General features: G+C 35.8%; 45 protein-coding genes and 4 pseudogenes (1 of these 49 running past the window's edge). 36 read left to right on the forward strand and 13 right to left on the reverse strand.

The window, feature by feature from the left end; translation table 11 throughout:
- On the reverse strand, positions 1–324 hold the 5' portion of the coding sequence (locus AKG34_RS06890) for a site-specific integrase (RefSeq protein WP_161804905.1). It extends 192 nt beyond the left edge of the window; the window shows 324 of its 516 coding nt (coding positions 1–324); its start codon is at positions 322–324; the stop codon falls past the left edge of the window.
- A gap of 312 nt (positions 325–636) precedes the next feature.
- The gene (locus AKG34_RS06895) at positions 637–1,338 is read right to left on the reverse strand and encodes a hypothetical protein (RefSeq protein WP_053345406.1); all 702 of its coding nucleotides are present in this window, start codon (positions 1,336–1,338) and stop codon (positions 637–639) included.
- Positions 1,339–2,174: 836 nt separating this feature from the next.
- Here AKG34_RS06895 and AKG34_RS06900 point away from each other — a divergent pair.
- The gene (locus AKG34_RS06900) at positions 2,175–3,704 is read left to right on the forward strand and encodes a multicopper oxidase family protein (RefSeq protein WP_053345407.1); all 1,530 of its coding nucleotides are present in this window, start codon (positions 2,175–2,177) and stop codon (positions 3,702–3,704) included.
- A gap of 562 nt (positions 3,705–4,266) precedes the next feature.
- On the opposite strand, the gene AKG34_RS06905 is transcribed toward AKG34_RS06900, so the two are convergent.
- Positions 4,267–4,911: a cupin domain-containing protein gene (locus tag AKG34_RS06905; protein WP_053345408.1), complete on the reverse strand. Its 645-nt coding sequence runs from the start codon at positions 4,909–4,911 to the stop codon at positions 4,267–4,269.
- An 841-nt stretch (positions 4,912–5,752) separates the two neighbouring features.
- On the opposite strand from AKG34_RS06905, the gene AKG34_RS06910 reads away from it, so the two are divergent.
- The 5 genes from AKG34_RS06910 (at position 5,753) to AKG34_RS06930 (ending at position 11,497) form a co-directional block, all read left to right on the forward strand.
- Positions 5,753–7,645 (forward strand): OPT family oligopeptide transporter, encoded by a 1,893-nt coding sequence (locus AKG34_RS06910; protein ID WP_053345409.1) that lies wholly within the window; start codon positions 5,753–5,755, stop codon positions 7,643–7,645.
- Positions 7,635–8,000, forward strand: coding sequence for a PqqD family protein (locus AKG34_RS06915; protein ID WP_053345410.1), 366 nt, complete (start codon positions 7,635–7,637; stop codon positions 7,998–8,000). The genes AKG34_RS06910 and AKG34_RS06915 overlap by 11 nt, the downstream gene beginning before the upstream one ends.
- Positions 8,001–8,276: 276 nt before the next feature.
- Positions 8,277–9,086 carry an SDR family NAD(P)-dependent oxidoreductase gene (locus AKG34_RS06920; RefSeq protein WP_053345411.1) on the forward strand — a complete coding sequence of 270 codons (810 nt, stop codon included), beginning with the start codon at positions 8,277–8,279 and terminating at the stop codon, positions 9,084–9,086.
- 206 nt (positions 9,087–9,292) lie between these two features.
- On the forward strand, positions 9,293–9,898 hold the full coding sequence (locus AKG34_RS06925) for a methyltransferase (RefSeq protein WP_053345412.1): 606 nt from the start codon (positions 9,293–9,295) through the stop codon (positions 9,896–9,898).
- 333 nt (positions 9,899–10,231) lie between these two features.
- Positions 10,232–11,497, forward strand: a complete 1,266-nt coding sequence (locus AKG34_RS06930; RefSeq protein ID WP_053345413.1) for an L-lactate MFS transporter — start codon at positions 10,232–10,234, stop codon at positions 11,495–11,497.
- A gap of 371 nt (positions 11,498–11,868) precedes the next feature.
- Here AKG34_RS06930 and AKG34_RS06935 read toward each other — a convergent pair whose 3' ends face one another.
- A complete protein-coding gene (locus AKG34_RS06935; RefSeq protein WP_053348019.1) occupies positions 11,869–12,585 on the reverse strand; it encodes a GntR family transcriptional regulator in 717 nt (238 codons plus the stop codon).
- Positions 12,586–12,880: 295 nt separating this feature from the next.
- On the opposite strand from AKG34_RS06935, the gene AKG34_RS06940 reads away from it, so the two are divergent.
- Genes AKG34_RS06940 through chbG form a run of 5 tightly spaced genes read left to right on the forward strand, consistent with a single transcriptional unit; the run spans position 12,881 to position 16,972 of the window.
- Positions 12,881–13,189, forward strand: coding sequence for a PTS sugar transporter subunit IIB (locus tag AKG34_RS06940; RefSeq protein ID WP_053348020.1), 309 nt, complete (start codon positions 12,881–12,883; stop codon positions 13,187–13,189).
- Between the two features lie 4 nt (positions 13,190–13,193).
- Complete coding sequence (locus AKG34_RS06945) at positions 13,194–14,543, forward strand: PTS sugar transporter subunit IIC (protein WP_053345414.1); 1,350 nt, start codon at positions 13,194–13,196, stop codon at positions 14,541–14,543.
- Between the two features lie 16 nt (positions 14,544–14,559).
- The gene (locus AKG34_RS06950; RefSeq protein ID WP_053345415.1) at positions 14,560–14,907 is read left to right on the forward strand and encodes a PTS sugar transporter subunit IIA; all 348 of its coding nucleotides are present in this window, start codon (positions 14,560–14,562) and stop codon (positions 14,905–14,907) included.
- Entirely contained in the window at positions 14,904–16,247 is a 1,344-nt protein-coding gene (locus AKG34_RS06955; RefSeq protein WP_053345416.1) for a 6-phospho-beta-glucosidase, read from the forward strand. Before AKG34_RS06950 ends, AKG34_RS06955 begins: the two co-directional genes overlap by 4 nt.
- Positions 16,244–16,972 (forward strand): chitin disaccharide deacetylase, encoded by a 729-nt coding sequence (gene chbG, locus AKG34_RS06960; protein ID WP_053345417.1) that lies wholly within the window; start codon positions 16,244–16,246, stop codon positions 16,970–16,972. The genes AKG34_RS06955 and chbG overlap by 4 nt, the downstream gene beginning before the upstream one ends.
- A gap of 471 nt (positions 16,973–17,443) precedes the next feature.
- Here chbG and AKG34_RS06965 read toward each other — a convergent pair whose 3' ends face one another.
- The 5 genes and pseudogenes from AKG34_RS06965 to AKG34_RS06985 all read right to left on the reverse strand — a co-directional run bounded on the left by AKG34_RS06965 (position 17,444) and on the right by AKG34_RS06985 (position 23,083).
- Positions 17,444–18,625: an NAD(P)/FAD-dependent oxidoreductase gene (locus AKG34_RS06965; protein ID WP_053345418.1), complete on the reverse strand. Its 1,182-nt coding sequence runs from the start codon at positions 18,623–18,625 to the stop codon at positions 17,444–17,446.
- Between the two features lie 38 nt (positions 18,626–18,663).
- Positions 18,664–19,110: a DUF1641 domain-containing protein gene (locus AKG34_RS06970; RefSeq protein WP_053345419.1), complete on the reverse strand. Its 447-nt coding sequence runs from the start codon at positions 19,108–19,110 to the stop codon at positions 18,664–18,666.
- Between the two features lie 1,409 nt (positions 19,111–20,519).
- Positions 20,520–21,506, reverse strand: coding sequence for an NAD(P)-dependent alcohol dehydrogenase (locus tag AKG34_RS06975; RefSeq protein WP_053345420.1), 987 nt, complete (start codon positions 21,504–21,506; stop codon positions 20,520–20,522).
- A 69-nt stretch (positions 21,507–21,575) separates the two neighbouring features.
- Positions 21,576–22,310: pseudogene (locus AKG34_RS29805) on the reverse strand (IS110 family transposase); the annotation flags it as partial.
- Between the two features lie 212 nt (positions 22,311–22,522).
- Positions 22,523–23,083: a helix-turn-helix domain-containing protein gene (locus AKG34_RS06985; RefSeq protein ID WP_053345421.1), complete on the reverse strand. Its 561-nt coding sequence runs from the start codon at positions 23,081–23,083 to the stop codon at positions 22,523–22,525.
- A gap of 80 nt (positions 23,084–23,163) precedes the next feature.
- Between AKG34_RS06985 and AKG34_RS06990 the strand changes: the two genes are divergently transcribed.
- The 8 genes from AKG34_RS06990 to AKG34_RS07025 all read left to right on the forward strand — a co-directional run bounded on the left by AKG34_RS06990 (position 23,164) and on the right by AKG34_RS07025 (position 32,372).
- Positions 23,164–23,880 (forward strand): AzlC family ABC transporter permease, encoded by a 717-nt coding sequence (locus AKG34_RS06990; RefSeq protein ID WP_407946249.1) that lies wholly within the window; start codon positions 23,164–23,166, stop codon positions 23,878–23,880.
- Positions 23,877–24,203 (forward strand): AzlD domain-containing protein, encoded by a 327-nt coding sequence (locus AKG34_RS06995; RefSeq protein ID WP_053345423.1) that lies wholly within the window; start codon positions 23,877–23,879, stop codon positions 24,201–24,203. The genes AKG34_RS06990 and AKG34_RS06995 overlap by 4 nt, the downstream gene beginning before the upstream one ends.
- 902 nt (positions 24,204–25,105) lie before the next feature.
- Entirely contained in the window at positions 25,106–25,561 is a 456-nt protein-coding gene (locus AKG34_RS07000; RefSeq protein WP_053345424.1) for an SMI1/KNR4 family protein, read from the forward strand.
- 197 nt (positions 25,562–25,758) lie between these two features.
- A complete protein-coding gene (locus AKG34_RS07005) occupies positions 25,759–26,466 on the forward strand; it encodes a response regulator transcription factor (RefSeq protein WP_053345425.1) in 708 nt (235 codons plus the stop codon).
- Positions 26,463–27,524, forward strand: a complete 1,062-nt coding sequence (locus AKG34_RS07010; RefSeq protein WP_053345426.1) for a sensor histidine kinase — start codon at positions 26,463–26,465, stop codon at positions 27,522–27,524. Before AKG34_RS07005 ends, AKG34_RS07010 begins: the two co-directional genes overlap by 4 nt.
- A 98-nt stretch (positions 27,525–27,622) precedes the next feature.
- Complete coding sequence (locus tag AKG34_RS07015) at positions 27,623–28,399, forward strand: ABC transporter ATP-binding protein (RefSeq protein ID WP_053345427.1); 777 nt, start codon at positions 27,623–27,625, stop codon at positions 28,397–28,399.
- Positions 28,377–30,317, forward strand: a complete 1,941-nt coding sequence (locus AKG34_RS07020) for an FtsX-like permease family protein (protein WP_053345428.1) — start codon at positions 28,377–28,379, stop codon at positions 30,315–30,317. The genes AKG34_RS07015 and AKG34_RS07020 overlap by 23 nt, the downstream gene beginning before the upstream one ends.
- Positions 30,318–31,049: 732 nt before the next feature.
- A complete protein-coding gene (locus AKG34_RS07025) occupies positions 31,050–32,372 on the forward strand; it encodes an ATP-binding protein (protein ID WP_053345429.1) in 1,323 nt (440 codons plus the stop codon).
- A 417-nt stretch (positions 32,373–32,789) separates the two neighbouring features.
- On the opposite strand, the gene AKG34_RS07030 is transcribed toward AKG34_RS07025, so the two are convergent.
- A complete protein-coding gene (locus AKG34_RS07030; protein ID WP_053345430.1) occupies positions 32,790–33,044 on the reverse strand; it encodes a hypothetical protein in 255 nt (84 codons plus the stop codon).
- A gap of 259 nt (positions 33,045–33,303) precedes the next feature.
- On the opposite strand from AKG34_RS07030, the gene miaA reads away from it, so the two are divergent.
- The 3 genes from miaA (at position 33,304) to spoVK (ending at position 35,908) form a co-directional block, all read left to right on the forward strand.
- Positions 33,304–34,290 carry a tRNA (adenosine(37)-N6)-dimethylallyltransferase MiaA gene (gene miaA, locus AKG34_RS07035; RefSeq protein WP_053345431.1) on the forward strand — a complete coding sequence of 329 codons (987 nt, stop codon included), beginning with the start codon at positions 33,304–33,306 and terminating at the stop codon, positions 34,288–34,290.
- Positions 34,291–34,293: 3 nt separating this feature from the next.
- Positions 34,294–34,527: an RNA chaperone Hfq gene (gene hfq, locus AKG34_RS07040; RefSeq protein WP_034313436.1), complete on the forward strand. Its 234-nt coding sequence runs from the start codon at positions 34,294–34,296 to the stop codon at positions 34,525–34,527.
- 418 nt (positions 34,528–34,945) lie between these two features.
- Positions 34,946–35,908, forward strand: a complete 963-nt coding sequence (gene spoVK / locus AKG34_RS07045) for a stage V sporulation protein K (protein ID WP_053348021.1) — start codon at positions 34,946–34,948, stop codon at positions 35,906–35,908.
- A gap of 37 nt (positions 35,909–35,945) precedes the next feature.
- On the opposite strand, the gene AKG34_RS07050 is transcribed toward spoVK, so the two are convergent.
- The gene (locus tag AKG34_RS07050) at positions 35,946–36,554 is read right to left on the reverse strand and encodes a trimeric intracellular cation channel family protein (RefSeq protein ID WP_053345432.1); all 609 of its coding nucleotides are present in this window, start codon (positions 36,552–36,554) and stop codon (positions 35,946–35,948) included.
- Between the two features lie 179 nt (positions 36,555–36,733).
- Here AKG34_RS07050 and hflX point away from each other — a divergent pair, with 179 nt between their 5' ends.
- From hflX to glnA, 4 genes are all read left to right on the forward strand, one after another.
- On the forward strand, positions 36,734–37,975 hold the full coding sequence (gene hflX / locus AKG34_RS07055; RefSeq protein ID WP_053348022.1) for a GTPase HflX: 1,242 nt from the start codon (positions 36,734–36,736) through the stop codon (positions 37,973–37,975).
- Positions 37,976–37,987: 12 nt separating this feature from the next.
- On the forward strand, positions 37,988–39,256 hold the full coding sequence (locus tag AKG34_RS07060) for a methionine gamma-lyase family protein (protein ID WP_053345433.1): 1,269 nt from the start codon (positions 37,988–37,990) through the stop codon (positions 39,254–39,256).
- Between the two features lie 205 nt (positions 39,257–39,461).
- Entirely contained in the window at positions 39,462–39,866 is a 405-nt protein-coding gene (locus AKG34_RS07065) for a MerR family transcriptional regulator (protein WP_053345434.1), read from the forward strand.
- Between the two features lie 40 nt (positions 39,867–39,906).
- Positions 39,907–41,241 carry a type I glutamate--ammonia ligase gene (gene glnA / locus AKG34_RS07070; protein ID WP_053345435.1) on the forward strand — a complete coding sequence of 445 codons (1,335 nt, stop codon included), beginning with the start codon at positions 39,907–39,909 and terminating at the stop codon, positions 41,239–41,241.
- A 99-nt stretch (positions 41,242–41,340) separates the two neighbouring features.
- Here the strand turns inward: glnA and AKG34_RS07075 are convergent.
- Positions 41,341–41,604, reverse strand: a pseudogene (locus AKG34_RS07075) (tyrosine-type recombinase/integrase); the annotation flags it as partial.
- Between the two features lie 219 nt (positions 41,605–41,823).
- On the opposite strand from AKG34_RS07075, the gene AKG34_RS07080 reads away from it, so the two are divergent.
- The 6 genes from AKG34_RS07080 to AKG34_RS28255 all read left to right on the forward strand — a co-directional run bounded on the left by AKG34_RS07080 (position 41,824) and on the right by AKG34_RS28255 (position 45,044).
- Positions 41,824–42,174: a DUF6262 family protein gene (locus AKG34_RS07080; RefSeq protein ID WP_053345437.1), complete on the forward strand. Its 351-nt coding sequence runs from the start codon at positions 41,824–41,826 to the stop codon at positions 42,172–42,174.
- A 105-nt stretch (positions 42,175–42,279) separates the two neighbouring features.
- On the forward strand, positions 42,280–42,879 hold the full coding sequence (locus tag AKG34_RS07085) for a hypothetical protein (RefSeq protein ID WP_053345438.1): 600 nt from the start codon (positions 42,280–42,282) through the stop codon (positions 42,877–42,879).
- 87 nt (positions 42,880–42,966) lie between these two features.
- Positions 42,967–43,116, forward strand: a complete 150-nt coding sequence (locus AKG34_RS27875; protein ID WP_161804906.1) for a hypothetical protein — start codon at positions 42,967–42,969, stop codon at positions 43,114–43,116.
- A gap of 520 nt (positions 43,117–43,636) precedes the next feature.
- Positions 43,637–44,401: a hypothetical protein gene (locus AKG34_RS07090; protein WP_053345439.1), complete on the forward strand. Its 765-nt coding sequence runs from the start codon at positions 43,637–43,639 to the stop codon at positions 44,399–44,401.
- A gap of 243 nt (positions 44,402–44,644) precedes the next feature.
- Positions 44,645–44,800: a hypothetical protein gene (locus AKG34_RS28250; protein ID WP_162878799.1), complete on the forward strand. Its 156-nt coding sequence runs from the start codon at positions 44,645–44,647 to the stop codon at positions 44,798–44,800.
- A 49-nt stretch (positions 44,801–44,849) separates the two neighbouring features.
- Positions 44,850–45,044: a hypothetical protein gene (locus AKG34_RS28255; RefSeq protein ID WP_053345440.1), complete on the forward strand. Its 195-nt coding sequence runs from the start codon at positions 44,850–44,852 to the stop codon at positions 45,042–45,044.
- Positions 45,045–45,087: 43 nt separating this feature from the next.
- Here AKG34_RS28255 and AKG34_RS07100 read toward each other — a convergent pair whose 3' ends face one another.
- The gene (locus AKG34_RS07100; protein ID WP_053345441.1) at positions 45,088–45,558 is read right to left on the reverse strand and encodes a hypothetical protein; all 471 of its coding nucleotides are present in this window, start codon (positions 45,556–45,558) and stop codon (positions 45,088–45,090) included.
- A gap of 234 nt (positions 45,559–45,792) precedes the next feature.
- Between AKG34_RS07100 and AKG34_RS07105 the strand changes: the two are divergent.
- From AKG34_RS07105 to AKG34_RS07120, 4 genes and pseudogenes are all read left to right on the forward strand, one after another.
- A pseudogene (locus AKG34_RS07105) lies at positions 45,793–46,121 on the forward strand (HNH endonuclease).
- 104 nt (positions 46,122–46,225) lie between these two features.
- A complete protein-coding gene (locus AKG34_RS07110; protein ID WP_053345442.1) occupies positions 46,226–46,525 on the forward strand; it encodes a P27 family phage terminase small subunit in 300 nt (99 codons plus the stop codon).
- Positions 46,522–48,156: pseudogene (locus AKG34_RS07115) on the forward strand (terminase TerL endonuclease subunit). Before AKG34_RS07110 ends, AKG34_RS07115 begins: the two are co-directional and overlap by 4 nt.
- Positions 48,157–48,573: 417 nt before the next feature.
- Positions 48,574–49,113, forward strand: coding sequence for a hypothetical protein (locus AKG34_RS07120; protein WP_053345443.1), 540 nt, complete (start codon positions 48,574–48,576; stop codon positions 49,111–49,113).
- Positions 49,114–49,115 lie beyond the last annotated feature (2 nt).

Genomic DNA, 49,115 nt, shown 5'->3' on the forward strand with positions numbered 1-49,115 from the left:
AAATCGAATCCTATTCATTCCTGCAAGCTTACTATCATAAAGAAACTGCTTGTGTATCGTATTGGGATTGACTGGTTCCCCACCAAAAGCAGAAACGACAAAGTGATCCTCTATTAACTTCAACCCCACTTTTAAAAGTTGTTCTTGTTTCTTTACTTTGTAAGATTGTAATTCTCCAATCATCTCATTAGTAATAGAAATATTTCTTTTTCCGCTATGTGTTTTAGGTGATTGTAAAACTAGACCTTGACCTGAAATATAGTATAGGGAGTGCTGCACAAAAATTCTCTTTTTGTTAAAATCTATATCCTTCCATTTTATCAATGGAATACATGTGGTGGTGTTCCTATGCAGCTAAGGATGGAAGACCAAAACAAGTTTCCAATTTGGGTAAGTGTATTTGGAAATTAAAAAATGCTGTATATGGCAATATTTTTTTGTATGTAAAATTAGCCGAAAATATAAAAAAATATGTATATTTTTCGACTTATAAAAATGTTCAATTTGGTACTAAAGTGCCAGTTCACCGTTCGCTAAACAAAGACATCATCTCAACTTGTTCTATATCACTCTTTTATTACGATATCTTGCTTTGAAAAAGCGTACTCCAATCAAATAATTTTTTAATTCTGTGTACTAACAACTGTACTTGAACTTAGGCTCTGTCTGAATATAAAAGGCATTTCTTACTTGTGCACTCCAATTTGCAAAGGCTGATCTCCATTCAGGAGTGTTAAAGAATTGATCTACAGTTTGAGTTTCAGAATGCCAAACTATAAATAGGTTGAGTGGGGCAATTCCTCCTGCCCAAATTCCATTATTTGCGTCAGTATCTTCTTCCCTTACTAATAATAAGGGTAGACCAAATTGAAAAGCCATTGAAGGTTCTACTTGTGAATAAACTGATCCTTCCCAGAACGGAGTGGATGGTGGAAGGGGTCCCTCATTGACGCCAACTGTCTTAATTTGAAAACGACGGAGGTTTACTGCCAACATTCCATAGCTTGATGAAACTAACCGACGAATATCGGTTAAAATGGCTTCGGGATAACTTTCGCTTAAAGGTAGTGTACGTGGAAAAAGCAAAGCATTCTCAATCTCAAAAATTAGACGGTTTAGAAACTGTCGTTGGTTATCATTTAAATGAGTTGTCGTACTTAAAAATATGGGAATACGATAAGCACGGTCAATACACTCTTGGTGTGCCGATGATGAATATACTTCTTCCTTTAAAGGTTCATTTTTAGAATTGCTTGAGGAATCTGTACCTTTATTATCTTTATCTTTATGTTTATCTTTATCTTTATCTTTATTTTTATCACTACCCACTTTTCTCATCTCCTTTTTTAATTAATATATGGGAAAGGATTAAGTATTGATTGGACATAACAATCTGACTTCTATCCCTTTTTTTGATAAGGACTTTAAAGAACAAAAACTAATAATTTATGCCTAAATTTGATTTTTTTGTTTTAAACCTACAGACTGATTAGTATTTGTACTATCAAATCAGGGTGACGATGGAAAAGGAGGATTATAAGATTTTCCGATTAAACCAGCAGGAATCTATTTTGGATTAAATAAAAATCGATCCTAGGTTAAAAACGTAAGGTCAATATTTGACGAAGATATAAAGATTACAAGGGTTAGTATGCAAAATGATGCATATTTTAACCTTGAATCTTATGAATGGAAACAAAAAGGGAAAACATTAAGCTTTGTACAAAAAGATTGAGCTTCTGATACATCTATGTTTTATATAACTTACAGGTGCGTTAGTTCCATAGGATGCAATAATGAAGACCACAATAAGTGGTAAAGCCCTTCTCTTAATTGAGAGGGGCTTATTTATTTTCATCTCTGAACATTAAATGATATTAGTCCAAAGTAAAGGGCCCTAAATCAGGGACATTTGTAGGACTTATTCTGCTAAAGCACCTCTTAGTTGAACAACGATTCATTGTAGATAAGTTACTTATTTTATTTAAATTTTTTATCAATTATTTTAGTTCTTTGATGAAGAACTAAATAACTTACTAAGGCCCCTACTGTATTAAGTATATTGAATATGTTGTGAGAAATATCTCATTGAATCAATTTGAATTTGTCATACAAAGCTTGTAATTTTTATAACCTTAGAAAGAAGTTAATTATGATCAGAAAGGAGCGGAAATATGCTTCTCTCTAAATTTGTAGATGAACTTCCTATCCCACCTATTTTAAAAGCTCGATGGAAAGATCAATTTCATACTTATTATGAAGTGAATATGACAGAATTTAAACAATCACTCCATAGTGAGTTAAATGATACAACTGTATGGGGCTATGAAGGCAGCTATCCAGGACCTACAATTGAAGTAGAGAGCGGAGAAAAAGTGTTTATCAAATGGATCAACAATCTTCCAGAAAAACATCTATTGCCGGTAGACTATACGGTACATGGTGCCCATTTGGATGTACCGGAAGTACGAACGGTAGTACATGTTCATGGCGCTAGTGTTGAACCGGAAAGTGATGGCTACCCGGAGGCTTGGTTTACAAAAGGATTCAAACAAGTGGGTCCATATTTTAGAAAGCAAATATATCAATATGATAATAACATGCGGGCTTGCAACCTCTGGTATCATGATCATTCACTTGGTATCACAAGACTCAATGTATATTCTGGATTGTCAGGATTTTACTTTGTAAGAGAGCAACGGGAAAGTTTGTTAAATTTACCAGCTGGTCAATACGAAATCCCTCTTATGATTCAAGACAAAACCTTTAATTATGATGGTTCTCTTTATTACCCAAGAAAGCCAGAAAAACCAGTTGTGGAATTAGAAACATCGATAGTTCCTGAATTTTTTGGGAATACAATCCTAGTGAATGGCAAAGTATGGCCCTATTTAAAAGTGGAACCACGTAAATATCGATTTAGGCTGCTTAATGCATCTAACACCCGTTTCTATAGGTTCAAGCTTGATTCGGGACAACTTATTTATCAAATCGGAACGGATGGAGGATTAATGGAATATCCAATAGGAGTCAAAGAAATCATATTGGCACCTGCAGAAAGAGCAGATGTCATCATTGATTTTACCAATCTTGAGGAAAAGAATATTATCGTGAAAAATGACGCCCCCGCACCTTTTCCAGATGGGGATCCTGCAAATGCAGTAGGTATAGTGATGGAATTTAGAGTCTCTCTTCCTCTTACAAGTATTGATACCAGTGTTATTCCGTCGTATATGGAGCCTTTTCCAAAGATAATTGAACAGTCAGCTTCAAAGGAGAGATACTTAACTTTAAATGATAATATGGATCAGTACGGACGGGAATTCATGTTATTAGATAATAAACCGTGGGATGCCCCTATTACAGAAAATCCAAAATTGGGATCAACCGAAATATGGTATTTAATTAACTTAACTACAGATACACACCCTATTCATCTTCACTTAATTGATTTTCAAATAGTAGACCGGAGAGATTTCGATGTAGAAAAGTATAATAAGGAGAGAATTATCCATTATACGGGCCCCGCGTTGCCACCCGAACCACAAGAACGAGGAGGGAAGGATACAGTAAGAGCTAATCCTAAACAAGTAACTCGAATTATCATGAAGTTTGGTCCCTATACAGGATTGTATGTTTGGCACTGTCATATATTGGAGCACGAGGATTATGAGATGATGAGACCATATATTGTTATCCGATAATAGACTGTATCCTGTCAATCCTCAATGCACGCTAGGGTATATTTTAATACAGAGCATGCGATTTTTTTGAATGTATTCAAGGAGATTGGAAGCGTAATATAAAATCTAGTGATAAAGTTACTTTTACTCATTTACTTAATTTATCAATCCTATGTACTCATGACTTTTCATTTCCGAATAGAAAATTTGTAGTCATTTTTGTGGTCATTCATATTATGGTGGTCACCCAATGTGTAAATAAGTATTATTAAATCCAGCACATACTTGGATACGATTATTCAATACTAGGATTTAACCTTTTCAAATTTCATATTCCGACTAGTTTCTTCTATAATATATGAGAATTAAAAAATTGATTCCTCTCTATAATTTAGTGGAGTGTAGCGAAAATATATGAAATCGACTTTTTAAAAGAGTCATGTAATTAATAGCAATGGAGAACCCTTTTTATATAGGGTTCTCCATTGTTTTTTGAATGAAAAAATCACTTAATAACACCTATTTATTTTTTAAAACCTGTCTTTTAAATTTTTTTAAAAATTATCAGATGATGAGTAAACTTTTAGTAAAAATAATACTGAGTATTAGGTGGAATTTGATAGTTATATGCAGGAGTTGTATACATTTGGTTTTCATAGTGATTTATATACTGCTGCGGATATTGATGTGTAACCCCTTCACTAGCTCTGTTGCAGTTAGCAGGTGGACCAATAAATGTTGCTGGTTTGACTGGTGCAATTGCTTTTTTCCATTGGTTTTCATCCATGCAATAGGTATGCGCCATAATATCCGGAGGTGTCAATTTCAAGATATCCGAACCAAGAATTACTTCGGGCGTTGGTGCATTAAAAATAGCAAGTAGATGTGTGTCATCAAGAGTCGCCACTTCATAATGCCACCAACCTTGTGGAACGTTGGCTACTTGACCAGGTGTAATAGGATAATTCTGTATTTGTTTTGTAAAAGGATTCAGTAATGAAACAGTTGCAGCTCCAGAAATACAGTAAACTAGTTCTGCAGCATTTTGGTGATAATGAGGTTCCACCACATTGTTGACGCTCAGGAAAATATCTAGTAAAGAGGTATTTTCAAGTGTGTTCAATTGTTTGACACCTAATATATTTATATAGTTTTGATTATCTTTTTTTACGAGGAGACTTTTATTTATATCAAAAGTGAATTGTGTTGATGGTGAAGTGTAGTCCATATATGAAACCCTAGTATATCATTCCTTTTAAAAATCGTAGTTTAATGCAGGATATGTATATATTCATTTTAATGTGCAAAAGCCTAGTTAAAAATAAATTGTTGTACAGTTTGTAACAAATGCAAATGGGAATCCGATGTAAGAGTAATATAATAATTAATTCACCTAAGGTGTTTACAAAATAAAAGCATAAAGATGGCATGGATAACTCAATTTTTACTTCAATTTAATACTATTAATTTAAATAATATAAAAAGTTCAGGCGTATAATTTCAAACGTCTGAACTTTGTTTAATTGGTTATATTAAATAGTAATGTTTAATTTTATTGTGCTAGAACTAGGAAGGTACTAGACCAGTTAGGATAAATTCCGGTTGAAATTGGATATATAGTCCATTTTTGTTCTGTGGTAAACAGCTCACAGAAAATCCAAAACATTAATCCGTATCATGGCCTGTTGACATATACTTTATTTTTGTTCGTCCCTGAGAAATAGATCTATAAACCTAAGCTGCTGTTGAAATTTATTGCGTCTCAAGTCTGAAAATCAATCGGAAAAAGAAACAGCAATTCAGTCTTACATTGCCTTCGATTAGAATTTTGTAGTGATTAGCCAGAGTTTGACGATATGGGTACCCATATTAGTTTTGTATTTAACGCTAGAAGATAGAAGGTATTAATTGAGCATTATTCTTCTATAATATTGAAATGAAATCAGCTTATCTGAATTTTCACTATAGTCTAATTTTAAATAAGCAGAATTTTCCCATTGCGTGTAATGAAATTACAGTGATATAATGTTTCCTATGATTTTAAAAGTTTAACATAGGAAGTGGCTAAATTGTCGAACAATTCAAAAGAAAGTAAATTCGTCCCGTACGTATCTGCATCTAAATCTCTACCAGAATTAACTGTAACAGCTATAATTCTAGGGATTATTCTTGCCGTCGTATTTGGGGCAGCAAATGCATACTTAGGCCTACTTATTGGATTAACTGTCTCTGCTTCAATACCCGCGGCGGTAATCTCCATGGCTATTTTAAGAGGGATTTTTCGTAGGGATTCAATTTTAGAGAACAATATTGTTCAAACGATGACCACAGCAGGTGAGGCCATTGGTGCCGGTGCTGTATTTACTATTCCAGCATTATTCATGTGGGATATCGAAGTGAGTCAAGCATTTATCATTTTCGTTGTATTAACGGGGGGATTCCTAGGAGTCTTTATGATGGTTCCACTTCGTCAACTTTTAATTGTGAGAGAACATGAAACATTACCTTATCCTGAAGGTACGGCATGTGCTGAAGTACTGAAGTCAGGTGAAAAAGGTGGTACAAGTGCCAAGTTAATCGGAGCCGGATTAGTAATCGGTGGAGTTGTTAAAGCGCTTGGTGATGGATTTAAGCTTTTCAAAACAGAAGTTGAAACAGGAATTTCGAATTTTAAAAATGCAGTAGTTGGTCTTGATGCCTTTCCTTCACTTTTGGGAGTAGGTTATATCATTGGACCACGTGTTGCTGGACAAATGCTAGGTGGAGGGTTATTAGCCTGGGTCGTTCTTATACCAGCAATTAGTTTCTTTGGAAGCACCAATACAACAGCTATTTTCCCTTCTGATGTACCAATCGGTGAATTGGACGCATGGGGAATATGGGATAACTATATCCGTTATATTGGAGCCGGTGCAGTTGCTACTGGTGGATTAATCACTTTAATTAAAACATTACCTATTCTTTTCAGTTCAGTTTTTGATACTCTTAAAGGCGTAAAAGCTAATAAAGGACAACTTAAATCTGGTTCTATACGTACTGAAAAAGACATACCAGCTAAATACGTTTGGTTGGGAACAATCATTGTTATTTTAATCATTGCTTTCACACCTATAACAGATGTAGGAATCATCGGTGCGATTGCAATTGCCATTTTTGGATTTTTATTCGTAACAGTGGCTTCAAGGGTTGTTGGAATCGTCGGAAGTTCTTCTTCCCCTGTTTCTGGAATGACTATAGCCACACTATTAATTGTAGCGATTGTTTATAAAGCTACTGGTTTTACAGGTACAACTGGAATGGTGGCCGCTTTAACCGTGGCTGCAATCATTTGTACAGCACTTGCTGTTTCAGGTGACGTTTCTCAAGATTTAAAAACAGGTTATATCGTAGGTGGAACGCCATGGAAACAACAAGTTGCTATGATGATTGGTGTTGTCGCTTCTGCTTCAGTGATTGGGTTTATCCTAGTTCTAATGGATAATGCCTATACAATGGGATCTGCAGAACTTCCTGCACCTAAAGCGGCACTTATGAAAATACTTGCTGAAGGTGTTCTTGGAGGAGACTTACCTTGGACCCTTATCTTTATCGGTGCGGCCATTGCCATCACTTTAGAGTTTTTCGGTCTAAATTCACTAGTTGTTGCAGTAGGTATTTACTTGCCAGTTCATACTAGTGCCCCAATTATGATTGGTGGATTTGTACGTTTCTTCGTTGAATACTTCGCGAAAACAAAAGAAGCACTAAAAGCACGAGTAGATAGAGGTACATTATTTGCATCTGGATTAATAGCAGGAGAATCATTAATTGGTGTGTTTATTGCAATATTGATTGCAGCAGGAGTTCAAGTTCCAGCTGCTGCGAAATTAGCAAGCAATCTGATTCCATTCTTACTATTCCTTGCTCTAGCTGGATTGCTCTGGTTCATATCTAGCAAAGGGAAAAAAGAAGATGCTTCGTAAACGCAAATCACAAAAGAGGAATCTGTTAACAATGGTTCCTCATTTGGAAAGGCGCGTCACTTTGGAACATGATTCTTCGGAAGCAACCTTTTTGATCATTCAACGGACCAATTTTGTGGAAAGAATAACGATTCGTTTTTTCAAACAGCCTTCAGTTCGCCGAATCAAGCTAGATAAATTTGGAGCATTTGCTATTCAACAAATGGAATTCCAAAGAAATGTTAATCAGATTTCTGAAGCTATGAGCGAACATTTTGGTGAGGAAGCAGAACCAGCCCTACCACGGTTAATGAAATTTTTGGAAATTCTTGAGGTTCATGATTGGATCATATGGGATGCAGATGAAGAGAAATGAAAAACAAGCTGAAGCATATTTTGATGCTTCAGCTTGTTTTTTGCTGTTTTGGAAAGTCTAGTATAGAGAAAACATATAGAATAATTATTCGAAATGATATCAAGATAGTCAGGAATTATATTTCATTATTTCAAGTTACACCTATTTAAAAAAATGAAAAAATGAACAATAAGTATAATTATTTGTAATCTGTTTATTGTAGGTGTATTCTAGACATGTTAGGCATAAATAAAAAAAAGTAAGAACGTTATATTCATGAAAAGCAGGTGGAGAATTATGGGGAGAGTACAAGGTAAAGTAGCGTTAGTGACGGGTGGAGCATCTGGTATTGGATTATCTATATCCACATTAATGGCTAAAGAAGGCGCAAAAGTCGTGATAGCTGATTTTAATGAAGCAGGAGCTAAGGAAGCGGCAGAAAGCATTAAAAAACAAGGTGGAGAAGCTACCGGAGTATTTTTAGATGCTGGACAGGCGGATTCGATTAAGGCTGCTGTTGACTTTACAATAGAACAATACGGAACTATTACAGTACTAGTTAATAATGTTGGCTTAACTAACTTACATAAAGATCTTGATGTCGTGAATTTAGATTTGGATGAATGGGATCGACTTATGGATGTAAACTTGAAAAGTGTACTATTAGGAAGCAGATTTGCTATTCCACACATGATTAAAGCAGGTGGAGGTTCCATTATCAATACTGCATCAATGGCTGGGTTTGCGGGCGATGCCGTACGATCAGCTTATGGCGCGTCAAAAGCAGGTGTTGTGAACCTGACTCGTTATATCGCTGCACAATATGGTAAAGATCATATTCGTTGCAATGGAGTGGCACCAGGCCTTATTTTAACTCCTGCAGCAAAGGATAATATTCCTCCAGCTGTACTCGAGATATTTGCCAAGTATAATGCATTGCCATACCACGGTGAAGCGGATGATATCGGATATACCGTGGTATTCCTTGCATCTGATGAGTCAAAATTCATTACAGGACAGACGATCCAGGTGGAAGGCGGCCACTATATGGCCAATCCAAGTATCTCCGATTTCAATGAATTTGTAGCAAAAGCACAGTCGAAATAACGATAGAGTAGATATTCATATAATAAACTTTACCCCGAATAAGCACTTTCATCATTCGGGGTTTTTAACATTAGCTAGAAGGCATCTTATGAAAATAATAATGAAAAAATACAATCCTCTACATAAACCAGGGCTTACGATTAAATTAGTTTTTTTATATAATAATCCATGAAAAATCACTATTACATTTAAGCAGGTGTGTATAAATGAAAGAAACATATTATGATGAATTGCTAAACATCAAAACAGTAGGAGAACAAAAGGAATTTAATAAGTCTTTGCATTATCATCGTTATGAGCCAACGCCATATAGCGCACTAGAACAATTATTCAAGAAGTATCAATTAAAAAGTAGTGATCGCATTGTGGATTTTGGTTGTGGTAAAGGGCGATTGAATTTCTTTATTCATTACTTATTTCAAGCTTCTGTTGTTGGAGTAGAAATGAATAGAACTTTCTATATAGAAGCTATTGAAAACCGAAATAGGTATATGAAAAAAACGAATAAAAACAAAGATAATATAGAATTTCATTGTTGTTTGGCAGAAAATTACGAGATTGATTTGCGAGACAATCGTTTTTATTTCTTTAATCCGTTTTCCGTGCAAATTTTCATGAAAATCATTAATAATATATTGCTTTCATTCGAAAAGGAACCACGGGAAATCGAATTGGTTTTATTTTATGGATCAAAAGATTATATCTTTTTCTTAGAAAATCAAACCGCTTTTGAAATGAAAGAAGAAGTAATGTTACCAGATTTATCTGAGCATAATCCTTATGAGAAATTTGTCATATATCAATTGTTATAGTAAACAAAACTCTTTTTGGAAGGTAAACTATTCATAAAAAAGTTTCAAATCGAAATGTATATTTTGCATTGAAGGAAAGGTAGTTTCTCCTTAATTATCCAAACTCCAAAAAAACTTGTGAAATTTATCTATTTATTACTATTTTTGTAGAAAGTTCACTTAATTGTGATATTTTATATCTAGGACAGAAATCTGTTACTTTACCAGTAAAAGTGCACTTCATTGATATGAGGATGTAAACAGCGGTGATCCTGCTGGTAGCTAACCGCAGATTCTTTCTGTCACTGGTAGATAATCATTTGCGGTTTATTTTGTAAAGGGGATGATGGAGAAATGAGAAAAACAAAGAATCGGTGGCTGATTGCTGCCTCCGCAGTTGGGATTCACCTGTCGATTGGTTCTGTGTATGCTTGGAGCGTATTTACGAAACCACTCGCAAGTGAATTCGGATGGGATTTGACTGATATTAGCTTAACATTTAGTATTGCAATTTTGTTTCTTGGCCTATCCGCGGCATTTCTTGGACATTTTGTTGAAAAGTATGGTCCTAGAAAAGCTGGTATACTCTCAGCCGTTTTTTTTGGCTTAGGTATTTCGGGTGCTGGTGTAGCGATCAACATGGAATCATTGCCTTTACTTTATATTGCATATGGAGTTTTCGGTGGAATCGGACTTGGCGTAGGGTATATCGCCCCTGTATCGACCTTAGTGAAGTGGTTTCCAGATCGTAGGGGGCTAGCGACTGGTCTAGCGATTATGGGCTTTGGATTTGCTGCACTGATTAACTCACCAATCATTCAAAGTTTGATTGGTTCTATTGGAATTGCTAATACCTTTTTTACTCTTGGAACCGCTTACTTTATTATAATGATAGCTTCATCTCTTTACTTGGAGCCCCCGGAGAAAGACTGGCTACCTGATGGGTATAAAGAAAAAATTAAAATGGGAAAAGTGAAGCCATTGCAGGATCTTTCGCAACTAACGGCAAACGAGGCAGTAAAGACAACACGTTTTTATTATCTCTGGCTCATGCTGTTTATTAATATTACCTGTGGGATTGCTATCATTTCAGCAGCATCTCCACTTGCTCAGGAAAGTATTGGATTGAGTGCCGTTGCAGCAGCTGCCCTAGTGGGGGTTCTTGGTGCTTTTAATGGCCTTGGACGTATAGGTTGGGCATCTGTGTCAGATTTCATTGGTCGCCCGAATACGTATACCGTATTTTTTTCCATACAAGTCATCGCATTCCCACTCTTGACATTTACGGATAATCCAGTTGTTTTTCAAATTTTATTAGCAATTATTTATACCTGCTATGGGGGAGGGTTTGCTTCGATTCCAGCGTATATCGGTGATTTGTTCGGAACAAAGCAGTTAGGTGCTATTCATGGGTATATTTTAACGGCATGGGCAGCAGCAGGTCTTGTTGGACCGATGTTCGCTTCATGGATTAGAGAAACAACAGGTAGCTATTCCCAAAGCTTAATCGTTTTCACAGGTTTTTTCGCGGTTGCTTTGATCATCTCTATATTGATTCGCTTGGATATAAAGCGCTTGAAAAATATCAAGACTACCGATATTAAACAAATCGGTGTTTGATAATATCCTGACAAGTCTATTAATTGAATGTATACATCTCCGAAGGATTGAGAAATCATAAATAAGTATGAATTGGAGTTCAGCAATAAACACCTTTTTATATTAAAGCTTTGTAGAATAATCTTGGTAAAGTCTATATTATTAGCCACAGCAATCTTTATAATGATTGCTGTGTTTTTGTATTTGAAAAACCATGATTAAATAAAATATTGAATTAACCTTTTTAAATGAATTAGAGAAAACTTCATATGGCACAATAAATATAGGGAACATTATATTCCTTAGATTTCCTTAGATTAAGAGAATTACATATAAAAAAACGAATTGCCTTATTGAAGCAAGTATCCGTCTTTTTTTAGTGTTTAAATATTTTAATAGTTTCGTTCAATAACAAAGTGTGCACGGTCGCCTCTAAAGAGGGTCTTAGAGAATTCAATAACCGATCCATCATTCTCATATGTGTATGTTTCTAATGAAAAACAGGGTGAACCATTAGGGACTTCTAACTTATCTGAAATGGAGTCATCGGCAAGGGAAAATTCTAAGTGTTCGACTGTTTTTTTTACTTTTAAACTAAACTGTGTTTCAAGAACATTAAAGAGTGATTTTTCACAGGCTTCAATATTCAGCCCAGGCGTTTTGTACCAAGGTAGATAGGCTATTTCATATTGAAGTGGGACATCGTTTACGTAACGCACACGCTCTAGCTTGTTGACAGGATCACCTACGTTTTGCTTGAAAAGATTGGCTAGGGTAGCGTTTGCTTCAATAACCTTTAAGCTTATGACCTTTGTAGAGGGGTTTTTCCCTTGCATCGTGACTTGCTCAGAGAACTTTTCAACCGTGCTTGTAAGAAATTGCTTCACTTTATTTTCCGAAACGAAAGTCCCTTTGCCTTGAACACGATAGATATAGCCTTCGACAGTCAATTGCTGTAAAGCAGTGCGAACTGTTGTCCTGCTTACTCCGTATATTTTACAAAACTCCGCTTCAGTTGGTAATTTTGTATTCGTTTGATATTCGCCGTTTTTTATTAGATCGATAATTGATTCCTTAACTATGGAATGCAATGCCGCTTCTTTATTCATGGTTTCCAAAGTGATTCCTCCTAAACTCTTTCCAATATATACATTAAGATTATCTCGGATAAGTTCAATAATCAACATTAAATAATAAATTTGTAGTAACAAATAAAAATTTGTGTTGATATTTTGTATATTTGTAACTACAATATAAATACAGAGGCAATAATACCCAGTTTAGTAATTATCTTTTAAGGAGAGTGATATGAAAAAGACAAATCATTGGTTAAGCAAAAAATATGTGATTTCATTTATTGTAAAAATACAGAATAATCAATTATTAAAAAGGGGGGTAATTTCAATGAATATCTTATTATGTTGTTCAGCCGGAATGTCTACAAGTTTGCTAGTTACCAAGATGGAAGACAGTGCAAAGAAACAAGGAGTAGATTGTAAAATATGGGCTGTTGGCTCTGCAGAAGTGAACAACGAAATGGATAAGGCTGATGTCATTTTATTAGGTCCACAGGTTCGATATCTTCTTTCTAAGTTACAGGAAGCAGGAAAAGAAAAGGGAATTCCAGTCGCAACCATCAATCCAATGTTCTATGGTCTATGTAATGGTGAAGAAGTACTAAAACAAGCCACTACTTTAATAAAAGGAGAATAAGGATATGATGACTTTTATTGATAAGTATATTATGCCTGGAGCTGTAAGGGTAGGGAATAACCGTCATTTACTTGCAATTCGTGATACGTTGATTGGAATGATAGCGATTACAATGATCGGGTCGTTTGCTGTCCTGTTTAATAACCTTGGGCAAGTCATCAAGCCTTATGGAAGATTGATGGAGGCCATTTTCGGCCCTGCATGGAATACGCTTGGCAGTGATATTTGGTTTGGAACCTTTGCGTTTATGACGGTATTCGCTGTGTTCGGTATTTCTTATAAACTAGCAAGATCGTACGGGGATGACGGTTTTGAAGCAATGTTGGTTTCTGCAGCCTGTTTTTTCTTATTATTGCCTCAAATCGGCAATGTCACTTTAACCATCGATGATAAGGATGTTACAGGCGGAGCGTGGGGATTCGTCAGCGTAAATTATTTTAATGCAACAGCCTTATTTACAGGAATAGTCGTTGCCCTTTTAGCAACAGAGATATTTGTTAGACTTTCAAGAGTAAAATATTTAGTCATTAAATTACCTGATGGAGTACCACCAGCAGTAGCTCGTTCATTTGCAAAGTTAGTGCCGGGAATGGCAACAATCTTTTTTGCTGGTGTGTTCGGACTACTTTTTCGTAAAGTTACAGATGGACAGGTATTAAATGACTGGCTTAGTAAAGTAATTGTATCCCCCTTACAAAGTGCTGTAGATTCACTGCCATTTGCCATTTTACTAGTATTTCTTGTTCATTTATTATGGATGATTGGTTTACACGGACCAAATATCCTTGGTGGAATTACAACACCGCTTTTTGAAAGTTCGGGAGTGAAAAATATTGATTTATACGCACAAGGTGTCAAAGATATGGACCAATACGGAGTACTGGCAGGTTCTTTCCTAGATGCATTTGTTTATTTAGGTGGATCTGGAGCAACATTGGGTCTGATCATTGCAATGATCATTGCCGGACGAAAACGTTATAAACAGATGATTGCACTTGGAGGGGCACCAGGGGTGTTCCAGATTAACGAACCCATTCTATTCGGATTGCCTATTGTTCTGAACCCAATGTGGTTCATACCATTTGTCCTCGGTCCAGTAATTACAACAGTTATTTCTTATATAGCAGTAAGTAGCGGAATGGTTTTTCCAATTGTCGCTAAGATACCTTGGGTTACACCACCGATTATTGGAGGATTTCTTGCTACAGGGGGACATATGTCGGGAGCGGTATTAGCTGCTATAAATTTAGTCATTTCAACAGTGATTTATTTACCATTCGTTTATGCCCAAGTGAAGATAGACACAAAAAATAAAACAGAGCTTACAAAAGATTCAGAAACGCTAAACGTTTAAGAAAGTAGTGATAAAAGTGGAAAAAGAAGAATTATACCAATTATCATTTCAACTGATTTTATATAGTGGAAATGCGAGAAGCTTCGCAATGGAAGCTATGCAAGAAGCGAAGAAAAAAGAATTTAATTCTGCTAGATTGAAAATCGCTGAGGCAGAAACAGAATTATTACAAGCCCATAAATTTCAAACTCAATTAATCCATGCAGAAGCAGGCGGAGACCAATTTGACCTTCCAATTCTCCTCGTGCATGCTCAGGATCATTTGATGACAGCCATGACGGTAAAGGATCTTGCGATAGAAATGATTGATCTGCGTGAAGAGTTTTTAAATGCAGATGCTGTGAAGGAGGGGACAGCAGAATGAGTAAGGGGTTAAAAATTGTCACAATTGGCGGTGGCTCGAGCTATACGCCGGAACTGATTGAAGGTTTCATTAAATACCATGAAGAGCTTCCTGTAAGCGAGATTTGGCTTGTGGATATCGAAGCGGGAAAGGAAAAGCTAGAAATTGTTGGGGACTTAGCAAGAAGGATGGTTGAAAAGGCTGGTGTAAAGATTGATGTTCATCTAACATTAGACAGAAAGAAAGCGCTTAAAGGAGCTGACTATGTAACAACTCAGCTACGTGTTGGTCAGCTCGCTGCTAGGGCTCTTGATGAAAAGATTCCACTGAAACACGGAGTTATTGGACAGGAGACGAACGGACCAGGTGGACTTTTCAAGGCATTTAGAACAATTCCTATTATTCTTGATATAGCTCGTGAGATGGAGGAAGTTTGTCCGGATGCATGGTTGATTAACTTCACAAACCCTGCTGGTATGGTAACGGAAGCTGTGTTACGTCACAGTAATATTACCAAAGTCATCGGACTTTGCAATGTACCGATTGGTATGGAGCGTGGAGTAGCGGATTTAATGAACGTGGAGCCCTCAAGAGTGCGGATCGACTTTGCTGGTTTGAACCATATGGTTTACGGCCTCGATGTATTCGTTGATGGGAAAAGTGTGAAAGATCAAATCATTAATCTGATAACAGATCCAGCTAAAGCCGTTACAATGAAGAATATTCACGCAATGGGCTGGGAGCCAGAATTCCTTAGAGCATTAAATTTGTTCCCTTGTCCATACCACAACTACTATTACAAAACAGGAGATGTGCTTGCTCAAGAGTTGAAGGATGCTGAAAAAGGAGAAACACGCGCTGAGGTGGTTCAAAAGCTTGAAGAAGGATTATTCGAGCTATACAAAGATAAGGGGCTGGCTATTAAGCCACCACAGCTTGAAGAGCGAGGAGGCGCTTACTACAGCGATGCAGCAGTGCGTTTAATTTGCTCAATGCATTCGGATAAGTGTGACATTCAAGCGGTAAATACTATCAACCATGGTGCAATTGAGGGAATTCCATATGGTTCGGCTATTGAAATTAGCTGTGTGATTACTAAGGATGGTCCGAAACCAATTAACGTAGGAGAGCTTCCAGTGGCGATTCGTGGTCTAATCCAGCAAATCAAGTCATTTGAAAGAGTGTCCATCGAAGCTGCAATCTCAGGTAACTATGATACTGCATTGCTTGCTATGACGATTAATCCTCTCGTTCCAAGTGATCGGGTTGCGAAACTTATTTTAGACGAAATGCTTGAGGCGCATAAAGATTTCTTACCACAGTTTTTTGAAAAAAAGGAATTGCAGGATAACCTATCATGATTGAAGTTCTTGTAAATGCAGATGATTTCGGGTTAACTAAATCAGTAAATTATGGAATTTTGGATAGCCACAAATATGGAATTGTCAATTCAACAACGATCATGATGAATGCAAAAGCAACGGAGCATGCGATTGAAATCGCAAAGAGGACGCCCTCGTTGAAAGTCGGTATACACTTGGTATTGACATGGGGGACACCTTTATTGAGCGACGTGCCGAGTTTAATTGACGATTCCGGACACTTCAAGAAACAAGGGGTGGTATATGGTGAACCAGCCGACATTTCTTTGCTTGAATTGGAAAGAGAATGGTCAGCTCAGATTGAAAGATTTTTAGAATTTGGTCTTTATCCGTCTCATTTAGACAGCCATCATCATGTACACGGGATTGAAAATTTTCTACCGGTTGTAAAAAATCTGACAGAGAAATATCAACTTCCTGTGCGTAATGCTGGAAAACATTTTGCTGGTGTCCAAACCGTTACAGATGTTTTTCTTGATGATTTTTATGGAGAAACGGTGGTTGAAGATTATTTTCAAAATCTCAAGGGTCGGGTAATCGATGGGCAAAGTGTGGAAATAATGACTCATCCTGCTTATATGGATGAAGATTTGATGCAAGTATCTTCCTATAATAGTAATCGCTTAAAGGAAACCAGGATTTTGACAAATGTAAGATTGCCAGAGGGTTTTATCCTTAGATTTGGCATCAACCAAGTTATTTAGTAGGTTCTTTTAGGGGCAAAGATTGTTTCTATATTTTATCGACTTTCAAAAAGGGACCATTCATCTCAAGGATGAATGGTCTCTTTATATCGTTAGATAATGTATGGAATTTCTCTAAATTGGGGGTTATTTTATGTAGGTATCTTCTATAAATAACGGTTCAGGATTTGTGAAGTAGGGGAGGAAAGCCAAGAGACTTGGGTTAATGAAGTTTTTGGTGTAGTTGCAGACGTGTCAATGAAAAATCCTTAATAATCTATATGAACTGGACCACGGGACTGAGAAAAAATATCTAGAATAGCTATTGTGAGTATGACCCTCGATCAAGCAATCAATTATTTTACTTCACGTTCCCCTTGTTCCAGTTCATGGAATACTCGATTTCCAAGCTTCCATTTAAAAAAATAATCATTTAAAATGGAAGCTTTCAATCATAGTGCAATATTACATTTCTTTAGTTCAACATTTCACTTAATAAGCAAGGCTGAACATTGCCTTAATATGAGACAGGTAACGAACATTACTTGCTTCTTTCATTAATGAAGCTGGTAGACCTTTAAGTGGAGTGTTATTAGCTCCAACTGTAGCAACAGCATCCTTACGACCAAGGCTAGCAAGTGTTCCTGAGTTTACAGGTGAAAATTCTTCTAGTTTTTTGCCTTCTAATGCTGCATATAGGTTGTAACCAACAAGTTCTCCCATTTGCCAAGCATTTTGTGCAGTTGGTGCGTATGGGCGGCCACCTTCTGGAGGGAAAGCAACAGCACTATCTCCTACAACAAATACGTCATTATGAGATTTAGATTGTAGATACTCATTTACAGTTGCTTTACCACGATCTACTTCAAGACCTGATTCACCAACGATAGGAAGAGCAGCAACGCCACCAGTCCAAACAAGCGTATTAGCAACGATAGTTTGTCCATCTTTCAAAGCAATTTCATTTCCTTTAACACCCGTAACAGGCAGACCTGTTAAGAATTCAACGCCACGTGCTTCTAAGCTTACCACTGCACGTTCAATTAAAGGATCGGGTAATACTGGAAGGATTTTTGGACCAGCTTCTACAAGCTTGATTTTCAAGTCTTTGAAGTCTACGCCAAATTGTTTAGCGATTTTAGGGAAATGATCAACGATTTCACCAACTAACTCAACGCCAGTTAATCCACCGCCGCCGATTACAATCGTTGCATCTGCTTCATTTTTTGTTTGTGCATATTCACGAATACGATCTTCGATATGTTTGTAAATTTTGTTAGCATCATTTACAGATTTTAGCACCATGCTATTTTCTTCAAGTCCTGGAATACCAAAGAATCCTGTTTGGCTACCTAAAGCTACAACAAGAGCATCGTATGATAAAGTAGAACCATTAGAAAGTTTTACTTCTTTTTTATCTACTGAGAAAGATTCCACTTTCGAAATGGTAAGATCGATATCTTTTCCTTTGAAAAGTTTCTCTAAAGGTATAGAAACAGCTGGTTCAGAAATTGATCCGCCTGCAAGACGGTGAAGTTCTGTGATGATTTGGTGTGTTGGGTATTGGTTCACCACTGTTACTTGGACTTCATCTTTATTAAAATATTCACGAACAGTTAATGCAGATAGCAATCCAGCATAGCCTGCACCTAAAATGACGATTTGTTTTGACATATTAATCCCCCGTCCTTACTAATTGAAAGTTTAAAAATTTATTTTTTTAGACTATTTCGTTCTGCTGAGATTTCAAGAAAAGCACTCGCGAAACGGAAAAGCTTTTGTGCTTGTGGGTCTTTCATCATTCTTAACAAACCGAAAAGACCGATTACATCATTGTTTTCTTCTGCACGATCTTTAGCTTCGATTGCATTAGCTGCAAGCCCTTTCACTGAATCAACTACAGGTACAGCGATTTCTGTAATCGCACTAACCGTATCCTTTTTTAATACTTCATCAGTTGCTACTGATTGAGCAAAATCATAAGACTTTGTCAAGATACTTACTAGTTCAGTCAATTTTGGCAATTGCTCAACTAAAGTATTCAATGATTCCTGAACCTCAGGCTTTAAAAGCTGATCCAGAATATCCAGTTGTTCTTGGTTTGCAGTGAAATTAAATGATTCTTGTTCAGGCTTAGTTTTTGAAGCTACATCTACCATATCTATTTCCCCTTTACGTTAAACTTAATTTGCTTTGTATTAAATTTAAATCTTCACTACTTATCATACGACTCTATACACTTAATTTCAAATATATTTTTTATGATATGAATATAACTTTAAAGTTATTAATTTAAGTTAGTATTTGGGATTTATCATTCATCTTAATATTTCAAGAAAACATTAGAAGTATTCTATGTATAACACTTATTCCCATGGGGATTTAAATAGACTTCTTCCTCCTCAGTAACAGCATTTTATTGCATCAATTTTTGTGAATTAACACCAAAAGTAGGAGACACTTTACTTCCTTGAAATAATGTTAGTACCAAACAAATAATAATTGGACGTTTTCACGTGTACTCCATGTCATTAGGATTACTAGAATTTATAGTTGTTATTCAGGATTTTTTAGAAACTAATTATTTTGTTCATATGAGAAAAAAGTTAAAGAGGAACCATGAACTTCTTGCGGCTTTTACTGACCAGTTGTTAAAGACTAAAAGTTAAGTAAATGAGGCACAGATCCTTACTTAATAAAGTTTTTTTCTTTTCTTATTGTATCGTTGATATATTCAGGAAAGGGATTTTATTAATGCATTTCTAAATATCAAAAATACATTTTGAGGCAATCTTGGATCCGCAAGTGAGAGGAATGAGGTAGATAGTATAATTTTTACTTCATTAAATATTGTTTTTTATTTTGGATTATCGTTTATGCTTCATTTCTAGGGAATTAAATTTGGAATGTGGATAGTGTCATAAGCGTATAAAAGCTTTCAAACACGAAAACTTTTCAAAAAAATCTCTGAGGTTAAAGTTCTTCAAACGGATCTAGGCAATTTAAAGCAGTGAGCTCAGTGAGTATATTCAAATCCAACTGAAATTAAAAGTAGGAGGGACCACTTGAGGTAAATACCGAAGTTAGGTGCATGGTGGATGCTAAAGCCTATCTAGGATAAGAAACTTGGGTAGGAGCATCTTTGGTTTTCGACGGAGGTAGGGATAAGGCTGATTTAAACATACTGTGTTAAATCCTCCAAGGAAAAATAAAGTAGTTTGAAGGAAGTGTGGACCGTTGGTGAGTGAATCATTCCATTTGAAACAATTGAAGAAGCGATTAAAGTAGTTTAAGTATTTTCTTCTTCAATGTAGTGTAGTGCTTTGAGAAAAACGCAATATTTAAACAAAGAAAAAATCCCTGTTTGCGATTAAAAAGTAGGGATTTTTTGCATCTTAATGAATAAGGGAAAAGGATTCGGATTGGTGTTTATTCAAGAAAAGCACCCGTTAGCTTAATGATAGCTTGATGTTATCATAATTGAAAACTCACTCTTGTGTTTCAATGGTTTCCTAACCCATAAACAGATTCCATTGACCTAATCATTGATAGAATAGTGCTCCATTTATTAGGATTTGCTATTATGTTCCACAGTTATGACGACATTTCCCTTCTTGTGTCCTTTCTCGACATATCTATGAGCTTCAACTATCTCTTCAAACGCATAGTATCTGTCAATGACCACTTTTAACTTCCCCGTCTCAACAAGTTCTTTGAGGAAGTTTAGAGCTTCGGAATTTTCAGGTGAATTTTGACCCAAAATTAATTTCCTGTTGCTTGTCAATTTGGTCCATAGCATTCGCACACCAGGTAATGGTACTGTGACGTTTATATAGGTTCCGTCCTTCTTTAGGGATTTCATACAAGCTGAAAACGAACTCTTGTCTACCGCTTCAAAAATAACATCGTAAGTCTCGCCCTTACTCGAAAAATCTTCTCTAGTGTAATCAATTACCTGATCGGCTCCCAGAGATTTTACCAATTCTAAATTCGTGGTACTGCATACCCCTGTAACATCTGCTCCGAAATACTTGGCAATCTGTACTGCATAACTTCCTACACTTCCTGAAGCACCATAGACAAGAACCTTTTGACCACTCTTAATGTTAGCTTTTCTAAGATAAAACAATGCTGTTCGTGCCCCAATTGGAATGGCAGCGGCTTCCTCAAAAGATAAATTGTTGGGTTTAATAGATACTGGTCCATTTTCAGGTAGACACTTATACTCGGCATAAGCACCATAACCAATTTGGGAAGCTGCAAAAACCTGGTCACCTTTCTTAAACTGCTTGACATCTTTACCTACTGACTCAACTTCCCCAGATAACTCCAAACCCAATATAGATTTTTTGGGACGTCTAAAACCAAGTGTTATTCGAGCAGGCAGCCAAACAGAAAGAGGAACTGTAAAACTCCTTGACCGAATATCTGCTACTGTTACGGTAGTCGCTTTTACTTTTACCAGTATTTCATTTTCCTTAGGAGTAGGTTTTTTTACCTCTTTCAACTGAAGAACGTCGGGTGGACCGTACTTTGTATACACAATTGCTTTCATTTATCCTCCTCCAATTCGTTCTATTCATTCATATCTACGAACACGAATAAATAGAACGAAGTTTTCACTCTTTATTATCCACTGCTGCCTTCCAACGAGATGTTCAGTATTGGGCATAACTTCTACTAGTGTTTCTGCAGCCTTCTTCGCAACATTTTTTGCACCTGCTTTTGATATAGCTTTGTATAATTTCTCTTCAGTCGATGCTTTCGTGTGTAACTCAATAGGATATTCTATAACTATTTCATAACAGAAGGAGAACCCAATTTCTTGAAAGCTTTGTTCAAAACTGGGTGAGTAACCTATAATAATTTTTGAACTTGATTTTTGCTTCGAGTAAGTTGAATATTTAAATACCAATATCGCATAACGGTTCTAAATAAGGATTGTAATACCGTTTGTGGTCTAATAAGGGTAAAGCCTTGCATGAAGATGTAATAGCTTATGCCATCCCTAAAAGACACTACCTTTGCACCCATTGAATCTGAGTTTCATTGATCCCTAAATTATTTTTGCGAAATTCTCTAACAGATTTATTTTCAACTTGGAACAAATCATACACTTCATTTAGTAAAGCCTGTTGAACCAAATATGAATAATGTCCACAAGTGGGCTCTAATAAAATCAAAAAATCCTCTTTTGTTATACTAAACTGTCTTTCTATTTGTCTTAGAGCTTATAAAAACTGAGCAATTCCAGAACTATCGATGTTGAATTTAATGCGTTTCCAAGCTATCCTTTCGGGTGTAAAAAAGCATATAATTTAATACAAGAAGCGACATGAAAGCTAGCTCCTATATTAATGTCAGGATTATATTGAAGATGAAAACAAGAGTAATTGAACAAGAATGAGTCTTTATGAGTATCTTCTAAACCCAAAAATGCCCACATTTCAAGTGAAATGTGAGCATTTTTTTATCTACCTTAGATTAATTAATATTAAAAGTTTTATACATCATTCCATAAGTCACTAACTATGAAGGGCAGCATATACGTTCGTCTATTTTAGAACTTCATTAATGAATGTCGTCAGGATAATAGATAAATATGTAAAAACTAACTAGTTCTTTTGAAGAGTTTATATAGCTATGTTCAGCACTAGAACTAAAGTTAATTGTTTCATTAGTAGTTAATACAAACTCCTTACCATGTATATCGATTGTAAGTTCACCACTTTTTATCAGTATATATTCTTCACCCAGATGCTTTTCTGATATATGACTATATCCAGGCTTTAAGTCTACTGTAAAAATTTCGAATTTTTTTTCTGGATGATATGGGAAGATAGAATAGACAAGATAATTTCCATTATTATCGATTACTGGAGGTAGTTGATTAATGTTTATTTTTTCAATTTGTGGCTTTACAGCTTCCTTCATAAAAACAGAAAAAGATACTTGCAATCCATTTGCAATTTTCCATAGAGTAGTGACGGTTGGACTAGATTTCCCTTTTTCAATTTGAGCTAACATCGCTTTGCTAACTCCCGTAAGATCAGCTACTTTATCTAAACTCAATCCTCGTTTTTTTCTTAAATTGACAAGATTATTGGCTATAATCTCTTCAATAGGTTCCATAAATAATCCTCCATTAAACTTTTTATTGTTTATTATAACATACAAATGTACAATATAACAAACGAGGAGGTATGAATGAAATGTTAAAAGTAATTGATATGGAAGAAAATAATCTTACATTTCATCAAGGGGTAAAAGATTGCATTCCAACCTTAATAGGATACATCAGTATTGGAATTGCAGCAGGAATTGTTGGAGTATCTTCAAATCTGAGTATATTAGAAATTGCTTTATTATCAACATTAGTTTATGCAGGTGCATCTCAGTTTATCATTTGTGCATTATTAGTGTCAGGAAGTCCAATTTCAGTCATTATATTAACAACTTTTATTGTGAATTTACGAAATTTTTTATTAAGTATGACCCTAGCTCCTCACTTTACTAAATATTCTTTAATGAAAAATATTGGTATTGGAGCACTTGTTACGGATGAATCATTTGGTGTTGCCATTAACAAAATTATTAAAGGTGAAAAGATTAATGATCAATGGATGAATGGATTAAACATAACAGCCTATATATCCTGGATCATATCCTGCGTTTTAGGAGCGATCTTTGGTAAATGGATTTCTAATCCGGAAATATTTGGATTAGACTTTGCTTTAACAGCAATGTTTTTGACATTACTTGTTTTACAATTACAAAGCATTAAAGAAGGCAAACTTAAGCTTTACATATCTCTAGTCCTGTATGTTGTAATAACAATGTACCTTCTAAGTATGTTTGTTCCTTCTCATATAGCTATTATTTTAGCGACTATTATTGTTGCAACAATTGGGGTGATGAGAGACAAATGAGTTTTAACTTAACCATTATTCTTGTAATTTTGGGATGTGCAATTGTAACCCTTATTCCAAGAATTATTCCATTTTTGGTTGTAAGAAATATTACTCTTCCGGTACCCATAACTAAATGGCTTTCATTTATCCCTATTTGCATTCTTACAGCACTTGTCGTTGACAGCATTATCATTGAAGATGAATCTCTAATATCAATTGATTGGAGTGTACTTACTGTTATTGTACCAACTCTAATTATAGCCTTATGGACGAAGAGTTTATCAGTTACAGTAATAGCTGGAATAGTCTTTATGGCAATTGTAAGGTATATATTCAATTAACAGTTTTAATAAATGCATATTAGATTAGTTAATATTTAATTAATTCCATATTTGAGAATCAAAGGTGTTTATTCAGTTATCGGGAGCATGAGTTTAAGAATGGGTGTTGCTGCGGCAATCCCCATTCTTAAACAAACTTGTGGTTTTAGTAAAATGACAAATAAATTAAAGAAGGCACTTATTTTATATGCTTAATAGGGGCCTTCCTTTTATTTTCATATGTTCTCCATATCTAATGTAAATATAAATCTCGAATAGTCTATATTTGGTCGCCACGCCATAAAATCGTCACATTCAACCTTTTAATAGGGGGGGTGATTATTGATATTTTGGATAGGATACAGCAATTGAATGTTGAAAACCAATACCTGTGTTTTTGCTTCTTTTATTCTTGCTATATAGACTAAATCTTTTGTTTTATGTTCTAGTTTTAAGACCTTATTCTACACATTTTTTCAAAATTTATTTTCGCTCTAAGCGGGGAGAAATCCTTTTTTAACAACGTTTGTTCTTAAGTTGACATAGAATTGTAATAAAAAAATATCAGAAAATACTGAAAAAATTAGTAAAATTATGTTAATATATTTAAAAAAAGTATTTTTCAAGGGTATCATCGAGAGAAGAGCTAGGGGGCGCTGTCAAAGCTTTAATGGTCGCCAGGACTTATTCCGTGAATTATCATGGTAAAGAATAATCGACTTGGCTATTTATTTTAGCAAAAAGACTGAATTTTGGCTGAAAGGTAATAGGTAAGATACCTATAATGTTAAAAAACCTCAAAAATAGCCCCTAATTTGAAATTTCGAAGTGAATATTTTTTGAAGAATCAGGATTAGCATGTAGTGAAGAGTAATATATTAATAGTATGTTGCTACACATAAAATTGAAATGGAGTTGATAGAATGGTAAATATTACTGGATACGGAAATGGCTCGCAAGAAGCAGTAAATAACTTTGAAAAGTATGTGGGTTTTGAAATCCCTGCGGATTATAAACAATTTCTCCTTGAATATAATGGTGGTACCACTACTGTACAAAACTGCAAGTTTTATGTGGATGCGTTAGACACCCTCGTTTGTTTAAATGTATTATATGGATTGGATCTTGAGGAAAAAGAGCTTGATTTACAGAAATGGCATGAGGAGAATAAAAAAGACTTACATAAGAATTGTATTATCATAGGTAATGACACGTATGCTGGTAAAATCTTGCTAATATATAACGAAGAGGAAAAAGGAGTTTATTTCTGGGATCAGGGTTGGTATTCGGATCCATCAAGCCAGGATGAAAATATATATAAGGTTGCAGAAAGTTTTAAATCTTTCATTGAGGGACTGAAGATCCCAGAGGAAATCTAATTTTATTTGAATCCCCTTGATTGGCTCTGACCTTTCAAGGTTTTTTATTGTGAATTTACAAAGAAAGAACAGATTGATATGATTTCTGAGTAGAAGGGAAATTATTACATAAACAAAAGGTGCATTTTCGAATAGGTATATTAATTTCGTGACTTGTATAATTTGGTATTTCTAACTATTCGTTAGAGGAGGAAAAGATGTATAAAATCTTTTTGGTTGAAGACGATGTCAAAATAGCTGCCATTTTAATCAATTATTTAAAAAGATACGGGTATGAAGTTTCTGAAGCTAAGGGGTTAGACCATGTCTTTGTCGAGTTTAAAGAGATGAAGCCTGATTTGGTTTTAATGGATATTAATCTACCTTTTTTTGATGGCTTCCATTGGTGCCGCCAAATGAGGACGATTTCAAAAGTTCCCATTTTATTTATCTCAGCAAGGACTGATGAAATGAACCAAGTCATGGCAATTGAACATGGCGGTGATGATTATATTACAAAACCATTCCATTTGGAAGTCGTACTAGCGAAAATAAAGAGTGCTCTTCGACGGGCATATGGAGAGTATGCGGGAACATCATCACTCCATCAACAGGTAAAAGAAATGGATGGATTAACCCTTTATACGGAAAAGGCGATGATTGAATACCAGCAAAATCAGGCGATATTAACCCAAAATGAGTTTCGTTTATTGAATTGTTTAATTCGACAGTACGACACCATTGTTTCTCGTGAAGATTTACTTGAAGCTTTATGGAATGATGATTCATTTGTTGATGATAATACTTTGACAGTCAATGTCACAAGGGTACGGAGAAAACTCGAAGAAATTGGCGTCAAACATGCCATTCAAACCAGCAGAGGAAAGGGGTATCGGCTCAAGGTAATGCAAGGTGAAGATAAGTGAATCTACTTTCCTTTATAAAAGACCGTCTTTATTTTATATTTTATACCATTGTATTAGTATGTTTACTTATTGTTACATATGTATTAGTCATTCTAGAAGCGGGAAATCAGATATCGATATCTAATATCTTCTATATGATTGTTCTCTCCATTTTTATGCTGTTACTATTTTTAGCGATTGATTACATAAGGCATTACCGTTTTCTTAATCAGTTAGTAAGGATGAAGCAAGAACCGAGTTTGACTTTTGAATTTGTCGAAATCTTTATGAATCCTGTGACAAAGGAACAAAAAGCATGGATTGAGCTTTTTCAGCAAATGAACCAGGCTACTATTACGCAATTACAAGAACAAATAAAAATGAAGGAACAATATGAGCTTTTGATTCACCAATGGGTTCATCAAATGAAGACGCCTGTTTCAGTCATTTCTTTACTAATTCAAGAAGGGAAAAGGACATTTTCGGATGAGTCGATGAAGGGTTTTCTTAAAGAGCTTGGAGAGGAAAATGACCGTTTTCGCAGGGGGCTGGAAATTATTTTACACGGAGCAAGGCTGCAGCGTTTTTCTGAAGATGTAAAGGCCGAGCCGATTGATTTAATAAATCTAGTCAAGCAAGTAATTAACGAGGAAAAAAAACAGTTCATTCAACGGACCATTTATCCCAAGCTTGAAACTGAGAATGAGAATTTTCAAGTGCATTCAGATCGTAAGTGGCTTCACTTTGCCATCAGTCAAGTTGTCTTTAATGCATTGAAGTATTCAAGGCAGGGAGTGGGGAATACTATTACGTTCAGCATTACAGAAAAAGATCGTGATATTGTCCTTTGCATTACGGATCAAGGCTTAGGAATTGCCCCTCATGACATAAAACGAGTGTTTGATCCATTTTTCACAGGAGAAAATGGACGAACACAACAAGAGTCGACGGGAATGGGATTATACTTAGTAAAGGAAATCGTTAACAGGCTTGGACATAGGGTTAGCATTCAATCGACTGTTTCTGAGGGATCTACAGTGCAATTTCTCTTTAACACAAATACCTTACATGAAAGATGACAAAATTGTAAGGTTGTTAGGCGGTTATGTAATAAACATCGATGTGAGCCTCCTGCTTTATTCTTTATACTTTACTTTAGAAAGAGGAGGTCATATAGATGGCGATATTAAAAACAGAGCAACTATCCAAAACCTATTTTCAAAAGCAAGGAAATTTATTTCATAAAGCGTTAGACAACTTTACCATGGATGTTCAAAAAGGGGAGTTTGTTGGAGTGATGGGACCATCTGGGAGCGGAAAAACAACTTTGCTGAACCTAATGGCAACCATTGATAGGCCCACTTCTGGGAAAGTTATTCTAAATGAAAAAAACCCTAATGAATTGAAAAACCGTGATCTTGCTTTGTTTCGCAGGAGGGAAATTGGTTTTGTTTTTCAAGATTTTAACCTTCTTGATACACTCACAGTTCGTGAAAATATTCTTCTTCCTTTAGCGTTAGATCATTATAAACAGCAAGAAATGGAAGATCGAGTAAATCAGTTGGCACATCTTCTTAGTATAGAGGGAATTTTAGATAAACGGACTTTTGAAATCTCTGGAGGTCAACAGCAACGAACCTCATGTGCAAGAGCAATGATTCACGAACCATCCATTATATTAGCGGACGAACCGACAGGTAATTTAGATTCCAAATCTGCCAAGCAGGTGATGGATACCTTCACAACGCTTCAGAAGGAAAAAGGGGCATCCATACTAATGGTCACCCATGACCCAACTGCTGCTAGTTTTTGTGATCGGATTCTATTTATTAAAGATGGTAAGTTCTTTTCAGAGGTTCACAATGGAGGGGTAAGACAGAGCTTCTATCAACGGATTTTAGATACGTTGAGTGTACTGGGAGGTGGCTATCATGAACCTTCGACATCTCGCTAAGAGAAATATCCAAGGAAATACCCAACGTTATCTTGCCTATTTTTTCAGCATTGTCTTTTCCGTTTCAATCTTTTTTATCTATGCATCCTTTATCTTTCATCCTGACGTTGTCAATGCGAATATTAGTGGCGGGCAGATTGTGCGTGTTGCTCTTATTGCGGCTGAAATTGTAATCATTGTTTTTTCGGTTTTCTTTATCGCTTATTCTAATGCTGCTTTTATACAGCCACGAAAAAAAGAGTTTGGTTTGCTTACACTATTTGGAATGTCTAAATCTCAACTTAGAAAACTAATTTATATGGAGCAAACGATTGTGTCTCTGGTATCGATTGCGATTGGGTTAGGGGTGGGGTTTTTATTTTCAAAGTTGTTTCTAATGATTGTTTCGTCTTTATTAGCGGTCGAAGAACCATTAGCATTTGTCTTCGTCCCTAAAGCATTTGTTTATACGATTGTTGGTTTCTTTTTATTATTTCAGTTATTATCGCTCCTATCCTTGTTACAAATCGAAAATTTAGAGGTAGTCGATTTACTAAAAGATAAACAAAAACCAAAAAAGATGCCATTCGTGTCAAAGTGGTTAATTGTATTATCCGTAATTTGTTTAAGTATTTCCTATTATTTGGCAGCTACTATGACATTAAACAATTCACTTCTACGAGTACTGCCGATTCTATTTTTCGTGCTGATTGGCACTTATTCTTTATTCAGCCAAAGTATTGTTGCTTTGTGCAGAAGGCTATATAGGAAGAAGAAAAGCTTATATAATGGGACGAATTTAATTACTCAAACTAACCTGATTTTTGATATTAAGAATTATTCGAGATTATTCTTTTTAACTTCGATTATTACCGCTGTCATTTTGACAGCGGCTGGAACGCTTTTTATGTTCACTGCAGATTTAAAGAAGCAGGGGATGGATAACATTCCACAAGCAATCGGCTGGATAGAAAATGATGCTTCTGTTTATTCCGTTATTGAGCCTTCAGAAGTAGAGAAAACCTTAAAGAAAGATGGATTTAAGGTACCCTACAAAGTCAATGTGACAGGTGTGCCGGTTACAACTATGATTCCCCAAATAGGTACAGGAGAACCTAGTGAAAATCAGTCATTATTAATCTCGGAAAGAGACTATAACAAAGTCGCAGCATTTCGAAAGCTAGACCCTGTCGAGTTGTCGGGAGATGAAGCGTTATTTATTTTTCCTTATGCAACACTAGATTCTCAATTCGTACAACGAGGTGATCAAAAGGAACTTCATTATGGAAAAAATATCATACAGGTAACTATGTTAGGGCAGCGGAATCAAACCGTAATAGCCCCAATCGGATTAGCAACTACTCTGATGGTTGTCGATGATAAGTTGTATACTGATATTACTGATAATGTGCCTCTAAAACAAAAGGTAAGGGTGCGCGGGTACGAAGTTAAAGATTGGGAGGATGCAATAGAAGCATCTGAGAAAATCGAAAAAATAGCTATTAACCCTGAACAGAATAAAGTGCAAACAAGAGCACCGATTTATGAGAAAGTGAGGCAGGGAAGTATGTTAACACTATTTATCGGCCTGTTTGTCAGTTTATTATTCTTTATCGTCCAAGGAAGCATGATGTATCTTCGTGTGTTTACGAATTTGGAAGATAAAAAAATCCAAATTAATGCTCTTAATCGAATGGGGTTAACACGAAAAGAAATTCGCAAAATCCTAGGCGCTGAGATACGCATTCTATTTTTTGTTCCTTTTGTAATTGGGATGATTCATGCGATCGTTGCTTTCGTCGCATTAAGTAATTTATTGGGCTCTAATTTGCTCGGCTATTCGGCTATAGTTATCGGAACCTATTTTCTTCTTCAGCTACTATATTACCAAGTAACAAAGATAATGTATGAGCGGGCAGTTATTAGTACGATTAAATAGAATAAGGTGCCAATTAAGAAGGAATCAGACGCTTATTCTCTGATTCCTTCTTGTTTGATATTAAGATATTGAATCCAGATGTTTTTTCTGGTGTGAGCTACGACTATGAGTGGGAACCTTTGGTGTTCCCTTTCAAATGTTTCTATCCTCATTCTTAAGGAACAGGCCAAATTCAATTTGATTTTTTCAAAATCTATAAGTAGTTCAATAGTGCCAGCAAGAGTGAAACAGTCTGTTTTTGGTTGAGCTAGATAATATGTTACTAAAAGGTAAATGAAATAATGTGAAAATTGGCATGTATTGTACTCATAAAACCTTTTCATTCTTGAAATATTTTCATATAAAGGGTAAAATTATTTATTTTAAGAGGCAATAGAATATTATTGGCTTTTTTGAATGTTAATAACATAGTTTAGGTGGGGGAACGTATAGTTGGGTGTTGGGTTTTATTAGTTTATTTGTAAAATATAAGGAAGTGGAATGGTTTTTTTAGTTTATAAAAATTGGATTTAAAGTAGTTTGAAATGTAAAGAGTTTCAGGATCATAGCAAGTTGAGAAAAATTCAAAAGAACGAAGTGAATTATCTGGTAATTATTTGATTAAATATAGTCTTATAAGCCTGCTATTATAGAGGTGATTTGATTTTTCTCTATTTCTTTGTCCCTTTATATAGTAAACTCAGAATGGGTTCGTTAACTTTTAACTGCTAGAGATGAGGTAAATTTAATGCTATGAAAAATAAAAAGTTAAGGGCATTTCTTTATTTGACCATTATTTTATTAATACTATTTATTCTTCTAAACATGTTTTCTACTTATTTAAGTATTAAAAATTCTGTTCAGAAATCTGTTGCGAATCAAAACTTGGTAGCTGCTAAGTCTATTGCAGACTCAATGGATATAGAGGCGTATAAACGTTTCCTCAATAACCCAGTAAAGAGCCAAGAATATACGGATATAGAAACCTACTTAGAGGATGCACGGGAAAAAATTGGGGCTTTGTATGTATATACCCTGATGGTGGATAATCCGAAAGTATCGAGAGCTATGATTACCGGGTTTTCTAAAGATTCTAAAAAGGAATTTCCTATTGGAGGGGTGTGCACGGTTCCTAAAAAGCAGGTCAAACAAGCCTATGAAGGAAAAAGCTTTATTACTGGAATACTAGAGGATCCAGTATATGGCGAATATTTGACTGTAGGGGTGCCAATAAAAGATCATGAAGGTGCCATTATTGGTTTTTTAGGTATTGATGTGAGTGCAGAGGATATTAATACAATAAACGGAAAGGTATTAAAAAGCAGTATTGCCATCCTCGTTTATAATGGGGGCTTTGTTATTATGCTGTTAGTTACCTTTTTTGTGATTCAAAAATGGTATCAAAAAGAATTGAAACGGGAAGTGGGGGATACTGAGGATACGTATCAATCAGAATTTCAATCACTTATCGCTTCTGTCCGCTCATTAAGACATGATTTTTCAAATCATATTCAAGTTATACATGGACTTCTCAAGCTTGGTGAAAATGGTAAAGCATTAGATTATTCAACCGGTCTCTCAAAAGAAGTGCAATCGATTGAATCGATGAAATTGGATGTGAATCATCCTGGCTTATCTGTACTTTTAGAGACGAAAAAGCTCTCAGCCCAGAATTATAACATCGATATTACACTTGATGTTTCTCCTAACTCTTTCAACATGGTCAAAACAATTGACTTGATTAAAATGTTATCGAATGTAATCGACAATGCTATTGAGGCAACGACTGAATTACCTGAGCAAGAACGCCGAATGAATATAATCTGTAAAGCTAACGAAGAAAAGTATACGTTTGAGGTTACCAATACCGGACCAATGATTTCTACTATAGATCGGGAAAATATTTTTGTCAGCGGCTTTTCTACCAAAAAATCACAAAAGGGGAAGGTTAGAGGACAAGGCCTGTTTATCGTAAAAGACTTAGTTAACAGGTATGATGGTGACATTACCGTAAAGTCTAATGAGACAGGAACCACCGTTACGATGATGATACCTGTATATGGAAGAATGAGCTAGTTCCTTTTGTAATAGAGAATTTAATGATAGGAAAGTAAATAGACCGGTTTGATACGGTCTATTTTTCTTTTTTTATTATTGAATGCATTACATACAGATTTAGGTGGTTAATAATATGGTTTGTCTCTTATTTAATCTCTCAAGTTTCATTCCCTTATTCATAATTATTTTAAGTATCCCATTCATTCAGAACCTTCTTTTAGTACCTTCTTTTAGTACCTTTAATAACTATTTTGCTAGGAGCCTTGATACGAATGGCCTTACGAAAGATTACTTATGAAAAATACAGTCATCCGATAAGCGGGCATCATCAGTAACCTTTCCGAATGGATTGGTAAATTACGAAACACATTACTATAGAAGAAACTATATTTTTTACAATAGAGGTCTGTTTTACTTTGAAGTCAAGATGGCCGGTCAAGCAAGTTTGAATATATATTTCTTTTCGCCATTACTTTCAACGGGAATGAAAACCTTATGTTGTTTGTTCGAAAGTTTTTTAAGTGTTTGATATAAATATTTTTTTGTTGTGCATATTCCTTGAGCCATTTGATGTAAAGAACGCTGAACAACACCCTCCCAGTCGATATGTAATAGCGAATATAAGCAAGTATCGAATTCAGTAGAGGATACATTACGTAATAGATAATGGTATGTTTCTTCATAAATCATTTTTCTCGACTCCTTTTAGGGTGGGTAGTCATCTTTTCTCCAGAGAGAAAAGCACCTTTATCGTCTAAATAAACCTTTTAATGAAAAAAGTAGCATCACTTAAAAAAATATTAATCACCTTGTTTTAGTGAATATTATTCAAGGTGGTTTCGGTAGAAGATGTGAATAAACTAATAGCTTTTGGACATAATGGATAGATGTTTGGCTGCTTTCCCCGAGATTATGATAAGATAGGGAAAAATCATATAAGGCAGTGAGAATGTTGAAACAACAAAAAAGAAAACTTCTCGTTATCATCGGACCGACTGCTGTTGGTAAGACGAAAATGAGCATTGAGTTGGCTAAACAATTTAATGGTGAAATTATCAGCGGAGATTCCATGCAGGTTTATAAAGGGATGGATATAGGGACTGCGAAAATCAAGAGAGAAGAAACAGAGGGAATTCCTCATTATTTGCTTGATATTAAGGAACCGGATGAACCATTTAGCGCGGCTGAGTTCCAGGAGCGTGCTAATGCATGTATCGAGGATATCCAAAACAGAGGAAAACTCCCTATTATCGTCGGTGGTACAGGTCTATACATACAATCGGTCATTTATGATTATCAATTTTCAGAAGCGCCATCTGATCCTAGTTACAGGGGTATGTTGGAAAAACAAGTTAAGGAATTAGGAATCGATCCTGTTTTTGAACAATTACGGAGTGTTGACCCAGAAAGTGCAAATCGTATTCATCCTAATAATGTAAGAAGGGTAATCAGAGCACTTGAGATTTTTCATTGTACAGGAAAAACGATGAGTGAGCAGTTGGATGAACAGCCGACAGAAATGAAATATGATACGTGCATCATTGGTTTGACAATGGATCGGGAAAAATTATATCAGCGTATTGATCAGCGCGTCGACGGGATGATAGAAGAAGGGCTGATTCAAGAGGTTCAGTCATTTTATGAACAAGGTTTGAGGGATTGCCAATCAATACAGGCTATTGGCTATAAAGAGATCTATGATTTTATTGATGAAAGAGCATCATTAGAGGAAGCAATAGAGGCTTTAAAGCAAAATTCTCGCCGATATGCTAAAAGGCAATTGACTTGGTTCCGGAATAAAATGGATGTAATTTGGTTTGATATGACCAATCTAGAAGATTTTTCAAAAAAAATACATGAAATATCTGGGTTTATAGCAGGAAAGCTTTTCAATAAAGGCGAATACATAAATTTAGAGAGAAAAGAGGAGGACTAATACATGAAACAATCAGTAAATATTCAAGATCAGTTTCTTAACCAATTACGAAAAGATGGTACGTATGTGACGGTATTTTTATTAAACGGTTTCCAAATTAGAGGACAGGTTAAAGGGTTCGATAATTTTACCGTTTTATTTGAATCAGAGGGCAAGCAGCAATTAGTCTATAAACATGCGATTTCTACATTCGCTCCACAACGTAATGTCCAAATTGATTACGAAGTGAAGGAATAATCATATAAATGGATCAAAAAGACAGGCTTCGCTTATAGCGACCTGTTTTTTTTTTTTTTTGAGCCTACTCTTGTATCTTTTTCAAGGATTCGATTATTTTACGCACACGTTTTGAATATATATTAAGGGACGGATTATTTTCCGGGAAAGCGCAGGAAATGACATTTTCAAAAAAAGAATTGATGAAATGGAGATAAAATTGTCGTATTTATATTCTAGAGGTGAGAATCCTGTTTAATTAAGTCGCCGTTTGAAGAGGAAATTAGCTAATTATTCAAAAAGCTTAGGAAATCATGAAAAGTAATAAGGGAATTTCCCGATTGGTTTAGTTTAAAGGCTGTGCTCATTACGGCATATAGCCATCATAAATCGAATGAAAATTGTGGCGTCAGGGGTCCAAGATGGAGAGGTGAATGCATTGGAACAACCGATCCGTATGAAAAATAACGGGCAAATCAACATTGTGTTTAATGCGGAAAATAGAAAAGCGCTACAAAAGGATCTGCCGATAAAGGAAAAAGAAATTTTGGTGCAAGAAATTCCCCACCAGCATGTAGCATTAAAGGAAATTGAAGATGAATTAAAAGCGCTAGTTGGCATGGAAGAAATGAAACGGATGATAAAAGAAATATATGCCTGGATCTACATCAACAAGCAGCGGGAAACAAGAGGGCTGAAGACTGGTCGTCAAGCGCTCCATATGATGTTTAAAGGAAATCCTGGAACAGGGAAGACCACGGTTGCACGTTTAATTGGAAAGTTGTTTCAAAAAATGAATGTACTCTCGAAGGGGCATTTAATTGAAGCGGAGAGGGCAGATTTGGTCGGAGAATATATTGGTCATACGGCCCAAAAAACGCGTGATTTAATTAAAAAGGCCATTGGCGGGATATTATTTATTGATGAAGCCTATTCCTTGGGGAGAGGAGGCGAAAAGGACTTTGGCAAAGAAGCCATAGATACGCTCGTGAAACATATGGAGGACCGACAACATGAATTCATTTTAATTCTTGCAGGATACTCACGAGAAATGGATTATTTTCTCAGTCTAAATCCAGGCCTTCATTCCAGGTTCCCGCTTGTTGTCGATTTTCCAGATTATACGATTGATCAGTTGATGGAAATATCTGATCGAATGCTTCAGGAACGTGAATATATTATGAACCGGGATGCTGAGAGAAAATTAAAAGATCATTTAATCATATTACGTTCGTTTCGCGGACCTATATCGTTTTCTAACGGCCGCTATATCCGAAATGTTCTTGAAAAGTCGATTAGGGCGCAGGCAATGCGGCTATTAATAGAAGATTCGTTTGAAAAAGTCGATTTACTCACTTTAACCAGCCAAGATTTAATTTTTGAGGATGATGAGAAAGAATGACAAACGAAAGCCCACCAAAAATGGCGGGCTTTCGGATTTATGTTTTTGGTACCCATTTTTTATTAGGAAGGTGCCAATTATATGTGTAGGAAAGGACGCGCAATAAAGTGATAGCGGTAAAGAGTGTATATAGCTGCCATGACTGAGATAAGACTCCGCTGCCTAACGCTAAGCCTGCAATGATGGCCCAGACTGCGTAGATTTCTTTTCTAAAGACTAATGGTTTTCTTCCGGCCAGCACGTCACGGACTACCCCGCCACCGCATCCGGTTAACGCAGCTGAAACAATAATGGCGCTTATGGGATGATTCAGTTCAACCGCATACATGGCCCCTTGTATAGCAAATGCAGAAAGACCAATCGCATCACTTAAGTTCCCCCATCTGTCCCAATGCTTTGATAGAATGGTAGGAAAAACAAAAACGATGGTGATAGATACTAATGCAATGATAAAATAGAAACTTTGATCCCATAATGTTGATACAGGTACACCAATCAATAAATTTCGGATTGCTCCTCCACCAAAAGCGGTTACGATTCCTAAAATATAAACGCCTAAAATATCATACTCTTCTTCCATGGCAATAATGGTCCCGCTTATGGCAAATGCAATTGTACCTATGAGGCTTAATACTTCCCATGTCATATGTTTTTCCCTCTATGTCTTTTCAATTTGATGTTAAAGTCAAATTTGATTTTAGCATGTTATCGAATAATTTAAAATGGTTAAAATCTTTGTTTTTACGAAAGTTTTATAAGTTTAATTTTTTTTGTTATGATTAACTGAAATCTTTCATAAAGGTGGTGCGCGATTTGGATGAATCAATGAAGGAAACGGCTGTATTAATAGGATGCCAAACAACAGAGGCTAACGAGCGTTTTGAATATTCGTTGGATGAGCTGGCTTCGTTAGCGAAGACGGCGAATGGCGAGGTGCTAATGACAATCACTCAGAAAAGGGAAAGGGTTGATCCGTCTACATATATAGGTAAAGGAAAAGTGGAGGAACTTCAGAATTTAGAAGAAGAGTTGGAGCCGGATCTATTTATCTTTAATGATGAATTATCTCCAAGTCAGATTCGTAATCTTTCTAAATATTTGCAAGCAAGGATCATAGATCGGACACAGCTTATTTTAGATATTTTTGCTCAGCGAGCGCGCTCAAGAGAAGGGAAGCTGCAGGTTGAACTGGCTCAGCTCCAATATTTATTGCCGCGTTTGGTGGGGCAGGGTACGGCAATGTCCAGGCTAGGAGGCGGAATCGGCACAAGAGGACCTGGAGAAACGAAGTTAGAAAGCGACCGCCGCCACATTCGTGGGAAAATTGATGAAATCAAACAACAATTAAGCGGGATAGTTAAGCATCGTGAACGGTATCGCGACAGAAGGAAACGAAATAAAACCTTTCAAATTGCCCTGGTCGGATACACGAATGCGGGTAAATCAACGCTGTTCAACCGTTTAACTGAGGCAGATTCTTTCGAGGAGAACCAGTTGTTTGCTACACTTGATCCGATGACTCGAAAAGCCATTCTTCCTAGCGGATTTACCGTGCTACTGACGGATACTGTTGGCTTTATACAAGATTTGCCGACTTCTTTAATCGCAGCATTTCGCTCGACACTCGAAGAAGTGAAGGAAGCTGATTTATTGCTCCACGTTGTCGATTCCTCAAGTTCGGATTACTTTAATCACGAGAAAACGGTACACGATTTGCTAAATGACTTAGAAGTCCCTTCCATTCCACAGCTAACGTTGTATAATAAGAAAGATAGGATTCACACTGACTTTGTAAGGTCATCTAGTAATGCTTCATTATTAATAAGTGCCTATGATCATTCAGACCTGAATCAAATCATGGAAGAAATTGAAAAGTACGTGATTGATGAAATGATCCCGTATAATGTTTTCCTGCCTTCAAGTGAGGGTAAACTATTATCACAGCTGAAAAATGAAACCATATTGCGCACTCTCTCCTTTAATGAAGAATCGGAAAGATATGAATGCAAAGGTTTTTGTCTAGCTGATCATCCATTAACCGGCCAGCTAGAGAAATATTCATTATAAAGGAGAATTTAGATGTATCAGCAGTTAACACATGGAGAAGTGTTAAAAAACATTGCCCAGGAAGTAGAAGCAATGATTTCTCCGTTACATAAACAAGTTGATGAACGAATTGAAGAAAATCAATTTCGTGTATTACAAAGTTATCAAGCACATCGAGTGAGTGATTCTCATTTCATCCCTACGACAGGGTACGGATATGATGATATCGGCCGCGACACTCTTGAATTGATTTATGCCGATGTCTTTGGTGCAGAAGCGGGATTGGTGCGTTCACAAATAATATCGGGTACACATGCGATTTCAACTGCTTTGTTCGGCATATTACGTCCAGGGGATGAATTGCTGTACATAACTGGAAAGCCATATGATACATTGGAAGAGATTGTCGGTATCCGAGGCTCGGGTATCGGATCTTTGCGTGATTTTCAAATTAGTTATAAGGCTGTTCCGTTATCGGGATATGGAACAGTTGATTTTGAAGCCGTTAAACAGGCAATTCAACCGAATACGAAAATGATCGGAATCCAACGCTCAAAAGGGTATGCTACACGTCCTTCCTTTACGATTGATGAAATTAAAGAGATGATTTCTTTCGTTAAAGAGATAAACCCAGAAATTGTCGTGTTCGTAGACAATTGTTATGGGGAGTTTGTTGAAACTCAAGAGCCGTGTCATGTAGGGGCAGATTTAATGGCTGGTTCTCTCATTAAAAACCCAGGTGGCGGAATAGTAAAGACAGGTGGATACATTGTCGGTAAAAAAGAATTGATCGAAGCTTGCTCTTATCGTTTAACATCACCAGGAATTGGTGCGGAAGCTGGTGCCTCGCTTTATAGTTTGCAGGAAATGTATCAAGGATTCTTTCTTGCGCCCCACGTCGTTGGACAAGCCGTTAAAGGTGCCATGTTCACTGCTGCCTTTTTGGAAAAAATCGGTATGAATACGTATCCTAGATGGGATGCGAAACGCACCGATTTAATTCAATCTGTCCAATTTGATGACCGGGATAAAATGGTTGCCTTTTGTCAGGCCATTCAATATGCATCGCCAATCAATTCGCATGTGACACCCTATCCTGCATATATGCCTGGCTATGAAGACGATGTGATCATGGCAGCAGGAACCTTTATTCAGGGAGCAAGCATTGAATTGACAGCAGATGGTCCGACAAGAGCTCCTTATGTCGCCTATGTTCAAGGTGGATTAACATATGCTCATGTTAAAATCGCCGTGTTGACTGCTGTGAATTCTTTAATGGATAAAAAACTGATCCAATTGTAATAAGAATACTAGCTGAATTTTTCCAGTTTTCGTTTCAGAATCCAGTTTAACTGGATTCACAGAAAAAATAATAGTCATAATATTTGATAAGTTACAAATCATTTTGCTTTTCTAAAAAAATCATGTCATAAAATGTAACATCATCTTGACAAGTTTAATAACATATAATATGATTATATCAGATAAAAAAAGGAGGATGCTAAGAATGAGTGGCAACAACATTCGGCGTTCGATGCCTCTTTTTTCCATCGGAATTGTGATGCAGCTAACTGAATTGTCTGCGCGTCAAATTCGATACTACGAAGAGCATCAACTAATTACTCCTATGAGAACAGATGGAAATCGTCGGGTTTTTTCTTTAAACGATATTGATCGACTACTTGAGATTAAAGACTTAATCGAACAAGGAGTCAATCTGGCCGGCATAAAAAAAATTTTCACTGTAAAGGAACAGAACTTACCTAAGACTCAAGATTTAGAACAAGCGGAAAAGATAAGACAGGACCTTAGTGACGAGGAGCTTCGTAAGCTTCTACGTGCTGAGCTATTACAAGGCAGTAAGCATCGAACATCTCTTCGACAAGGGGATATGTCCCGTTTTTTCCAATAAAAAATATGATTTATGAATTATTATTTAGGGGGAATTAAAATTGGCAAAGTTCACACGTGAAGACATCACTCGTTTAGCAAAAGAAGAAAATGTTAAGTACATCCGTTTACAGTTTACTGACATTTTAGGAACGATTAAAAACGTTGAAATCCCAGTTAGTCAATTAGAAAAAGCTCTTGATAACAAAATGATGTTTGACGGATCTTCTATTGAAGGCTTCGTACGTATCGAAGAATCTGATATGTACCTATATCCTGATTTAAATACATGGGTTATTTTCCCTTGGACTTCTGAAAAAGGTAAAGTTGCTCGTCTAATTTGTGATATTTATAATACGGATGGAGCACCTTTTGATGGAGATCCTCGTACTAACTTAAAACGTGTCCTTGCAGAAGCAAGAGAAATGGGCTTCACTGATTTTAATCTTGGACCTGAACCAGAATTCTTCTTATTCAAACTAGATGCAGCTGGAGAGCCAACTCTAGAATTGAATGATAAAGGCGGATACTTTGACCTTGCACCTACTGACCTAGGAGAAAACTGCCGTCGCGATATCGTTCTTGAACTTGAAGAAATGGGATTTGAAATTGAAGCATCTCACCATGAAGTAGCTCCAGGACAACACGAAATTGACTTTAAATATGCAGATGCAATTTCAGCATGTGATAACATCCAAACTTTCAAATTGGTCGTTAAAACGATTGCCCGTAAACATGGTTTACACGCAACATTCATGCCTAAACCATTGTTCGGTGTTAATGGATCAGGTATGCACTGTAACGTTTCTTTATTCAAAGGAAGCCAAAATGCCTTTTACGATACAGAAGGAAAATTAGAACTAAGTAAAACAGCAGAGCAATTTATCGCAGGTATCATTAAGCATGCTCCTAGCTTCACAGCGGTAACAAACCCAACTGTTAACTCATACAAACGTCTAGTGCCTGGTTACGAAGCTCCTTGTTATGTTGCTTGGTCTGCTAAAAACCGTAGCCCATTAATTCGTATCCCAGCTTCACGCGGTGTTAGTACTCGTGTTGAGGTACGTAGTGTCGACCCAGCAGCCAATCCATACTTGGCACTTGCTGTAATATTGAAAGCTGGTCTTGACGGTATCAAAAACAACCTAACTCCTCCAGCTCCAGTTGACCGTAACATTTATGTAATGAATAAAGAAGAACGTGAAGAAGTAGGAATCGTAGATCTACCAGCTACTTTATATGCTGCATTGGAAACATTAAAATCCAATGAAATCATCAAAGAAGCTCTTGGTGATCACTTGCTTGAACACTTCATCGAAGCAAAAGAAATTGAGTGGGATATGTTCCGCACACAAGTTCACCCATGGGAACGCGAACAATATATGTCTACTTATTAATAGCTTAAAAGCCTTGGCATTACTGAGTTTCTCAGTTGCCAAGGCTTTTTTTATTTTAATGATATGAGAAGGAAACTAGATGATTGACCACATTACATACTATTTCATTTTTAATTGTTCATAATCCATGTATTTTGAATATCCAACTACACTTTTTTCTTCGAGTTCCTTTGACATGTGAGCATAGACATCTGCTGTTGTTTGAATTGATTTATGTCCTAAGCGTTCTTGCACATCTTTTAAACTTGCCCCGGATTTAAGAAGTAAAACAGCCTGGGTATGACGTAAACCGTGAATGGTTATATGTTTTGTAATTCCTGCTTTTCTACATATGCGAATAATAGCCCTGTGTAAGGTGGATTTTGAATGGTGGGTACCTGTGAATTATACACAATCTGGATTATAACTAATTCAAAAGGGTATTTAAACCTCATTTTAAATCGAAAAGGCAAATAAAAGTGGACAAATTAATGTCTATATATTCGCGAACTATTTCCGAACGATTCGCGAACGATAAACGGACACTTATTCATTTTGGATGTGCTAAAGTAATAGTATGGAAGTTTTGAAGAAGACTTCTAAATAAAACATGCACAATTAAAAAGTCGTATATCGTATGAAAAGGAAGATATGGCTATTCATAAACTGATTAAAGATAATAAAGTGATTAACTTTAATACAGTTTCAGAAGCAGTTGGTGTATCAAAACCATATTTGTACAAGAATCCAGCAATTCGAGGGCGTATCGAAACACTACGCTCTCAACAAACAAAAGTACAAACCCAAAAGGCAGTAAAACAAAACATGAACGATGAAAATAAAGATGCTTTGATTGAAATTCTGCGAATGAAAGTGAAAGAGCTTGAAAACAAGAATAAAGATTTGACTAAACAACTGAAGAAGTTCCAAGGAAGTCTCTACGATCAGATTTAAAAAATCGGTTTTCGTTATTAAAAGACCAATTTAAGATCTTAAGAGCGTTTGTTAGAATCTATCAACTAGGCGTTCAGTATTGGAGTGTCATTAGGGGGAAATCATATGATCTGGGCTTTTATCATATTCTTTTTAGCTACATTTGCAATGGGAGTCATTGGTGCACCACAATGGGGGCTTTTTGTCTTGTTGTTCCTTTTTTTGGCTTACCATTTTATATTTTACTACTATCCAGTTCTTTTTGGAAAAAATGCAGATAAAATCAAGCAATACTTAAGAAAATCAAAAATACCGAATTATCATTTCATTTACCAGCTACTTTACAGTAATGAAGCAGAGGCGGAAAAAACACTGAATCGCATCAAACAGAAAACAGCTAGGAATCACGCAAACGTCATGCTTCTTACTAAGCAAAAAAAGTACAAAGAGGCAAAAGCACACTTATCAAAAATGAAGGATAACAAAGACAAATCCTATTATGGTGCTGTTATTTCCCTTCACGAGGGTAACCAAAACTCCTATAACTCTTATAAAGAACAGATAAAGGATACCGTATACCTCTCCTGGCTTGAGGCAGAGGAATTAGTTCTTGAAGGATACAAAAATGAGGCGATTGCGATATTGGATGAACAGATAAAACACTTGAGAGGGTTGAAGTTACTTTCTGCCGTACATTACAGAGATTCAATGACTCAGGATGAATAAATAGAGGAGAACTTTATGACAGAAGGCGAAGAGTATTTAGAAAGTACCCAGAACTTAGAAAATGGATAAATCAATGTGGTGCTTGTAATGATTGGATACAAACCTGAATTGCTACTTGAACTATCAACTTACGGCGGTGAAACATCAGCCGCAGCTAAAAACCTTAGAAAGTTTTTTAAGGAACTCCCTTTAAATGAGATTGGTCTATGTGATGTTTGTAAGATATTTATAAGGTGAGTTTAATTAAATTTTGTCTCAAAAACGAAGATAAAGCGAACGAACGAGAGATTGGGATCGAGTTTGAAGAACTTGAAATCCAGGAAGAAGAATACGATATCAAGATGAATTTGGTTTGCTTCTAGGGATTGAAGAAAACAACCGAATAAAGCCAGCTGGCATAATGGAGTTTGTCACTCCTGCAGCAAGGAAGCAGTTCTAAAACCAGTATCAAGATTTAATTGTAGAGGAGAACAAGAAATTCATATACTTGGACCCCAAGATTAAATGCAGAGTTAAGTTCAGAAACAAGAATGGTTTGCTACGTATACCTTCTATTGTTGAATATATATCATAACCGTCTATCCATTGGGTAGGCGTTTTTTAATGAAGTATATTCTTTGTAAACTTGGCATACAGTCTTACATGTTCGCTAACAAGTAAACGTTCATGTAAAAGTCTTGTGCCTAGTTTAGTGTGAATAAATACCGGTGAATAGTCCCTTTTGTCGAATTTAGTTAACTAGGAGGGAAGGAAGAATATGAAATTATCAGAAGTTGGATTTAAAGGTCAAGTTTTTGGATTTATAAAGTTCACATCTTATGTTGAAAGTTTCTTGTCTGGAGATTTATATATGAACAATTTCAAAAAGTATATTGATATGGAAAGTGTTTTGGGAGAAAAAGGTGTAGGAGACAAATTTGAAGCAGCACATGTTTTTACGGATTTAACATTGAATTTCTTTACTCAAGATACCTATGAATTAGTAATGTCGGGGCGAACTAAGAAGATGAATTTTAGAAAAAATATAAATGAAAAAAGACCATTATATTGTATGTTTGCAATTGTCGGTGATATGTTAAAAGTGGTTAAAGAGGATGAAAAGTATTACTATACTAAATTTGATTTACCTAAAGAACAAATCGATAAAATGATTAGGGAGTTCGGAGATAGATTAATTTTTGTTAATCCATCGCAATTTATTGACAGAATTACTAAAACATTTAATGAAAAAGGATATGCTTACAGAGGGGGGTTGGTAAAGTATGATGATTATAACATCAATTCCTCAGCTAGGATGAGCTCTTATAAAAATCAAGGGACAGATATTTATTTTTGGAAAGATAAATACTTTGAAAATCAATATGAATATCGAATAGTTCTCACAAATCAAGAAGTTGATGAAGCTTTAATTGTGAACGTAGGTGATATTTCAGACATTAGTACTATATTTAATGCAAATGAATTTTTTAGTGATAAATTTGAAATAAGGTTACGAAAGAAATTGAATCTAAGCATCCATTAATTGGGTGCTTTTTAATTGCTCTAAAACGAGATTCCTAAAGAAAATCTTTAAAGAAAATAAATAAAGAAAACCCTCTGAATTGTTCATTTAGGTTTATATAATCGGTAATAAAGAAAAGGGAAGGCATTCAAATTGGCGGTGTTGTCTCAGAATTAATAAGGGGAACATAACAATGTTTTTGGATGAGTCTACAAGTATTTAATGAATATGCCTGGGCACAATAACCTTAAAAGGGGTGTGCTGATGAAAAAAGAAAATCGCTCTTCTGATGAACCTACAATTGCTGAAGGAATTAATACAGAAGATGAATTGAAAAGAGATGCTACTAAAGAAGAGATTGATAAAGGCGATTATACGAAAGTAACCACTTTGTCTCTTGATGAGAACGATCCTAGTTAAAACACCGTTTCCCGCGGTGTTTTTATTTTGGATAAGAAAGGTGTTCAAGATGAAGTTTGCTGACCATCATTTATCTAAATTGGACATTCAGAAGTTTAATCAACTTAGAAGAGGCAGCCATCAGAGTAAACCCGAATCCAAGCCTAAGAGAAAAGAAGAATTAAATTTTAAAGATGTTAAGGAGTTAATGGGAATGAATCGTGATATCTATAAGCGTGTGAATGGAGCTGTTAGGAGGAAATAAAATTGTGAAGTCTAAATTAAAAAGCACCTAATAAAGGTGCTTACTAGTTATATATCTTTTTAAAGTAATGAACAAACATTATGTTCATGACAATTTCGACTATAGCAGCGATAATTACATCGATCAGATTAGTTTCATCCATAGAATGATAAGGTGCAAAGAATCCTATATATATAAAACCAATGATAGTTAAAAGTATGGTCCATAAGATGTTCCGTAAAAACAGCGGAATCATTAAGCTAAAAAAGGGCAAGAAGAAATCTAAATCTTTTCTACTTCTCTTTTTATAAATACTGATTAACAGATAGATTGCAATCACATTGATTATAATAAACAAAAAAAGATCAATAACATCATACCTATTCATTGAAGAAGGATTATAGACTACAGGAAGTGAAAGCACAGTAAGAGCAACTATTGCCCAAAAAGTAATGCTGTAGCTTTTCCTTTGTTTGTCATTTACTGTTCTTTCCTTTAAGGCCGTAACGAGTTTGTTAATATTCCAGATATACATGGTTGTCTCCTTATGTAATAGATTATCAGACTAATTATAGGTTAGGGTTCACTGAAAAGCTATCTTTATTAAGATAGTAGGGGGAGGTCTTGGGTCTATTATGATCGTGATATTTCATGGGTAAGCAAGCTCACTATAATAAATACAAGCGTGATAAAGAAGCCAAGAGGTTCTATAACTCATCTGCTTGGAAGAAGTTTCGTGCAGTTGTATTTGCGAGAAGTTGCTGTTAACTTGGCAGAGTACAAGACAGATGAACAGAAGCGTAAGTTTTACAAGTCTGGTGAATGGAATAAGTTAAGGCTCAAAGCTCTAGAGAGAGATAACCATGAGTGCCAACAGTGTAAGCGCGAGGGCAGAGTCCATGTGGATTCAGTTAAAGTGGAGGGTGAACGGAAAAGTATCGAGTTGAATGTGCATCATAAGTATGAGATTGAAGATTATCCTCAATTAGCTTTTGTATTGGATAACTTGGAAACACTGTGCTTGAACTGTCATAACAAAATACACAATAGAGTATTTGGAGACAGAAAAAGAAAAAATGGGATGACGAGAGATGGTAACACCTCCCACCAAATTATTTCAATCATCAAAAAAAACCCGGGGACCAGGGAGGGGGTCGTTTCCCAGATTTATCATCAATTTTTCACGTTAGGGGGGTGGGTACATGGCGGTTAAGATCACGGTACTTAAAGAACAGGTAATGAACAAATTAAATTTGGATGATTTGATCCAAGTTAAGAAAGTGGAAAGGTATATCGATTTGGTCAAGTCTTTTAGAAGGGTTAATAAAATCATTATCAAAGAGGGAGAATCCGTTAAAACGAAAAATGGATCCCAGTCTTATACTAAAACCCCCCTGATTGGTGAACGGAATAAGATTAATGCATCTTTATTGAGTATAGAAAAGTCATTTGGTTTCGAGGGTGAAAAGGAGATCAAGCATAGCGCTAGTGACCTTATATGATTTCAAATAAATACGTTGATAAATATATTGACTTGTATGAGTCGGGTAAAATCAAGCTCAATGAAGAGCGTGTAATGTTAATTGATTATCTACAAAAACACGTGTTGATACGTGATGATATATATTTTGATGAAGAACTAATCGAAAACTTTATTAAATTTGCAGAAAAATGGTACTTCCCACTAGCGCCTTTTCAAAAATTTATTTCGGCGTTTGTCTTTCTTTTTTATAAAGAGGATAACGCTGTTTTTTATGAGCAATTTCTAATCATGATGGCTCGTGGTGGCGGGAAGAATGTACTTATATCTGCATTGGGTCATTTCTTTATAAGTCCTTTGCATGGTATCCCAAGGTACAATATCTCTATTTTTGCCAACAATGAAAAGCAAGCAAAGGTCTCTTTTAGAGAGGTTTATGAAACAATCGAGTCGCATGAATTATTGGAAGACATGTTTTATCGCTCAAAAGTTGAAATAACAGGAAATGATACAAAAAGTGTAATGCAATACCACACATCGAACGCAGGATCTAAAGATGGCCTTCGTGATGGGTGTGTGATCTATGATGAGATTCACCGATATGAAAATTTTGATGTTGTAAACGTATTCTCTAGCGGACTTGGAAAAGTGCCGAATGCTAGGGAATTTTTTATAGGCACGGATGGATATGTCCGTGAAGGATTCTTAGACAAAATGAAAGAACGCGCCATGAACATCCTGGAAGGTAAAGACCTAGATGACCCTCTATTCCCTTTCATATGTAAAATTGATGACCCTAAAGAGGTTGACAATCCCGAGGTATGGAAAAAGCGAATCCTATGTTTAGTGAACCGAGAAGTTCTTATGCAAAGGGATTATTCAAAAAGGTACGTACCCAATTTAAACAACTAGTTAATAATCCTTCAAATCGTGAAGAGTTTATGACCAAACGGATGAACCTTCCGGAAGTGGACTTGGCAAAAAGTGTAGCAAGCTGGGAAGATATCTTGGCCACAAACAGACGATTCCCTGACTTATCGCACCGAACCTGTGTAGGAGGTTTGGATTTTGCCAGTATCAAAGACTTTGCTGCAGTCGGGTTGCTTTTTAAAGTAGGTGAGGATTACGTTTGGAAATCCCACTCATTCGTTCGTAAAGGATTTTTGGATACCGTTAAGTTAAAAGTACCTATCAAAGTATGGGAAAAGCCTAGGGTAACTTACAATTGTGGACGAGCCTGTTATAGGTATCCGTCACATTGTGAACTGGTTTGTAGAAATGCGAGAGCTATACGGCTTAACCAAGATTGTTGCCGATACGTTCCGTTTGGATTTGGTAAGAACAGCATTAGAGGCGGAGGGGTTCGAATTAGAATTTATCCGTAATCCTAAAGCCAGTCGTTCTTTGTTAGCCCCACGAGTAGAGACTTTATTTGCAAAACACAATACTATCTTTGGGGACAATCCACTCATGCGATGGTACACGAATAATGTATTTGTCCACATAAAAAAAGACGGTAACAAGGAGTACCTGAAGAAGGACGAATTCAGAAGGAAAACAGATGGATTCCAGGCGTTTATCCACTCTTTATTTAAAGCAGATGAAATTTTAGTGGATGATGTGGACTTTTTCTTGGATGATATAGATTTTTAAAAGGCTCACTTAAAGGATGTTGTTGATTTTCTTGTTGAACTAACTGGGAAGGGTGTTGAAAGAAGGTGTTACTTTGGTGAACTAAAGGGGCAGTTAGTTCAATAAGAACCTTTTTAAAACGCCTAAATTAATTAATATTCCATGCCTTTTATCCTTAATTACTTAAGAGAAAGGGAAATTTGATGAAACAACTATCCCATCATTTGCTGCGATCTTTGTAACCTAAAATCGATTGGATGATGAATTTATTTCTTTTTATTATGAATTATTGATTTTAGTAGACGCTTGTCTATTCAATATTTTAATACCACCATATTTTATAGTAAGTATTTGAAAGAGACTAGTGATGATTTGATAATTATGATGTAGCAGTTATTATTTTAGACTTTAATAGGTAACCAAAAGGGAGCGTTAGGAATGGCAGATAAAACATTCGATGTAAAAATCAGTGACGATTTACACAATAAAGTTATGCGAATGATAAATTCAAGTGGAGTTACGTCAAAAGAATGGTTTGAAAAGGCGGTAGTATTAACTGAAATTCATGGTTTAAACATAGCTGTAGGTGATCATAATGAATACTTTTCAGAACTTGAAGTCCATACGACTCGTATTCATGAGTTAGTGGCTAACATGATTAAACGAAAAGTTTATTTAAAAGAGGAATTAGCAACAAAAAATGAAGATATAGCTTCAATTGCAACAAGCCTTGAAAACAACAATAATGAAATTGCAGAACTTCATAAGCAAATAGACGAAATGAGAACAACCAATGTAAATAATTATTCATTGAATGGGGTGTTAAGCAGACTAGTAGCTGAGCAAGAAATACAGCTAAAAGATTTAAAAGAAGTAATTAGCACCAAAGAAAAAGTAATTGTGTCATTTGCTGAAAGTCTAGAAAACAGCAAAATAGAAAATGCAGAACTTCATAAGCAAGTAGACGCAATGAAATGAAA

Source organism: Peribacillus butanolivorans (assembly GCF_001273755.1).
Classification (GTDB): Bacteria; Bacillota; Bacilli; order Bacillales; family DSM-1321; genus Peribacillus; species Peribacillus butanolivorans.

What these genes read in the sequence shown, in the direction of transcription:
- AKG34_RS06895 (WP_053345406.1), bottom strand. Translation starts at nt 1,338, where the DNA reads ATGAGAAAAGTGGGTAGTGATAAAAATAAAGATAAAGATAAAGATAAA.
- AKG34_RS06900 (WP_053345407.1), top strand. Translation starts at nt 2,175, where the DNA reads ATGCTTCTCTCTAAATTTGTAGATGAACTTCCTATCCCACCTATTTTA.
- AKG34_RS06905 (WP_053345408.1), bottom strand. Translation starts at nt 4,911, where the DNA reads ATGGACTACACTTCACCATCAACACAATTCACTTTTGATATAAATAAA.
- AKG34_RS06915 (WP_053345410.1), top strand. Translation starts at nt 7,635, where the DNA reads ATGCTTCGTAAACGCAAATCACAAAAGAGGAATCTGTTAACAATGGTT.
- AKG34_RS06920 (WP_053345411.1), top strand. Translation starts at nt 8,277, where the DNA reads ATGGGGAGAGTACAAGGTAAAGTAGCGTTAGTGACGGGTGGAGCATCT.
- AKG34_RS06925 (WP_053345412.1), top strand. Translation starts at nt 9,293, where the DNA reads ATGAAAGAAACATATTATGATGAATTGCTAAACATCAAAACAGTAGGA.
- AKG34_RS06930 (WP_053345413.1), top strand. Translation starts at nt 10,232, where the DNA reads ATGAGAAAAACAAAGAATCGGTGGCTGATTGCTGCCTCCGCAGTTGGG.
- AKG34_RS06935 (WP_053348019.1), bottom strand. Translation starts at nt 12,585, where the DNA reads ATGAATAAAGAAGCGGCATTGCATTCCATAGTTAAGGAATCAATTATC.
- AKG34_RS06940 (WP_053348020.1), top strand. Translation starts at nt 12,881, where the DNA reads ATGAATATCTTATTATGTTGTTCAGCCGGAATGTCTACAAGTTTGCTA.
- AKG34_RS06945 (WP_053345414.1), top strand. Translation starts at nt 13,194, where the DNA reads ATGATGACTTTTATTGATAAGTATATTATGCCTGGAGCTGTAAGGGTA.
- AKG34_RS06955 (WP_053345416.1), top strand. Translation starts at nt 14,904, where the DNA reads ATGAGTAAGGGGTTAAAAATTGTCACAATTGGCGGTGGCTCGAGCTAT.
- chbG (WP_053345417.1), top strand. Translation starts at nt 16,244, where the DNA reads ATGATTGAAGTTCTTGTAAATGCAGATGATTTCGGGTTAACTAAATCA.
- AKG34_RS06965 (WP_053345418.1), bottom strand. Translation starts at nt 18,625, where the DNA reads ATGTCAAAACAAATCGTCATTTTAGGTGCAGGCTATGCTGGATTGCTA.
- AKG34_RS06970 (WP_053345419.1), bottom strand. Translation starts at nt 19,110, where the DNA reads ATGGTAGATGTAGCTTCAAAAACTAAGCCTGAACAAGAATCATTTAAT.
- AKG34_RS06975 (WP_053345420.1), bottom strand. Translation starts at nt 21,506, where the DNA reads ATGAAAGCAATTGTGTATACAAAGTACGGTCCACCCGACGTTCTTCAG.
- AKG34_RS06985 (WP_053345421.1), bottom strand. Translation starts at nt 23,083, where the DNA reads ATGGAACCTATTGAAGAGATTATAGCCAATAATCTTGTCAATTTAAGA.
- AKG34_RS06990 (WP_407946249.1), top strand. Translation starts at nt 23,164, where the DNA reads ATGTTAAAAGTAATTGATATGGAAGAAAATAATCTTACATTTCATCAA.
- AKG34_RS06995 (WP_053345423.1), top strand. Translation starts at nt 23,877, where the DNA reads ATGAGTTTTAACTTAACCATTATTCTTGTAATTTTGGGATGTGCAATT.
- AKG34_RS07000 (WP_053345424.1), top strand. Translation starts at nt 25,106, where the DNA reads ATGGTAAATATTACTGGATACGGAAATGGCTCGCAAGAAGCAGTAAAT.
- AKG34_RS07005 (WP_053345425.1), top strand. Translation starts at nt 25,759, where the DNA reads ATGTATAAAATCTTTTTGGTTGAAGACGATGTCAAAATAGCTGCCATT.
- AKG34_RS07015 (WP_053345427.1), top strand. Translation starts at nt 27,623, where the DNA reads ATGGCGATATTAAAAACAGAGCAACTATCCAAAACCTATTTTCAAAAG.
- AKG34_RS07020 (WP_053345428.1), top strand. Translation starts at nt 28,377, where the DNA reads ATGAACCTTCGACATCTCGCTAAGAGAAATATCCAAGGAAATACCCAA.
- AKG34_RS07025 (WP_053345429.1), top strand. Translation starts at nt 31,050, where the DNA reads ATGAAAAATAAAAAGTTAAGGGCATTTCTTTATTTGACCATTATTTTA.
- AKG34_RS07030 (WP_053345430.1), bottom strand. Translation starts at nt 33,044, where the DNA reads ATGATTTATGAAGAAACATACCATTATCTATTACGTAATGTATCCTCT.
- miaA (WP_053345431.1), top strand. Translation starts at nt 33,304, where the DNA reads ATGTTGAAACAACAAAAAAGAAAACTTCTCGTTATCATCGGACCGACT.
- hfq (WP_034313436.1), top strand. Translation starts at nt 34,294, where the DNA reads ATGAAACAATCAGTAAATATTCAAGATCAGTTTCTTAACCAATTACGA.
- AKG34_RS07050 (WP_053345432.1), bottom strand. Translation starts at nt 36,554, where the DNA reads ATGACATGGGAAGTATTAAGCCTCATAGGTACAATTGCATTTGCCATA.
- hflX (WP_053348022.1), top strand. Translation starts at nt 36,734, where the DNA reads ATGAAGGAAACGGCTGTATTAATAGGATGCCAAACAACAGAGGCTAAC.
- AKG34_RS07060 (WP_053345433.1), top strand. Translation starts at nt 37,988, where the DNA reads ATGTATCAGCAGTTAACACATGGAGAAGTGTTAAAAAACATTGCCCAG.
- AKG34_RS07065 (WP_053345434.1), top strand. Translation starts at nt 39,462, where the DNA reads ATGAGTGGCAACAACATTCGGCGTTCGATGCCTCTTTTTTCCATCGGA.
- AKG34_RS07085 (WP_053345438.1), top strand. Translation starts at nt 42,280, where the DNA reads ATGATCTGGGCTTTTATCATATTCTTTTTAGCTACATTTGCAATGGGA.
- AKG34_RS27875 (WP_161804906.1), top strand. Translation starts at nt 42,967, where the DNA reads ATGATTGGATACAAACCTGAATTGCTACTTGAACTATCAACTTACGGC.
- AKG34_RS07090 (WP_053345439.1), top strand. Translation starts at nt 43,637, where the DNA reads ATGAAATTATCAGAAGTTGGATTTAAAGGTCAAGTTTTTGGATTTATA.
- AKG34_RS28250 (WP_162878799.1), top strand. Translation starts at nt 44,645, where the DNA reads ATGAAAAAAGAAAATCGCTCTTCTGATGAACCTACAATTGCTGAAGGA.
- AKG34_RS28255 (WP_053345440.1), top strand. Translation starts at nt 44,850, where the DNA reads ATGAAGTTTGCTGACCATCATTTATCTAAATTGGACATTCAGAAGTTT.
- AKG34_RS07100 (WP_053345441.1), bottom strand. Translation starts at nt 45,558, where the DNA reads ATGTATATCTGGAATATTAACAAACTCGTTACGGCCTTAAAGGAAAGA.
- AKG34_RS07110 (WP_053345442.1), top strand. Translation starts at nt 46,226, where the DNA reads ATGGCGGTTAAGATCACGGTACTTAAAGAACAGGTAATGAACAAATTA.
- AKG34_RS07120 (WP_053345443.1), top strand. Translation starts at nt 48,574, where the DNA reads ATGGCAGATAAAACATTCGATGTAAAAATCAGTGACGATTTACACAAT.